The 43,067-nt window shown below is 43.3% G+C and carries 32 protein-coding genes and 2 pseudogenes; 13 read left to right on the top strand and 21 right to left on the bottom strand.

The features are described from left to right. Together R7035_RS12340 and R7035_RS12335 are read left to right on the top strand one after the other, a co-directional pair. Positions 1-312 (top strand): annotated as a pseudogene (locus tag R7035_RS12340) (hypothetical protein); the annotation flags it as partial. A gap of 4 nt (positions 313-316) precedes the next feature. After that, positions 317-1,963 carry a BatD family protein gene (locus R7035_RS12335; protein ID WP_258460656.1) on the top strand — a complete coding sequence of 549 codons (1,647 nt, stop codon included), beginning with the start codon at positions 317-319 and terminating at the stop codon, positions 1,961-1,963. Between the two features lie 125 nt (positions 1,964-2,088). Here the strand turns inward: R7035_RS12335 and R7035_RS12330 are convergent, their stop codons facing one another. The 5 genes from R7035_RS12330 to R7035_RS12310 form a co-directional block, all read right to left on the bottom strand. After that, entirely contained in the window at positions 2,089-4,215 is a 2,127-nt protein-coding gene (locus R7035_RS12330; RefSeq protein ID WP_054574929.1) for a GGDEF domain-containing protein, read from the bottom strand. Between the two features lie 327 nt (positions 4,216-4,542). Next, positions 4,543-5,292 carry a phosphate ABC transporter ATP-binding protein PstB gene (gene pstB, locus R7035_RS12325; RefSeq protein WP_005375156.1) on the bottom strand — a complete coding sequence of 250 codons (750 nt, stop codon included), beginning with the start codon at positions 5,290-5,292 and terminating at the stop codon, positions 4,543-4,545. A 60-nt stretch (positions 5,293-5,352) separates the two neighbouring features. Further along, the gene (pstA, locus tag R7035_RS12320) at positions 5,353-6,216 is read right to left on the bottom strand and encodes a phosphate ABC transporter permease PstA (protein ID WP_005383923.1); all 864 of its coding nucleotides are present in this window, start codon (positions 6,214-6,216) and stop codon (positions 5,353-5,355) included. Between the two features lie 22 nt (positions 6,217-6,238). Then, positions 6,239-7,171, bottom strand: coding sequence for a phosphate ABC transporter permease subunit PstC (gene pstC / locus R7035_RS12315; protein ID WP_005375154.1), 933 nt, complete (start codon positions 7,169-7,171; stop codon positions 6,239-6,241). A 100-nt stretch (positions 7,172-7,271) separates the two neighbouring features. Then, entirely contained in the window at positions 7,272-8,093 is an 822-nt protein-coding gene (locus R7035_RS12310; protein ID WP_005375153.1) for a phosphate ABC transporter substrate-binding protein, read from the bottom strand. A gap of 331 nt (positions 8,094-8,424) precedes the next feature. Between R7035_RS12310 and R7035_RS12305 the strand changes: the two genes are divergently transcribed. Beyond that, positions 8,425-10,068, top strand: a complete 1,644-nt coding sequence (locus R7035_RS12305) for a methyl-accepting chemotaxis protein (protein WP_053307910.1) — start codon at positions 8,425-8,427, stop codon at positions 10,066-10,068. A 100-nt stretch (positions 10,069-10,168) separates the two neighbouring features. Here the strand turns inward: R7035_RS12305 and R7035_RS12300 are convergent, their stop codons facing one another. From R7035_RS12300 to R7035_RS12275, 6 genes are all read right to left on the bottom strand, one after another. Continuing rightward, entirely contained in the window at positions 10,169-10,741 is a 573-nt protein-coding gene (locus R7035_RS12300) for a DUF1566 domain-containing protein (RefSeq protein WP_017820503.1), read from the bottom strand. Between the two features lies 1 nt (position 10,742). Next, a complete protein-coding gene (locus R7035_RS12295) occupies positions 10,743-12,176 on the bottom strand; it encodes a DUF1566 domain-containing protein (protein ID WP_262652239.1) in 1,434 nt (477 codons plus the stop codon). A gap of 25 nt (positions 12,177-12,201) precedes the next feature. After that, positions 12,202-14,454: a proprotein convertase P-domain-containing protein gene (locus R7035_RS12290; protein ID WP_318146150.1), complete on the bottom strand. Its 2,253-nt coding sequence runs from the start codon at positions 14,452-14,454 to the stop codon at positions 12,202-12,204. 9 nt (positions 14,455-14,463) lie between these two features. After that, entirely contained in the window at positions 14,464-16,605 is a 2,142-nt protein-coding gene (locus R7035_RS12285) for a TonB-dependent hemoglobin/transferrin/lactoferrin family receptor (RefSeq protein ID WP_318146149.1), read from the bottom strand. Continuing rightward, positions 16,606-18,603: a prolyl oligopeptidase family serine peptidase gene (locus tag R7035_RS12280; RefSeq protein WP_318146148.1), complete on the bottom strand. Its 1,998-nt coding sequence runs from the start codon at positions 18,601-18,603 to the stop codon at positions 16,606-16,608. A gap of 324 nt (positions 18,604-18,927) precedes the next feature. Next, a complete protein-coding gene (locus R7035_RS12275) occupies positions 18,928-20,271 on the bottom strand; it encodes a DEAD/DEAH box helicase (protein WP_017820508.1) in 1,344 nt (447 codons plus the stop codon). Positions 20,272-20,821: 550 nt separating this feature from the next. On the opposite strand from R7035_RS12275, the gene R7035_RS12270 reads away from it, so the two are divergent. Next, on the top strand, positions 20,822-21,076 hold the full coding sequence (locus tag R7035_RS12270; protein ID WP_005375145.1) for an Lpp/OprI family alanine-zipper lipoprotein: 255 nt from the start codon (positions 20,822-20,824) through the stop codon (positions 21,074-21,076). A gap of 26 nt (positions 21,077-21,102) precedes the next feature. Here the strand turns inward: R7035_RS12270 and R7035_RS12265 are convergent, their stop codons facing one another. From R7035_RS12265 to R7035_RS12250, 4 genes are read right to left on the bottom strand one after another with little or no spacing between them, the layout of a single operon-like run. Further along, positions 21,103-22,029, bottom strand: a complete 927-nt coding sequence (locus tag R7035_RS12265) for a L,D-transpeptidase family protein (RefSeq protein WP_025768560.1) — start codon at positions 22,027-22,029, stop codon at positions 21,103-21,105. A gap of 6 nt (positions 22,030-22,035) precedes the next feature. Further along, positions 22,036-23,451: a deoxyribodipyrimidine photo-lyase gene (phrB, locus tag R7035_RS12260; protein WP_104976446.1), complete on the bottom strand. Its 1,416-nt coding sequence runs from the start codon at positions 23,449-23,451 to the stop codon at positions 22,036-22,038. A 22-nt stretch (positions 23,452-23,473) separates the two neighbouring features. Beyond that, positions 23,474-24,274 (bottom strand): MerR family transcriptional regulator, encoded by an 801-nt coding sequence (locus R7035_RS12255; protein WP_262652242.1) that lies wholly within the window; start codon positions 24,272-24,274, stop codon positions 23,474-23,476. Then, positions 24,264-25,214, bottom strand: coding sequence for a YbgA family protein (locus tag R7035_RS12250; RefSeq protein WP_138939428.1), 951 nt, complete (start codon positions 25,212-25,214; stop codon positions 24,264-24,266). The genes R7035_RS12255 and R7035_RS12250 overlap by 11 nt, the downstream gene beginning before the upstream one ends. A gap of 398 nt (positions 25,215-25,612) precedes the next feature. On the opposite strand from R7035_RS12250, the gene deoD reads away from it, so the two are divergent. The 9 genes from deoD to R7035_RS12205 all read left to right on the top strand — a co-directional run bounded on the left by deoD (position 25,613) and on the right by R7035_RS12205 (position 36,302). Next, complete coding sequence (gene deoD / locus R7035_RS12245; protein WP_005375140.1) at positions 25,613-26,323, top strand: purine-nucleoside phosphorylase; 711 nt, start codon at positions 25,613-25,615, stop codon at positions 26,321-26,323. 70 nt (positions 26,324-26,393) lie between these two features. Next, positions 26,394-27,863 carry a hypothetical protein gene (locus tag R7035_RS12240; protein WP_005383936.1) on the top strand — a complete coding sequence of 490 codons (1,470 nt, stop codon included), beginning with the start codon at positions 26,394-26,396 and terminating at the stop codon, positions 27,861-27,863. 166 nt (positions 27,864-28,029) lie between these two features. Continuing rightward, positions 28,030-29,514: a hypothetical protein gene (locus tag R7035_RS12235; protein ID WP_005375137.1), complete on the top strand. Its 1,485-nt coding sequence runs from the start codon at positions 28,030-28,032 to the stop codon at positions 29,512-29,514. After that, the gene (locus R7035_RS12230) at positions 29,498-31,081 is read left to right on the top strand and encodes a GGDEF domain-containing protein (RefSeq protein WP_054574921.1); all 1,584 of its coding nucleotides are present in this window, start codon (positions 29,498-29,500) and stop codon (positions 31,079-31,081) included. Before R7035_RS12235 ends, R7035_RS12230 begins: the two co-directional genes overlap by 17 nt. Positions 31,082-31,325: 244 nt before the next feature. Further along, positions 31,326-31,706 (top strand): DUF3302 domain-containing protein, encoded by a 381-nt coding sequence (locus R7035_RS12225; protein ID WP_005375135.1) that lies wholly within the window; start codon positions 31,326-31,328, stop codon positions 31,704-31,706. Next, complete coding sequence (locus R7035_RS12220; RefSeq protein WP_005375134.1) at positions 31,706-32,836, top strand: HlyD family secretion protein; 1,131 nt, start codon at positions 31,706-31,708, stop codon at positions 32,834-32,836. Before R7035_RS12225 ends, R7035_RS12220 begins: the two co-directional genes overlap by 1 nt. 335 nt (positions 32,837-33,171) lie before the next feature. Next, on the top strand, positions 33,172-33,720 hold the full coding sequence (locus R7035_RS12215) for an ECF-type riboflavin transporter substrate-binding protein (RefSeq protein WP_262652243.1): 549 nt from the start codon (positions 33,172-33,174) through the stop codon (positions 33,718-33,720). A gap of 6 nt (positions 33,721-33,726) precedes the next feature. Further along, the gene (locus R7035_RS12210; RefSeq protein ID WP_262652244.1) at positions 33,727-35,466 is read left to right on the top strand and encodes an ABC transporter ATP-binding protein; all 1,740 of its coding nucleotides are present in this window, start codon (positions 33,727-33,729) and stop codon (positions 35,464-35,466) included. Beyond that, positions 35,463-36,302 carry an energy-coupling factor transporter transmembrane component T family protein gene (locus R7035_RS12205; RefSeq protein ID WP_005383942.1) on the top strand — a complete coding sequence of 280 codons (840 nt, stop codon included), beginning with the start codon at positions 35,463-35,465 and terminating at the stop codon, positions 36,300-36,302. The genes R7035_RS12210 and R7035_RS12205 overlap by 4 nt, the downstream gene beginning before the upstream one ends. 122 nt (positions 36,303-36,424) lie before the next feature. Here the strand turns inward: R7035_RS12205 and R7035_RS12200 are convergent, their stop codons facing one another. The 6 genes and pseudogenes from R7035_RS12200 to R7035_RS12175 all read right to left on the bottom strand — a co-directional run bounded on the left by R7035_RS12200 (position 36,425) and on the right by R7035_RS12175 (position 42,313). Beyond that, on the bottom strand, positions 36,425-36,706 hold the full coding sequence (locus R7035_RS12200) for a YrhK family protein (protein WP_025768568.1): 282 nt from the start codon (positions 36,704-36,706) through the stop codon (positions 36,425-36,427). A 206-nt stretch (positions 36,707-36,912) separates the two neighbouring features. Next, positions 36,913-37,419 (bottom strand): annotated as a pseudogene (locus tag R7035_RS12195) (MFS transporter); the annotation flags it as partial. Between the two features lie 325 nt (positions 37,420-37,744). Further along, positions 37,745-38,710, bottom strand: coding sequence for a hypothetical protein (locus R7035_RS12190; RefSeq protein WP_262652245.1), 966 nt, complete (start codon positions 38,708-38,710; stop codon positions 37,745-37,747). Then, entirely contained in the window at positions 38,694-39,281 is a 588-nt protein-coding gene (locus R7035_RS12185) for a hypothetical protein (RefSeq protein ID WP_262652246.1), read from the bottom strand. The genes R7035_RS12190 and R7035_RS12185 overlap by 17 nt, the downstream gene beginning before the upstream one ends. Then, entirely contained in the window at positions 39,271-41,076 is a 1,806-nt protein-coding gene (locus tag R7035_RS12180) for an MFS transporter (RefSeq protein WP_262652247.1), read from the bottom strand. The genes R7035_RS12185 and R7035_RS12180 overlap by 11 nt, the downstream gene beginning before the upstream one ends. Further along, a complete protein-coding gene (locus R7035_RS12175) occupies positions 41,069-42,313 on the bottom strand; it encodes a radical SAM protein (protein WP_318146147.1) in 1,245 nt (414 codons plus the stop codon). The genes R7035_RS12180 and R7035_RS12175 overlap by 8 nt, the downstream gene beginning before the upstream one ends. Between the last annotated feature and the right edge of the window lie 754 nt (positions 42,314-43,067).

The following is a 43,067-nucleotide window of genomic DNA, read 5'->3' as shown; positions in this document are numbered from 1 at the left end:
CAACAAAAGTCTCAAAACGAAGGGAAAGAAGCGCAAGGACAACAGTCACAAAATCAGCAAGATTCTGAAAATAAAAAAGAAAAACAAAAAACGGAACAACATCAACCGCAACGAGATGACAAGCAAGTGAAGGATCAAGGTGAACCAATACAGGCTAAAGCGCATCCCGAAAAAATGCATCAGGATGATCCTGAGTTCCGTCGACTAGAAGCAGTAGAAAGTGCTCGCGACCCAAGCTTTTTGATCCGTGCGCAAATGCAACTTCAAGCGCAACAAAAACAACCTCCACAACAATCTCAAAAGGAGTGGTAAGCCTGTGATGAACAAAGGCGTAAAACTGGTCTTTATTTTTGTGGCCAGCCTAATATCCAGTTTCTCGGTGATGGCACAGACACTTCAAGCTAGTGTGAATAAAACACAAGTAGCCAAGAATGAAGTGATTAACCTCAGAATCATTTCAGATACTGAGCTCAGGCCAGACTCAATCGACTTCAATGTTCTAGAGAAAGACTTCTTCTTGGGTCAACCTCGTTATGGCCGCTCTAGCAATAACATTAACGGAAGAAAATCAGTGCGTACCGAGTGGAGTATCTCAATTGCACCAATGAAAGAAGGTGTTCTGACTATTCCAAGTTTTTCCGCTGATGGTATGAAAACGGAGCCGATCAAACTACGTGTCAACGCGAGCCAAACAGACCCCAATCTTGATGATCTATTTAGCTTCAATATTACGGTCGACAACAGTACGCTCTACCCTCAGCAATCTGCAACATTACGTATACAGCTTCTAATCAAAGCGGACACTCGACGCCTAGATAACCCACAAATAGTACCTCCGCAAATTGAAGGCATGAAGCTTGAGGCACTGGGTGGCTTACAGCAAAGACAGAAGATCTTAAATGGGTTAGAAGTAGCGGTCATAGAGCAGTCGTTTCGCTTAACGGCCAATCAACCAGGCACTTATACCTTGATAGGTCCTAAACTGACCGGTTCTTATATTTATGGCGACAGCTTGACGGGCTCAACCAAAATAATGCCTATCAATACCAAAGCGGAACGCATGCCAATAACGGTCAAACCGATTCCGAGCGAATTTAAAGGTGAATGGCTTCCTGCTTCAGCGTTAGAAATGACACAGAGCTGGCAAGACGATCAAGGTAATCTACTGTCGATTAACGCGATCAACACAGTAAAGCAAGGTTCTTCACTCACTCGAACCATTCAAGTTAAGGCTCGCGGTACACAAGCCGAATATCTGCCACGAGTCAATATTAGTTACCCGAGTTCACTGCGCGTGTATCCCGAACAACCTAAGTTCGATAGCGCGAGAGATGGCACCGTTACCATGACGGTGAAGCAAGTCATTATTCCTACAGAGGCCGGGAAATATACCTTACCAGGATACGACTTGAACTGGTGGGACAGTCAAAATGATGAAGCGAAGAAAACAACGTTACCAGAGCTAACATTAGACGTAGAGAAAAATGACACTGGGCTAATCACGTTGCCGGAATCGCCTCTTTCAGCGCCTTTAGTGTCAGCCCCTAGTCCTGAATCAAGCGGCGATGTAAACAGTCTCTGGCGAACATTAACCTTTGTTTTCTTAGGGCTTTGGATAATGACATTGGGAATCGCTATTTGGGCATGGAAAAAGCGGTCAATAACAGCGAGTGGAACGGTTTCATATACTGAACAGCCACTTTGCATCGACGCGCTAAAAAAAGTCATCGAAGAGGGCGATGCTGCGAAAATTGAACGCTCTGTAAATGAGTATTTAACCACTCATCAAGGCAGGCTAAACCCTGGCGACGTACAAGCAATTAAGCAAGAGCTTAATGCCATGAATCAAGCGTATTTTAGTGCTAACCAACAACCTTGGAGCCCTGATTCGCTGCTAGCGAAAATTCAAAACCTTGGCAAAGCAAACGTAACGAAAACCGACCACCAACTCGAAAAGTTATAAATAACTAGATAACAATGGCAGCTCTCATGAGCTGCCAATTCTCTTATCCGGCCAAATTTTGCTTTAGCGGTTTTATCTAGAGCACCAACCGCCGCTTCTTCCCTATCAAGTTGCTCTTATGAACATCACTTACTCAACAAAACTTGGGGCTCGTATTCGTATCGCCTTACACAATTTCGCCCATGATTCTTCGCTTGATAGAGTGCCTTATCCGACAACTGATATAAATGGTCGAAATTAAAGTCTTTGCCTTTCGCTTTATAACAGGAGTAACCGACTGAAACGGTAAGTAACTCCCCTTCTGGGTTATGTCGATGCTTTATCCCCTCGCCCTCGATGCACTGACGAATGCACTCTGCTCTCAGTCGGACCTCCTCTTGCTCAGAACCAATCATGAGCAATGCAAACTCCTCACCTCCGATACGGCAAAAAACTTCATCTTCACCTTTGGTATGATGATCCAAGATATAGCCAATTCGCATCAATGCGATATCGCCTTCGAGATGACCATAGTGATTATTGAATAAGCCAAAATGGTCAATATCAATCAGGATCAGGCCAAACGACATGTCGTCTTCACACTCTAGGGCACAATATTTTTGCATCACATGTTCTAACATGCGGCGATTACCAAGACGCGTCAAAGGATCGAGCTTAGAAAGTACCTCAAGCTGTCGATTGGCTTCCTCCAACTCTTTTGTTCGGTTCTGAACCTCCAGCTCTAAGTTTTCGTTTAATTCGCGAATCGCCTCTTGAGCTTGAGTACGTTGCAATACTTCAGCTAAGCTGGACGCGAACATACGAATCACTTCACGTAACTGAGAAGTTAACGGCGCACGTGTCAGCAAATTATCAACAGCGATAAAGGCGATAGGACCACTGCTATTTGAAGTCAATACCGTCATCGCAGCCCAACCAAAGCCAACAATATTACAGTCATGATAAATAGGCACTGATTCTTCAAATGCGACTTCGTTTGGCATTGAGCGAGCCAAATTTATAAGAGAGAAATCTTGGGTTTCGCCAAAGAAGTAAGATTCATCCACCACGTTACCTTGAATATCGGTACCCCACGTTCCTTGCATGTAAGAGCAATTTTCATCAGTTAAAAACACCGCCATTCGATCAATACCAAGATTTTTAATGGCGAAAGTGACGGCCGATTTGCATACTCCACTGACAGTAGTGCAACGTGATAACTCAACCATGCTTGAATGCAACATGCGTACGTTTTGTTCTTGGCGCTTACGAATGTAAATTTGAGAGAAGAGTGAACCAAACGAGTCCAACATCTGTTTTTGATATGCCGTTATCGGCTTACGATGAATAAAGTTATCTAGCGCGAACCACCCAAACGGTTCATTGCCATCGCGTAAAATCAACATCGCATTCCAGCCCTGCCCGATGACCTTGCCTGCTGTGTATATTGGCGCGTCTTCTACAATCACTAAGTTGCTCTCAAGGCTAGATAACGCGGTGATATACTCCTCGCTAAGTTGGTGTAAATCATATTGTGTGTGAAATTCATCAATCGTAATTCCTGACTCATCCGTGCCGTATGTACCACTGAAGCTGCGCTTTTTCATATCGAGAAGCATCAGTGTAGAGCGATCAAACCCAAGTCGTTCACGTAACGCTTCGACGGCTTTGTAGTACAAGTCCTTTAAAGAATCAGGATTAGAGATTTCGAGTGCAACTTGCTGAACTAACTTCATATTTTCGATAAAGCGCTCGCGTTGGCTAATCTCATCAACATATTGCGCTTCACGAATATCTCTGTGCCTGATCTCTTTCGAGGCATTTTTTTCAGCACGAATACATTGCCAACGCGCCGCTGCGAGCTGCATTGCGTCGTAACTTTCTTCATAGATATTATGTGCTGTGCGAGCATGTACAGATTGAATCAGTAGGTAGGTACGTTTGATAGGCGTGTTGTCGAGCATCATGATGTAACTATCACCGCCTAAATCTCGGGTGTGATTCCAGTTACAAGTGTTGATCGCCAGAGGTATGATGCTTTCAGAGGTATCAAACTGACTTGCCCACTCCCAGAATGTCTCAGGATAGTTTTGGGTTGGGTAAAGCTCTCCGCGAGAGAAGCTCATTGAATGACGAGGGTTAATTGAAGGATCTTCAAAAATAGCTAGGGCTTGAGGGGAGAACAGACTCTCTAAATGATCAAAGATTGCCTCCGCTAGCAACCGATGGTCCCTCGTTGAAGACACTTTTCTTGTAAAACTTCTTAAACTCACCCTACCAACCTAATCTACTTTTTTATCCTCGATAAAAAACTACTTAGGCCATGATATGCAATCAATACGTTCAAATTTGAGCTGTTAAGTCATTCGCAAAATTATCAGACTTAGTGTTACATTCGAGAGCTCTTCAGCACTTTTAAAGCCATGTTTCACATAAGTTACATGCTTTATAAACTGGGGAGGAAAGTTGTACTTATTTACAAGATTTTTGTGTTGGTAGATGTTTTAAGCCTACGACTTAAAAAGAAAAAGGCCCCTCATCAAGAGGGGCAAAGTTACCATCGCTTATAGTTATTTAGTTATGCTTGTAAATACGGTGGATTAACCGAAATCACCATTTACGTAGCCTTGAGTACGGTCGTCTTGAGGGTTGCTAAAGATCACTTGCGTATCGTTGTGCTCAACCAGTTCACCCATTAGGAAAAACGCAGTGCGGTCAGAGATACGACGCGCCTGTTGCATTGAGTGAGTCACGATAACGATGGTGTAGTTCTTCTTTAGCTCTTCCATCAGTTCTTCGATTTTGTGTGTCGCAATTGGGTCAAGTGCCGACGTTGGCTCATCCATCAGAATCACATCCGGCTCCATCGCGATTGTACGTGCAATACATAAACGTTGCTGCTGACCACCAGAAAGACCGAATGCGTGTGATTTAAGGCGATCTTTCACCTCATCCCAAAGTGCAGCACCGCGCAGCGAACGCTCTACCACTTCATCAATTGTCTTTTTGTCTTTGATACCTTGAGCACGTAAGCCGTAAGCCACGTTCTCGTAAATGCTCATCGGGAATGGGTTTGGCTTTTGGAATACCATGCCGACTTTGATGCGAAGGTCAGCAACATCAATGTTGCCGTAAATATCTTCGCCGTCCATCGCCAATTTACCTGTAATTTTCACGCCTTCGATTAGATCATTCATTCGGTTCAAACAGCGTAGAAGCGTTGATTTTCCGCAACCTGACGGGCCGATAAGTGCAGTTACTTGGCGAACTGGAATTGGTAAGTTGATCGATTTCAGTGCTTGGTTGTCACCGTAGAATAGGTCTAGGTTTTCAATATCAAATTTGTTCATTGTCTTAATCTCTTAATTCTTGAATTCGTGTCTTTTAACGTGCGTTCTTAATTAGTGTTGTTAGTAAGTTGCGGTGTTAAAACGTCTAGCAATCAGTTTCGTTACCATGTTGATCAAGAGAACAACTACGATAAGCACTGTTGCCGTACCGTAAGCCTGATTCCATTCTTCAACGGTAAACAGTTCGGTAGTCAGTTTGTATAGGTGAACGGTTAGCGTACGACCTGAATCTAATAAAGAATCCGGAATACGTGCAACCATACCTGCTGTCAGGAATACTGGAGCAGACTCACCAATGACACGACCAATACTTAGAATGACCGAGGTTAAGATACCTGGCATTGCGCTCGGAAGAATCAAACGCCAGATAGTGTAAATCTTAGAAGCACCGAGGCCATAAGAGCCTTCACGGTACGTTTGTGGTACTGCCATCAGCGCTTCTTCCGTTGTACGGATGATAACTGGCAGGATTAGGATACTTAGCGTCAATGCACCCGACAGAATTGAGAAACCAAGGCCAAGAATCGCCACGAAGAAAGTCATACCAAACAGGCCGAAAATGATCGACGGGATACCCGCCAATGACTCGGTACAGAATCGGATGATTTTCACCAAACGACTGCCCACTTTCGCGTATTCGGTCAAGTAGATTGCCGTCATGATACCGAGTGGCGCTGCCACTGCGATAGAAGCAATAACCATGTAAATGGTCGCCACAATCATTGGGAAGATACCGTGCTCTTCACCTGTGCGCGTATAGTTATCAGTAATGAAGTTCCAATCTACGTGTTGTAGACCGTTTGATAGGATGTACCAGATAATCCAGAACAAAAAACCTACCGTTAGTGCTGCCGAGATCCAGACAAATGCGTTAAAGACATTATCTTTGAACTGGCGTGCTTTTTTCAGTTTTGCGCGATCCATAATAGTCACCTTTAACGAGCGATTACTTCGCTTTTTCTCGGTTTAGGTACAGTAGTACAGCATTCAACGACATGATGAAAACCAGAAGTACTACACCTGTAGCGTAAAGTGCGTTCGCGTGAACACCACTTGCGTAAGACATTTCAATAGCGATGTTTGCAGTTAGTGTACGAGCCGAATCCAAGATGCCTTCTGGCATTGCCGGCGCGTTACCCATAACCATAATGATCGCCATGGTCTCACCTAATGCACGACCGATACCCAGTATCACACCTGTCATGATGCCTGAGCGAGCCGCTGGAACGAGCAACTTAAAGATGGTGTAGATTTTCGATGCGCCCAGTGCCAAAGAACCCTCTTTATAAGTACGAGGCACAGCGCGGATAGACGTTTCAGATACCGTAATTACCGTTGGTAGAATCATCACACCAAGAACAATGATACCGGCAAGGATAGTATTACCTGCAGGTACATCAAATACCTTCTGAATCAATGGAACGATAATAACCAGACCGAAGAAACCGTAGACCACTGAAGGAATACCGGCTAGCAGCTCAACCGCTGGACGGATAATGTCTGCTAATCGCTTTGGTGCGATTTCAGCGATAAAAATGGCGGTCAGAACACCAATTGGAACCCCAACAATGACAGCACCAGCCGTCGATACGATAGATGCCACAATCATGGTGGCGACACCGTAAAGCGCAGGTGGTAACCAGTTTTGTCCTAAGACAATGCCCGATACGCCTGCTTCTTGGAATGCCGGAATACTCTCTCGAACGATGAAGTATGCAATAACGGCCAATGAAACAATGCCGATTACGGCACTCGTTAGGAACAAGCCGTGGAAGATGCGCTCTTTCCAGTCTACACGACGCTTCTCGCGTAGGCCTGACTTGCTGATAGCTCTAGCGTCAGTATTCATAAGCTTTTCACTATTTGTTGCGATGGTCATTTAAAAATCTCACGGTTCTGGGCAATGCCGTTGAACACAATGGATAGAAAAGGCTCAGCCCTAAACGTTGGGCTGAGCAAACTTTAGAGTCCCGATGGGATTAGTTAACTGAGATGTAACCTTTTTGGTCAACTAGCGCTTGCGCTTCGTCAGTTAGCATCCAGTCTAGGAATTTTTGCGTTTCTGTTGATGGCTTGCCTTCTTTGTAAAGAACAAGGAATGGACGCGCTACTTTGTAAGAACCGTTTTTAACGTTAGCTACCGTTGCATCAACGCCGTCGATTGCTAGCGCATTAACAGTGTTGTCTACAGTACCAAGAGAAATGTAGCCGATTGCGTATGGGTTAGATGCAACCATTGTTTTCAGTGCGCCGTTACCGTTTGCAACTTGAGCACGTTGAGAGATAGCTGATACCTTTTTACCAGAAATCTTCATTTTTAGAGACATGATGTCTTCAAATGCGCCACGAGTACCAGAAGCTGTGTCACGAGTAATGGCTACGATTGGCTTGTCTGCACCACCGACTTCTTTCCAGTTTGATACTTCACCTTTGTAGATTGCAGTCACTTGCTCGGCTGTTAGACCTGGCAGTTTGTTTTGTGGGTTCACAACCACTGCGATACCATCACGAGCAACCACTTCTTCGATTAGTGTTGATTCTTTTTCAGAGTCTTTTAGATTACGAGAAGACATACCAAGGTCTGCTGAACCATTTTTCGCTGCTTTTACACCAGCTGAAGAACCAGGACCTTGAACTTCGATAAATACGTTAGGGTTCTTCTTCATGTACGTTTCAGAGAAAACTTCCATCAGTGGAGTTACGCTGCTAGAACCCACTGCAGAGATAGTTTCTTTAGCAGAAACAGGAGTCACTGCCATTGCGCCTAGAAGTGCGATTGCACCGATTACTGTCTTTTTCATCACAATTTCCTTAAGTGGCTTTATTGCCGTTGTGTTTCACTTGAACGGTGCTCACTTTAGAATTTGAATATGACAGTTGTGTTTCACTTAGTTGAACCCTCTATGACACGTTGTCATTTCTAACTATTAATTCCGCGACTTATTCCTCTCTCAATTTGAACGTAACGTTTTTATAACGTTGCCTCATGTTCAAGATGATAACCCCATCGATTTTGGTACATTTCATAACAATTAGGTATGAGTAACTCATTGATTTGGCAAATGTAACAATTAAAATCGAAATGCTTATTTATAAAAAAGATAATAATCAAACCGATAGAGGGTCAATCTCATGCGTCAATTTCTTAGTACGCTTTCTATTAAACTTCAGGTTTTTCTGCCTGTTCTATTCACAGTTATATTACTCATCATTGGACTGAGTGTCGGAATCGGTAAACTCGATCAAGCATTCAATAAGGTTTCGGCTTCCACCCATAAGCTAATCATTCACAAAGAGGAACTTAGCGGCATCGTAGACAACACTTACGCCATGCGCATCAAAGCCATTTATAGTCTATTTAGAGCCGAAGATGTTCAGTCTCTCAACCAAGAGCTTTCTAAGCGACAAAACAAAAACCGCGATTTTCTTAACTCCATCGACAATCTCCCTGGCGTTCAAAATGAAGTCAATGCTATGCGTAAGGCCATGAATCACTATGTTGATTTCACTCGCGTTACCATGACACCTCTGCTCACCACTAAACACTCTTCTGATTACACCACCTCTGATTTCAATCAAAAGTACGAATCTGCAATGGCTGAGTATCGATTAGCTGGCGAAGCGATGATCAACGCCATCGACAAACTATCTAAACAATTGAATCAAATCGTCACCGATGAAGTCGAAACGAATGGCGAACAACATTCAACCACGCTAACTTACAGCGCCGTCTCGCTTGCGGTGATCTTGAGTGCCGCTTCACTTATTAGTTGGGTACTCGCCAGCTACATCGTTGCGCCGATTCGTAACCTTCAAGTAACGATGCAGGAAGTCGCGAAGGGAAACCTACTAGTTAAGGCCGAAGCCATCGGGAAAAACGAAGTGTCTCAGCTGGCTCGAGATGTAAACCAGACCATAGAAAAACTGCGTGAAACTGTAAGCGCATTGGTTCGCATTAGTGAAGATGTGGCATCAGCATCAACCGAGTTAGCAACTGTTATGACTCAAAGCAGCGTCAACTCGGATCAAGAAAAGCAAGAAGTTGAGCAAGTAGCCTCGGCGATCAATCAGCTAGAGTCGACCGCAGCTGAAGTATCGACCAATGCACAAGAAGCCGATAGTGCATCAAATCAAGCACGTACGTTAACCTCACAAAGTATAAGCATGTTTGGGGAAAGCACTCGCGCAAGTGAAAAGATGGCGGAACAACTTAACGAAGCCGCTGCCGTCGTGACTTCACTAAAAGATCAATCAGAACACATTGGTCGCGTGATCGAAGTGATTGAAGGTATTTCTGAGCAAACGAATCTACTTGCACTGAATGCAGCGATTGAAGCTGCACGGGCGGGCGAAAGTGGCAGAGGCTTTGCGGTAGTCGCCGATGAAGTACGTATGCTGGCAGCACGAACTCAGGAGTCCACCAAAGAGATCCAAACCATTATAGAAGAGCTACAGCAACAATCTGGTCACGCAAATGAAAGTATGCATTCCAGCTTAGCCATGTTGTCAGACAACCAAGCTCTGACACAAGAAGTTAGCCAATCACTTGCTAATATCAGTAATGCTATCGCCGATCTGAACTCAATCAACACTCAAGTTGCGACCGCATCAGAAGAGCAGAAACAGGTCACGGCTGATATCAACAACAACTTAACGAACATCTATGAACTAGTGAGCCAGAACGTCACTGGGATCACTCAATCAGCCGCGGCAGCGCAAGAGTTGTCTGGTTTAGCAGAAAACCAAAAACATCAGCTTAAGCAGTTCCAAGTTTAAATCTCTGAACAACACGATAAGCTCCAAAGGTCAGAAAAGAAAAAGCTCCGCACTGGCGGAGCTTAATAACATCTGGATTCGTGAAAATCCAACGGGGTGATTACTCCTCGTCAGTAACCAGCAGAACAGAGGAAATGTTCGTTGACTCTAGTGGGTTCCAGTTGTAAACCTCACCATTAAATGAATCAAACACCATAACGTTTGAGCCATCACCGTTTGGTGTGTTACTCCAGATGTAACCAGCATAGTCACCCACCTCTAGCGTGTAGCCACTTGCGAATGCAGTGCCGTTCATCGCAGGGCTATGGCAAGCACGTTCTGTCAACGCGACTAACTCCTTAATGTTTGGTATGCGCCAATTCTTTTTGCCAGCGAAGTCATATAAAGCATGATTACCTGATTCATTGCGGATTTGCTCAGCGGTTGATAGCGCTAACTGCCATGACATCTTAGTCGCAGCGCCATCACAAGCTTCGTTTGCCGTATTCCACGTTGAACCAACAGGGCAACGCATCCATGTTAGACCTGTTTTCAGGTCAGTTACGGTACCGCTCTCAGAATATGTATAACGCGTGTTAGGTGCCGTTTTAGCAAAGTCAGTAGAACACTCTTGTGCAGCCATTACAGTTTGAGAAGCCAAAGCAAGAGATAGTACAGTTATTAATTTCTTCATCTTATTGGCCCTTTACTGCTACTAGACGGATTGGGAATTGGAATGACGTGCCTGTGTCACGCTCTACTTTGTCAGAATAAATTTCAACAAAGCTTACGTGGCCACGGTCAGCGCCCTTCGCTGCAATCACTGCAAATTGAAGTGCACCTTCGTAGTTAGCAGGAGAGTAATTATTAAATGTGAAATCACTTAGCCAAATAGCACCTGAATTAACGTCTGGGCTGCCTTTACCCTGTTGAGGGAAGTAAGCTGTCGTCATACCATAGACATTGCCGTCGGCGTCTTTCTCTGTCTCACCTAAGTCTAGAACATCGTAGAACTCTTGGTATGTTGGTAGGCGCCAGTCACTAATGCCACATAGTGATTGCTTGTTTATATGTTCAACATATTGGCTTGTTGAACAGATGCCATCAACAGCATCCACACAACCAACGACTTCAAGATCTTCGTAATACGGCTTAAATGTTTCAGACTCAAACGCAAATAGGCGATCTTTAAATTGAACCGAGCTCGCATCCGCACTCTTGTTTTCCCAAACAAGACCAGTACGCTCGTCCATAGTACAAGCCCACTCAGTCGCATCTGCAGCTAAAGCTGCACCTTGTGAATCTAGCTTAACGAACTTAAAGCCAGCGCCTGTCGACGTTTGCTTGTCCTCTTTGTCGAAGCCGTATTCTGCATCTTGACCAGGGTAAGACGCTTGAACCTCAGCAACGTCTGCTGCTCCTTCAGCAAAATAAAGAACGGCGCCCGTATCGTTACTACCAACCGTTTGTTCAGCAACCGCTACAATTTCTTCAGCAAATGCACTTACTTCCGCTTCAGACAGAAGATCAGAGGCCAACGATTTACCTTGAAAGCTAAGATTTTGAGCAAGCAGCGCTACGCCTTTGATCATTTGCTTTGGTTGCATCGCAGCTAATAGCACAACCGTGTTTTGCTCTAGCTTGTCTAGCTCGCTAGCTTCTGCGTTAGACATCACCGTACCAGAAAGAGAAACGCCGGCATCGGCGAGTTGCGCTTTCACAATCTCTTCAGCTTGAGCAACGGTTTTACCGTCAATTACAAGACCCGCGAGCAACGTTGTTACACCATTGACCGTGTTACCCGTTGCTAAATTTTGACCCGGAGCCGCAAGACGCAACGTTTGGTTTGAACCTTGATCAACTTGAGCAAGAATGGTGCTGGTTAGTACGTTTTTGTCGCTTGAAGTCAGGCTAAATTTACCGGCATTATCCGTTTTAGCACTCGGTTCAGTGGAATCACAAACGTAGTTTTGGTTTAAATCGATACATACTGGCGTATCAAGAAGTGTACCTGCAGAAACGATGGTGCCAGCTACATCATAGGTCGGTGCCGACGTGTCACCACCAGAACCTCCGCCACAGCCAGCTAGGGCTAGTGACATAGCAACGAAAGAATATTGAAACTTCATAGATTTTATCTTCTTTTGATTTTAATTAACGAGAGCGAATCACTCTCACCATTGAAAGCAGGAAAAGTCCTAACAAGGTCCAAGGCGAACCACTGCCACCTGAACCACCGCCACTGCTTTCTTTAGTGGTATCAGCACTACACTGATACTGAGCAAAGTGACTCACACCCCACTCTTTCAACACCCCAGAGTTCCCTGACACGCGGTCAGACACTTCGAGACGCCAAGTACCCCAACTCGGTTGACCGACAAGTGCTTGTAACTCCTCGTCATACTGAGCGGTGAAGTAACCTTTAAATCCTTTGGTATTGCTTGATTGATGGCTAAGTAGCACGACCGATTTGCCTTGTGGAGACACTAGCGTCACTTGCAGATCTTGCAGTGAGTCATGTTCGATGTTCAGGTAAACCGCAAACGAATCATCAATCGTGCGTGACTTGTCCGATAGCGTCTGAGAGAACAGTCTGTCGCCCTGTTCCGGCAAAGCGGAGTTCACTGGTTGAGGCTGGATATCGAGCTCTGGCGTACCATTAACCAGCATCACCTTTTCACTCCACTGGTGAGTCTTTAGGCCTTCAGAAAATTGATAATCCAATGAAATAGAGGAATCGAATTGCGTGCCACATGTTAGACCGCTTGGTAACGCCACCTTCATTGAGGTCGAGTCAGAAAGCGTTTCATCAAAGTCGAAAACAGATGCGTTGTTTAGCTGCCATTGCCCTTTGATGCTCGCTTCACGGCCAGTTTGGCTCAGGCTCAAACCAACGTCTTGACCTTGTGCGATGTATCGAGCGTCATAGCGAACACGAAGAGGCGCTTTAAGTAAGTTGTGTCTGTTGAAGCTGTCCGTCAGGAATTGGGCGTAGTCTTTATTTGGGAACAAAGTGTTTGCGGCAAACACGGTCGACTCCGCCAGATCATGCATTTTCACGCCACGACCAATGCCGTACATGCCTTCAAGAACAATGGCGTCAAACTCGCGGAACACGTTATCGGTATCATCACCGTATCGTTCAACCGATGCTTTAAGCGCTTGAAACAGCGGCGTTGACCATAGCTCGTCACCTAGTTCACCGCCCACACTGACGTGCGCTGGGTACTCTGAGCTCTCGAAGTAACGTGCTCTTTGGTTCCATAAGCTACGAGTTGTTTTGCGTGTTCCGAACACACCGTCCCAGTTGAACACCGTATCTAACTCGAATTCTTGACCACGACGCGAAGCATCCAAATATTGAATGCGGTAGCTCGCGCTGCCCGCCCAGTAATCAGCAAAACCCTCTGCGATAGCACCAGTGTGACCGTACGCCCAATCCGGTACGATTTGGTAATGAATGCCATGCCCAAGCTCGTGTATCACGACATCAGCATCGACTGCATCCGGAGAAACACCACCGACACCCAGCATGAGTGCTTTCGGACCGTAATAGTAAGTAGAGTTATCTTTTGATAAACCGCGAGCGTCAAAACGAAGCGGTTCGTCAAACAAGTCGTAAGTCAGGCTTGTCAGATATTGGATCGAGCTATCAAGATGATAAAAAGCCATCAACTGTGGGAACGCATTGTCACCAAACTCGGTGCTTTGCATCTCATCAACACTGTCAAATGCTTGAACCCCTTCTGCGCTGAGAAAGTCCAACGTATCGAGTACAGGCGCTTCACCAGGTGCTGGGGCTGCAAATAAACCCGTCGCATCCACTTGCTTTAATCTTGGGTTAGAGAGATAGAACTTACCTCCCGACTTTAAAACCTCAATCGACTTGGTGACGTACTCGATCGGCTGAGGGTAATCAGACAGTGCTGACCACGTCGATTCTGGTGCCGCTTGCTGTTGCATGGTGCGAAGATCTGGGTTGAATAAAGAAACCTCAACATTAACCAGACCTCCAGAGCTCAAAGCAGGTGGCTCTTGTGCTTGCAGTTGGCGAGGCGATTCCAATTCCATTGCAACCGTTGGTTTACCGTTGCGAATGATCGTATCTTCAAGGCTCTTAAACGCTCGCACAACGTGATGATTTTTATCGGTTGTTACTACTAGGGTGCGCTGTGCTTGATATTCACCGTTTACCCAAACATCAAAATTGTAATGCTCACCAAGCTGAGATTGGGTTTTGTAACGGAACTTAAACTCGCCCGCTTCTGAGTAGTGGCTGTCTAGATAAGTTTTCGCTTGCGCTTCATTCGTTACCACAGAGTCCGTTACGGGATAATCCCACTCTGCAGCCTGTGCCGCAGGGGTACAAGCAATAAGCAGCGAAAACGCCAATGGTTTTAGCTTCATGATTTCGTCCTAGAATTCGTATTTTGCAGTAAGCGTGAAGTAGCGCCCTGGCTCAGTTGAGTAACGCTTACTTTCCTCAGCGATACCCGCTACGTCTTGGTATCGGATGTATTCTTTGTCGAACAGGTTGATGATGTTTGCGCTAACACGAAGGTCTTTGGAAACGTGGTAAGTTGCGCCAATATCAAACGTATTCCACGCACTTGTCTGCGCGCAATCTGTCGCTAGACCAAGCGTGGTCTGGCATTTAGGAACGCGATCCATTGCCGCGGCCCAGTTCCAAGCCACGTAAGCATTGAAGTCTTGGTTGGCGTATTTCAGTTGAGCGTTACCTTCGAATGGCGTAATGCTTCGAACGTATTCACCTTCCGCGTCTTTGCCATCTACGTAGCCAAACTTAGTGCTGATGTCCCATTGTTTGGTGAGCGCGTAACCCGCAGAAAGCTCTGCGCCATATGTCTCTACGCCGTCAAGGTTTTGGTACTGTTTGATGTAATTACCAGTGCTTGAGTCAAAGCCTGTGGTCACAACATCGATGAAGTTTTCAAACTTGTTGTAGAACACAGACGCATAGACATACGCACGACCGTTATCGAACTTGTTACCGATTTCAAATGAGTCTGAAGTCTCAGCTTCTAGGTCTAAGTTAGGCGCGATAACAAAAGGCGTTAGCGGTACGAAATCATGGTTCACGAAGCCATATGCTTTGTCGTATTCCGGAGCACGGTAACCGTGGTTGTACGATACATAAACGATGTTGTTGGCAAACATTTCGCGAGAAACCGACAGGCTTGGAGACACCTCCGAGCTATCCATGTCCTTTAATGGGAAGCCGCCCACTTCTCCCTCACCGTCCGGCGTTAGACGATGCGCATCAAAGCGCAGGCCGCCTGTGATGGTCCATTTATCCAGTTCCACCATGTCTCGAACATACAAACCAATGTTATAAGCACGAGCAGGAGCGAAAGGTTGTTTGGTCGAAGGCGTTACCCCGTTCCAATCAATCTTGGAATCGCTATCTGTGCGTTCGTAATAGTCAGTAGAAAGCTCGACACCGTAAGCCAACTGGTGCTCTGCATTTGCTGCATAAATCGTATTGGTGAAGTCGCCACGGAAGCCAATTGTCTCGTCAATGAAGGTTTTGTGTTCCAGTTCGCGACGCTTGGTGATCAAACCATTGTGATCCACTTGGCGCATTAAACGGTTGGTGTCTTCCACCACTTCGGTGTGACGCCAGTAAACTTTGGTATCCAACTCTTCGAACCAAGTTGGATTAATCGGAGTCACCTCTGCACCAATATAAGCGCTGTACTCTTCTGTGGTTTCATCCTCAGCAAAGTCTTCAATATGCCAAATTCCATCAGGTTGAATGGACGGTGAACCCTCCAAACGCTCTTGGTTCTGGGTGTAGAGTTCCGCTTTGGCTTTCAACATCACCTCTTCATTGAAAAAGTGGTTGATCGTATAAGCACCGCTGTAACCATCGAGGTCGCGGTTATACAAATCTTCATCAAAGTTACGTGTCTCTTGTCCTTGCCAGTATGAAACGTTAAACAAACTCTCTGTATCACCGGAACGGAAAGCTAGATTACTCGTGCCTTTGTACTTGTTGCTGATATCGGTGTAAGTACCGGAAACATCGGTGTAGAAGTCTTTGTCTTTTAAGAAATCACCCGGCTGGCTGGATTCTAAAATCACCACACCGCCGATCGCGCCAGAGCCATGCACCGAAGAACTTGCCCCTTTAATGATTTGCAGCGATTCAAAATTGGATAAATCAAAAGTATCTCGCCCAACGGCATCATTAATGTCATTCGCACCGAAGCCATCCGCAGAACGAATGCCATCACGAACGATCATAATGCGGTTACCCGTCATACCACGGATGGTAATGTTTTGCGGACTTCCTGCACCGCCCGTCACGCTTACACCAGGTTCGTTACGCAGCACGTCATATAGCTCGGTCTCGCCTCTTTCTTCGATTTGCTCGTTTGTGATAACCGCGACACTACCTGCCACTTTTGACAATGGCTGATCGATTTTATTGGCGGTTACCACCACCTCTTCCATTGAGAAAACCTTAGATTCGGCGTGCACTTGACTGGCAGCAAGTACCGAAAGTACTGCCGCTGACACTTGGGTAAGCTTCATTTACTGCTCCGCTTTAGATGTTTTAATGAGTGATAGTAGAAATGCGTATTCTTTTGCTTGTTGTTCTTGCGCTTGTCGTGGGTCCATTTGGTGGCCCGAATTAAAATCAGTTTGCAACAAGTACGGCCCGTTGCGCTCACTTAACGCTGAAACTTTAGCCAGATACTTTGCGCCTTCCCAATATGGCACGCGCTGATCAATTAAACCGACTTGAACCAACATGGGTGGGTAAGCGTTTTTATGGATATTGAGAATCGGATCGTACGCCTTCATTAACGCCAATTGTTCAGGTTTGGTTGGGTTACCCCATTCGCCATACTGCTGTGTGGTAAGCGGAAGTGAGGTATCCGACATACTTGCAACCACATCAACAAAAGGCACTTTAAGTACGACACCTGAAAACAATTTAGGATCTTGATTAACCGCTCCGGCCACCAACGTACCACCAGCACTAGAACCGATGGCGAAAACCTCTCTATTGCCACGTTCGAATGTTTGCAGCGCCTTCGCGACCGCGACAAAATCACCAATAGAATTGGCTTTTCGCACACCACGGCCTTGCTCGTGCCATTCATCGCCAAAGTACCCACCGCCACGGACATGGGCGATAGCGTAAATCACACCTTGGTCGAGTAAACTGATAACCTGAGGCATAAAGTACGGTTTCATCGTAAAACCATACGCGCCGTAACCGTAAATCATCACAGGAGATTGTGGGTGCAATTTGTCTTTGCGATACGCCAAAGAGACCGGGACAGAAACGCCGTCGTGCTTAATAAAAATACGTTGGGATACATAACGCTGACTATCAAAGTCTTGGTAAGCATCTTGAGAGTACAAGGATTTATTCAGCGTTTTTACATCGAACTCTTCCCACTGAGGAGGCGTAGTCATCGACATGCTTCGGATACGAATTTTGTTTGATTCAAAATCGCCCAATGTGCTTAGCCAAGCGACATTACCATCGTGTTCCAATGGCAGTATCACTTTTTCCTGCCCTTGGTAAGAATACACCGTCAATGTCGACAAGTTGTTTGGCTTACTAAGTGCCACAACTCCTGCATCATAAAGGTAGAACTGTTCAAGCGGCTCACGAGGATTGGTAAAGCGTTGCCATGTTGCGCCAAGCGGTGCGAGTTCGGCTTGGTAAAGGGCGAACTTTCCTTCCAGGTTGCTTTTAAGATAAATGTAACCTTTCGCCACATCCGCGTAATATTCCACACCCACTTCAGGCTTTCGCAATGAATCTGAGACAGTGCCCGTTTCTAGGTCGACAAGCTTCTGCTCTGTTGTTGACTCGTTGTTGCTTTGCAGCACAGCATAACGGCTATCTGCCGCACGATAGAAAGAAAGTAACCAATCTGACTTGGGTTCATTCCATAGGACTGTTTTTGCTAAAGATTCAGTGGAGATACGTAAGATCTGATGAGGTCGCTGGGTGCGCTTTTCTTTTGCAACGAGGAATGCCACTTTCCCGTTAGGTGACAACAATACGCCACTATCGACGTGCGTCGCCAGTTCCGTAGATTGACCGGAGAGTAAATCAACAACCACAGCACGATATTGTTCGCTGCCGTCGATATCTTCCGTGAAAAGTAGCGTGTCACCATTCACTTGCCATTGACCAAGTTGGTAGTACTGATGCGCAGATTGTCGTTCATCGAAATCGAACACCACGTTTTCTGGTGCATGTTGACTCGCACGGGATAATAGTAAGTAACGACCATCGCGACGCATTAGCGTCCACTCTCTTCCACTCACGATCGACCATGGCTTATCACCTTTGTCTGCCACAATGGTATCCCACTGCGTTAGTAGGTTTTTTGTCAACGTCTGATAACTTTTTTGGTGCTGTTCAGTTTTGTGGTTTTGTTCTGTTAGGTAGGTAAGAACTCGCTCATCTTTACGAGCATCATCTCGAAGCCAGTTGAAATCATCAGCAGCAAAGCCAGAACTAGAGGTAATTATGAGCCCTAAAAAAACATGAGTAAATTTCATATAGAGAGCGAATTCATTTATAGGATTAATACAATGGCGCGTATTCTGCCCTTAAATAAAAATGAGATCAATTATCATTTTCATAATCATGTTAGATTTTTATCTAGTGTGTGAGGAAAAACGTTTGCTTTGACCGAGGTTATAAAACTTAATAACTTCCTAAATTAGCGTTCTATGCTGTTTATATACAACCAGACAGATATAAAAGCTGACTAACGAGTGAGTATGGAAAGACGCTATTTCACCTAGCGACAGACATAAAAAATCCGAGTGCGAACACTCGGATTTTTAAGAACTAAAATCAATGGGAAACTACAGCAGCTTTTACTCTTCAGAGCTCGGTGCCGCTGGTTTTTTCTTAGGGATGAAGACATCATCACCCACAGATACGTTTTTGTAGAAGCTCTTGTCACGCTTAGCTGGTTTTTTCGCCGATTTTTTCGCTTGAGGGCGAGCTTTCTTTGCGGTCGCTTTCTTATTGCGGAAATCTGGTTTAGGTGGCTTAAGGCCTTTAAACTTACCTTTCAAATCTTCGAACAATGAAAACTCAAGATCTTGTTGTAGGTATGCTTCTACACGTTTAAAGCTATCCCAGTCTTTTGGACCAACAAGAGAGATTGCATCCCCTTTATTTCCAGCACGACCAGTACGACCAACTCGGTGTACGTATTCTTCGGTATGCTTTGGCATATCGAAGTTGATGACGTGTGTCACAGTTGCAATATCCAAACCGCGGGAAGCAACATCAGTCGTTACAAGGATCTTAAATACTGCGCGCTCAAACTGACTCATAATGGTGTTACGTTGAGTCTGGTTCAAGTTACCACTTAGTGCTACAGCCTTCAGTTTCTTTTCGTTCAGCTTTTCTGTTAGTCGCTCAGTATCATCACGCGTTGCCGTAAAGATAATAACTTGACGGTATTCAGCCTCAGAAAGAACACGATCTAAAATTGCCTCTTTATGATCTAGGTGATCACACAAGTAAAATTTTTGCGTGATATCTTTATGTTCTTCGTTAGAAACGCCGATAGCAATTCGCTTTGGCGCATTGAGCATTTCAGCCGCGATTTCATTGACGTCTGCATGATCTAATGTCGCAGAGAACATCAACGTTTGACGACGACGATGCTTGGCTGCTTTATGAATGCGACGAAGCTCTGGTGCAAAGCCCAAATCCAACATACGGTCTGCTTCGTCCAGAATTAGCGTTTCCAAACCATCCAGATAAAGCGAACGGTGCTCTAAGTGATCAGCCAAACGTCCTGGTGTCGCCACGATAAATTTCGGGTAACGACGCAGAGCTTTTACCTGATCGTTAAAGTTCTCACCACCCAAAATCAGTGCTGCTTCATAAGATAGGCCAGCTAGCATAGAGCGAAGCTCACCATATACTTGTTTCGCTAGCTCACGAGTAGGAGCAAGGATTACCGCGCGAGGGTCTTTCGCAGAAAACGATTTTGTCTTTAAAGACTTATGAAGCATTGGCAATACAAACGCCAAAGTCTTGCCCGAACCTGTTTTCGAAGATGCCAATAGATCCTTGCCTGCAATCGCAACAGGAATCGCCTGCTGCTGAATGTCAGTCGCTTTTTTAAAATCGTAGTGTTTTAGGTTCTTCAACAATCGGTTGTCTAGGCCTAGATCTTTAAATTGCAAAGTATTCTCCAATAAATCAGTCAGCGTCTGAGCGCTCTGTAGTGTCGTTTCCGCTCTAACGCAGCAAAAAAATAAAGCTCGGTATAATACCGCAAATCACAGGAGTATAGATAGAGATCATACAAACTAATTCCCTGTAGTAACGGTAAAACATCATTTGTGGCTCAGTTCAGAGTAAAGACTAGCCTTTTTGATGAGCAGCTGGACAGGAAGTTTAGAGAAAAGCCGTTCAAATATGCCTTCTATCCATCAACAAAACGACTTAAATAGCAGTTATTTGGGCCAATAAACTTTCATTTGTGTCAATATCGTCTAAATTATTGATATCAGGAACGTGGCAAATACACCTGCTATGAAAACTGTTGTGAGAACGAAATAAAGGATAGGTAGTTAAACTTTGTTAAGTTCAGGTAAAAGTTGACGTCAGGTACTCCATGAAATTCTTGGGTTTTTTTGACTTTTGCTACATCATGTACTGATAAAATGTAACCACATTTAACCTCGCTACTGTATAAAATAATAGTTAGTAGCGAGACTTTCACTATAAGCAAGGAGTTCTTATATGAACAAAACGTTGATCGCAGCTGCAGCAACTTCAGTACTTCTACTAGCCGGTTGTGCTTCTTCTGATGACGCAGCTACAGCAAATGCAGCAAAATTAGACGAACTAAGCAACCAAGTTAGCCAACTAAGCCAAGACGTACAAGCTCTTCAATCTGACGTTCAAAAATCAGGCGCAGCAGCAATGGCTGCTCAAGAAGAAGCTGAGCGTGCTAACGAGCGTATCGATAACATCGCTCAGTCTTACACTAAGTAAGATTTAATACCGCGTCTTAACGCCCGTTAAGGCGCGGTTATTTCGATAGGAACCCCATTCTGTGCAGCGATTGCTGCTTTAGCCTTCACGTTTTTCATACCGAATTCATCCAGCCACCACTTTAACTCTTTCGGCACTTTGAGTTCATCTTTCTCGCCATTACTACGAGTCAAAGGCTCATGTGCTTCTAAGAACACACTTCTGTCAGGCTCAAGTGTCATTTTGATAGGCTGGTTAATGATGTTAACGTCTTCACCGTTACGAACCTTGTCAAATAACCACTCAATGTCACTTGGGTCCATACGAATACAACCCGCGCTGACCCGCATACCAATCCCAAAGTCCTTGTTGGTACCATGAATTAGGTATTCGCCATTCCCGTAAGCTAAACGCAATGCAAACATACCAAGTGGATTATCAGGCCCCGCAGGAACAACGGCTGGTAGGTCAATGCCCTTTGCTTTGTACTCGGCACGAATAGAGGCTGGAGGAGTCCATGTAGGGTTCGGTCGTTTTTGGCTGATACGCGTTGTCATTACTGGGGTATCGCGCCCTATTCGGCCAATTCCGACAGGAAATACATGGACAATATCTTCTCCTTTCGGAAAGTAATACAAGCGCAGCTCGGCTAGATTAATAACGATACCTTTATAAGGTACGTCTGGGAGGATTAGCTGTGTCGGAATAGTAAGAACATGCCCCTCTTCTGGTAAGAAGGGATCCACGCCTTTGTTTGCGGCCATTAAACCTAGCATACCCACATCGTAGAGCTTAGCGATATTTGCCATGGTTTCGCCTTCTTGCACGACGTGGTTTTCAAGGCGACCAATTAAACGGCTTCCATCCTCTGGTAATTCGTACATCTTAGCGAATGATAGACCACTCACTAAAGATAACGACACAGATAGCAGGGTACGTTTTGCGAAACTCATTGATCGCTTTTTGCTAAGCATTTCACTCTATTCCTTGGCACTTTTAAAGAGCTGTAAGGTTATCTCTCTTTCTGTCTTGTGATCAACCATCGGCTTGTGATATTCCAGTAAAGAAAAGCCCTCCCAAGTCCAAGGTTTATGGATGTATTTGTTCGGTACACTTTTGATTTCTGGTACCCAGTGGCGCACAAATTCACCATTAGCATCGAACTTTTCGCCTTGGCTTATCGGGTTGAAAATACGAAAGTATGGCTGCCCGTCACAGCCCGTAGAGGCAGACCATTGCCAGCCACCATTGTTCGCTGCAAAATCGCCGTCCACCAGCTTACTCATGAAGTACGCTTCTCCCCATCGCCAATCAATATGTAAGTCCTTGGTAAGAAAGCTCGCGACAATCATACGTAATCGGTTGTGCATCCAGCCTGTTTGATTGAGCTGACGCATTGCTGCATCAACGATTGGGTATCCTGTTGTTCCTGTCTTCCATCGCTCAAAGGCTTTCTCATCATAGGACCACTGGATTTTATCCTCCCAATCGATAAATCCTTTGCCTTTGACGAGTTTTGGTTCGAAAACCAATAGGTGCTGATAAAACTCACGCCAAATGATCTCACTTAACCAAGTTGCTTTCCCTTCTGTAAGGTCATTTTGTTGATTTTCAGCATACAAACGAGCAATACACTGCCTTGGTGATAGCGCGCCAATCGCAAGGTATGGAGACAGTTGGCTAGTGCCATCAATAGCTGGAAAGTCTCGCTCGCTTTGATACGCGTCACTGCGCTCCCGTGCAAATTCCCTAAGCTGCTTCAAAATATCATTAGTCGAAGCCAGCCAGTCTTCACTGGATTCTCGAGGATAGCTAAATGTGAAGCTTGAATTAAATCGAGCCGACTCTAATTGTTCGAGTACCTTTTTATTGAGTAGCGCTTGCTCGTGAGGTTTTACTACCGTCGGCATATGGAACTGCGTTAACCAAGCACGCTTGAATGGCGTAAATACCTTAAAATATTCGCCTTGCTTATTAAGAACCGTCGTTGGCGCGTGCACACATTTGTCATGAAACAGTTCAAATTCGATATCGTGAGAAGCTAACGCTTCACTTACTTGTGTATCGAGCTCTCGTTCGTTCACCTCATAGTGAATGTTTGCCATGACAGACGTGGCTTCAAGTGTTTCCGCCCACCCACTAATCACATCTGTACAATCGGAAAACGACGGTACCTCTTTGTACAAAAAGGGAATATTAAGGCTTTCAAGCTCCTCGTTAAGACAAGCTAAGCGACGAGCAATGAGGTCTGCCTGCATCGGCGCCATGTGATGCTCCCGCCACTGCTCTGGCGTCGCGATAAAGCAAGCGACGACAGGCTGCCCTGAATCCAATGCCGCTTTGAGTGCCGTGTGGTCTAACGTACGCAAGTCACGTCGAAACCATACTAAAATCATGGTAGCTCCTATCTTTTGTCTACTAAATTAGGTGTAATTTCTCTATCACTTCAGAGCACCCCATCCGATCACCTAGCTGTGCGTGAAGCATTTTGATGGACGCTACTTGTTTAGCAGCTAGTGCTTTATTGGAGAAAAGGTAGATAAACGAACCATTTTCAATGACCTCATGATCTAGTAGACCAGAAACATCATCAACCTTATCGATCAAAGTCGTGTGATACCCTTGTTCACAAAGCTTCGCTGCTTGAATCCAACTCTCAGATTCTCTGTTTTGTTCAAAGCTAATGAGCAGACACTTTCCTTTGGAAGCGGCTTTGTTTTCAGAATCGATTACAAGGGCAAGTCGAGTGATTAAACAAGTCTGAAATAACCCCACCTGCAAGGATCGCAACGATCCTTTTACCATATCTAGCGCATCAAATATTGGGCTAATAAACTGATCGATAACGAGTTTTAGTGGGTACTCTTTAAGAACAGAGGCAAGTAAACTCTCTGCTTTTCCTCGATTCAGGGTAGACAGCGCAAGCAGCATGTTTTCAACTTCTTCGAGTGTGCGAACCTCGTTTTTGACTTCGACATCGGCGCTTTTTCCTAGCAGCCCCTTCACTTTACCAATCGAAATCCCCTTCGCGAGCCAACTCTGGACTTCGCGAATCGTATCGAGATCTTGCTGGCGATAGAGTCTGTGTCCTTTTTCAGTTCGCTGAGGTTGGATCAAGTTGTATCTTCGTTGCCAAGCTCTCAGCGTAACTGGTTTTACACCCGTGATTTCTGCGACATCTCGGATCGCGTATAGTTTTTCTTCTGAACTACAAACCATAGCGTAATCTCATCTCCTGCGGATACGGTTCTAAAAACTTCTGTTTTGATAAATACTCGTCTGGGTAAGTATTTAAGTAATGCTTAATCAATGTAAGTGGTGCTAGCAGAGGCAGCATTCCGATACGGTAGTCGTGAATCACTGTCGCTAACTCTTCTTTTTCTTCTTTGGTTAATGAGCGTTTGAAGTACCCTTGTAAATGCATCAACACATTTGTGTTATTTTTGCGGCTAGCCCGATTCGTTAACGCCTTCATCAGTCCTAAACGATACTCTTGGTAAAAGTCTTCAATTTCATAATTAGCGACATCAGCGACTAAGCGGCCAAGGGAGCGGTATGACTCTGGGTGGTGTGCCATTAACGTCAGTTTGTAGCGCGAATGAAAGTCGATGATTTTGCCACGAGTAGGCTCACCATCCATCGAGTCGTAAAAGTCATTTAGACAAAATACTCGAGTAATAAAATTTTCTTTCAATACAGGGTCGTTAAGTCTGCCATCCTCTTCAACAGGCAACCAAGGCATTTTTTGCATCAATGTTTGTGTATACAAGCCAACACCTTCTTTCGCAGCACTGTTCTTGCTGTAAACCTTGACTCGCTCCATGCCACAAGTTGGTGACTTGGCACAAACGATGTAACCACAAAGCTGCTCGCTTTGAAGTTCATCTACTTTATTGGCCGAGTAAGTGAGCATATTGTCGGTATGATCATTTTCTGGATTTTTGGTTTCAACCAATGCAACACGCTCTTCATTAGAAACAAGACGAATGGTTGGACGGGGTACTGGCATACCTACGCCGACTTCAGGGCATACCGAAATAAAGTCAAAATACGGGCTGAGCTCTTTAGTCACAAAGTTGCTCACCTTATGACCAGAGTCAAAACGCACTCGTTCACCCAAAACACACGAACTGATACCTACTTTGATTGAAGATTCCATGATGACGCATCCCTATACAAAAATTTTTGTTGTATAACTTATAGCAAGCCTTTCCAGATTGTACAAGAAAATAAGTTGTACAATTTAATCGTTTTACTTCACTCGAAAGTATTTCGATCAACCAGCTTTCAGAAAAAAGTTTGGCCCAAAAACAAAGAATTTGTGCGCGCAATCGACAAACTGCTCAAAAGCAAATCGATTGCTCTTTTGATTTCAACAGATTTAGTTATCAATAGGAGTTGCAGTTTCTAAATGCGTGGTTTTTGTGACTAAGCTCTCAAGGGGCTACTGTACGTCCCGATATTATTGCCTCAACGAAAACGAACAAGTTCAACAGAATTGGTAATAGCGTTCTATAATAGAGGCGTTTTATCAAAACAAAACTTTGGAGAGCACTTATGGCAACCCCACACATTAACGCACAACCAGGTGATTTCGCTGAAACAGTTCTGATGCCAGGCGACCCGTTGCGCGCTAAATACATCGCTGAAACGTTCCTAGAAGATGTGAAACAAGTTTGTGACGTTCGCAACATGTTCGGCTTTACTGGCACTTACAAAGGCAAAAAAGTTTCTGTAATGGGCCACGGCATGGGTATCCCGTCTTGCTGTATCTACGTACACGAGCTAATCGCTGAATACGGCGTGAAAAACGTTATCCGTGTAGGTAGCTGTGGTGCAGTACGTGACGACGTGAAACTAATGGACGTTGTTATCGGTATGGGTGCTTCTACAGACTCTAAAGTTAACCGTATCCGTTTCAACAACCACGATTTCGCAGCAATCGCTGATTACGGTCTTCTAGAAGAAGCGGTTAACCAAGCACGCGCTCAGGAAGTGCCTGTAAAAGTAGGTAACGTATTCTCTGCAGATCTGTTCTACACACCAGAAGCAGACATCTTCGAGAAGATGGAAAAACTAGGCATCCTAGGTGTAGACATGGAAGCGGCTGGTATCTACGGCGTAGCAGCTGACCTAGGCGCGAAAGCACTGACTATCCTGACAGTTTCTGACCACATCATCCGTGGTGAAAAACTAAGCTCAGAAGAGCGTCAGAAGTCGTTCAACGACATGATGAAAGTTGCACTAGAAACTGCAATCAACATCTAAGAACAAATAGTAAGTAATAATTTGCAGCCAGAGTTATGCTGGCTGCCCGAATTATCCCGAGGGGGCGATTGTGTCTAACGGCGAACTGCCAAAAGACGCAGATGGGTTACAACTCAACTTTTGTAAAACATTGGCGTGTGACAACTTTGGATTGAGTGATGCAAAGCGTTACGTTCTGCAACATGCGAACCCTAAGCGTCCGGCGATGGTATGCCGTGAATGTGGAGCTTTCCCCCCCTTACTTAATAATCGCGATGTCGTGAACGAACTTCATCGCCTGCGGCACGTCCACAGTGACGGGTTGCCTGCTTGCCGTAATGATGATTGCGACAACTTTGGACTCTCTGTCCACACTCACAAACACCTCTATCACGCTTTCGGTTACAGCGGCGATCGCCAACGTTACCGCTGTAAAGTGTGTCAAAGTACCTTTGTCGACAAGTGGTCTGGTGCCAACAAGAAGCTTCAATTTCAAGAGAACTTGATGGGTTTATTGTTTACGGGATATTCCGTACGAGAAATCTGCCGTAAGCTTAGTATTAACCCAAAAACCTTTTACGATCATGTTGACCACATAGCTAGCCGCTGCCGCCGCAAGCTGGCAACCATTGATGCGCGCTGGGTAAACCACGCAACGCATTATGAATTGGCCTCAAACTATATTGCATTGCAACCGAACAGCAATAATGGTGTGTATTGGATTGTTTCTGGCGAAGCGCATTCTGGCTATATTCTTTGCCAGCACGTCAATTATTCCGCTGATGAAGAGCCAATCGCAACGCTCGATCATAATCCTTACGATGAGGTGTCTCGTTTTGTTTCCCAGGAGTACGTAGCGGAAGCAAGTGAGCCGCTTGCGGAACCTTCTCATCACCTCAGAGAGCGAATTGACCAAAAATACCAAACAATTTTGGCTCGCGGTAACGTAGAAGACCCTCTTGGTAATCTATCTGTATTTCATTACCCTTCAAAAGGGGCATTAGTCCGTCCGCCATACACCTCGTATGCACACTATTTGCACGTACTTGATATGTGCTGCCCAAACAAACGTGTATCTCTATACATGCCTCAAGATCCCCTACTACGTTCAGCTGCACTGAGCGTTTGTTTACCTCGTATTAAAGAGAAAAGTGTCGACTTGATGTACGTAGAAGAGGACGCTAGTTGGGACATGAGCACTCCCTTTGGCAAAGTCGATATCGCCTATATGAGTTGGTGGCGCGATCGTTGGGCAATCTCTAGTCAAAACGAAAACCACAAAGGCATTTGCTACCTCGCTGGCGATCAAAATGAGCCTGAAAAATGGTTTAACGTTGCGACAACTCGTCATGTGAAGTTTTATCAAAACCGCTTTCAGATTCTTTTCGAAAGCTTCATTAACGAGCCACGTCGCAAATTACGACCTGCTGGTATTTTACCTCTTTTAGATATATTCAGAGCTTGGCATAATTTGTGCTATCAGGATAAACAAGGTCTTACCGCTGCACAAAGGTTGGAAGTCTCTGATGCACCTTTGACAATCAAACAGCTCCTATCGTAGCTATTCTATTGGTAATTTAGATGTAGTAATTAGGGGTTGTAACGGTATACATTACGGCCCCTGATCGTTTACCAAAACGTTATCCGCATCGCTTTGGTAAAGAAACATGCATCTAACCACTTAATATTAGGTGTGATTTCCAGTTCGATAGTCATGGATGTGAACGTTGGATAAAAACCAAATTCAGCTAGAAGATGATCTCACTAAGCTTAAAGGCCAAATAAAATCGGCCCCTAAACATACCTTTAATATTGCGCAGCAATATCGTATCCGCGCGGAACAAATTTTATTTGTGGACGGAGAGATCAAAGCCTTACTCATCATGGCGCAATGCTGTTGGTGCCTAATGGATTACCGACAAGGCTTAAAACTCGTCAAAGACGCTTACAGCAAACAAACACAGCTTGAAACCGACGATCATCTCCCGGAAATTCTCCATCTTTTTGCACTCCAATATTGGGGCCAAGCAAAGTATTATTCCGCGCAACAATATTGGATTAATGCGCTCGAACAATCTGCTCTTGTTGATGATGTTGAAATTCAAATCGAATCTCTAATTGGGCTTGGTAATGTATGGCGCATCACTAATGAACACCAACTTGCCGCTTCAACTCATGAGTTAGCCGTTAAAGTGGCAAACAATGTTCGTATTGCTTGGTTAGAAGGCAAAGCGCGCATCCTATTAGCTTGGGACTATTACTTACTAAATAAGTTTGTCGAGATGCTTACGGTACTGGATGGAGCAACCGAAGTATTAAAAGATCATGATGACAGTACGTGGCAAGCCGAGATCTGGGACTTTAAAGGGTTAGCACTGCTTGGACTAGAACGCCTTGATGCGGCCGAAGAAGCCACCCAAAAAGCCCACCAGCTCGCCATTGAGCATGACCTCGTTTGGATGAAAGCACACTCTTTTATTAGCCGAGCAAGACTTGAGCTTTTGCGCCAAAATACAGACAGCGCTGCCAAGTTGCTACTTGCAGCAGAAGAGTCTGCACTCAGTTTCGACCACGGTGAGCTACTCAGCCAAATTTGCTTCCAACAATCACGAGTCGCTGAAGAACAAGGTGACTTTGAGTCTGCGTTTAACGCGTTCAAGAAATACCGTAAGCACGCACTCAAAATGCTCAAAGAACAAACTCATCGAATCAGCATGGATAAAGCAAGAGGCTCTAAACGCCAACTAGAGCAGCGAGCACGTAAGCTGATCAATCATATTCGCTCTCAACACGAATACGACCCTGAAAAACAGTTCTCTAATGTCGTTTCTGAGACCTACTGGTGGGAACAGTTAGTTTTGTTTAAAACGGAGCTCAAACGCTCTAACCACGCCATCATTATGATTCAGCATTCAAACCCCGAAGTTCTCGATGTTTGTACCGAGCTCGTTCATGCATTGACAACCTCCAGCGACCTCATCTCGAGAATTTCCAGTAACAGGCTAGCAATGTTAATTGCAGAAAAAGGTCAAGCAGCAGAAGAGGTCTACCGCACTGTCCAAGCGATGTTAGACATCTATCCATGGAAGCGACGCGGAATCAAAGGCCCGAAACCGATACTGTATTTGCAAGATATCCTGACCTTCCCATTCACGTTAGAACAGCTCGAAGAAAGTTATATTGAGGTAATGAAGAATGGAACAACTGCTTAGCAAGGTGACTGACGCAGGTATCGATCCTTCTTCCGTTTCAGGTGAAGAAGCGATTACGCTATGGGAACACATAGGGTTACATATTGCGTCAACAAACCGAGAGAAAGCGCATTGCTATATCATTAGCGCCGAGTATCGAAGAGAGATCAAACAGCTCAACGACAGCATTAGTGAATTGAAACAAGCGCTTGAGTTGCTTGTTTTACCAGAAGATGTAGAAGATATTCTTTCTGTGAAAGCAAGCTTGAGTGAGCGTTTAGTTGAAGTAGGTGACTACAATGCGGCATTAACCGAGTATGTTGCTTCAACCAATATCGCCGTCGAGTACGGCTATATTGATGAGTACGTATTGGCCATTATTGGAATGGGTAATTTGTGCGATGCCTATGGGGATCACCAACGTGCATTACGTTATTATCAAAAAATAGATGCTATCGATCACGCTATTGGCAGTCGATCCCTACGCCTTCGTTACAAGCTGTACATGCTTGCCTGTTATATCAGCTTGAACCGTACCGCAGACGCCAAAGAACTATTGAGTGAATGTGAAGAACTGAGCATTCTCGTCAGTGATAAAAACCTCGCCGCACAAATTCACCTCTACCGAGCCAAATTACATCGTCTGCAAGAAGACTACCCCAATGCGTTGCTGGCTATTTCGAATGTTCAGTATACAACGGGTAGTGCCACGACATACTGGTTATCCACGATGGTCAAAATTGAGACTGCGTATTGTCTAAACGGTGTAGGGCACACTTCTTTAGCTAATTTAACGTTGGACTCCATCAGTAAAAGGATTCAAAAGCAGCTATCTCCTATCGTTACTCAGCATTTTTATAACGCGATGAGTCAAGTTTACGCCTCTCAAGGGTTGTATCAAGAAGCATTAAATTGTGAAAAAAAAGCGCATAGAATCGAATCTGATCTTGTAAAACATATTCCGATCGGTGAGTTAGGGTCTGCTCAACTACGCCGACTTTCACGCTTTGAGTTACAACTCAAACTCATTTTGTCAGAGCTAGAAAACAAAGAACTAAAAGAAACCACCAAGCAGCATAAAAATACTGTTGCTCAGCTACAGCAGGACGTCTTTACCGATCCACTTACGTCTTTACACAACCGACGCTGGTTAGAAGTTAAACTAAAAGATCTACTTCTGCACGATACTGCATTTGCATTGATGGTCATCGATATCGATCACTTCAAATCCATCAATGACGAACTAAGCCACTTGGTGGGCGACAAAGCGATCAAAAGCGTGTCACAGGAACTGGCGTCCTACTTCAGATTTAAAGGCGCATCGTGCGTACGATTTGGTGGTGAAGAGTTCCTCGTGATCCTTGAGAATACCCAACTGGAACGCGCAGAAATGCATGCCGAGAATTATCGTGAACGGATTTATCAATATGGTTGGGAGGATATTCTTGGTGAACGGGGGCTGACCGTATCCATAGGGATTACCTTGCATCGAGAAGGCGAGAATACTCAGCGAACTTTTTATCGTGCAGACAAAGCTCTTTATCGCGCCAAAGCCAATGGCAGAAACCAAGTCTGTACCGAACTTTAAACCATGCCCCGGTTGACACCTGGGGCTTTAGTATACTTTTTACTTATCCTTCCTATATCACTTCACTGCTTGTTTAAATAAGTACTCAGCAACACCTTAACTGCCAATAAACATCAGTGGATACTTACATCGCATAAACATAATTCCTAAATAAAAACCGCTTGATTCATCTGTAGTTAAGACAAATACTTAAATTGTTAATTTACGTAGATTTTCCATTTCGCAATACGCACAGGTAGGTAAGATGTTTCTAGACTATTTTGCACTTGGGTTACTCATCTTCGTTGCTTTAGTGATCTTTTACGGAATCATTGTCATCCATGATATTCCATATGAAATCGCCAAAGAGAGAGAGCACCCGCACCAAGACGCAATTCACTACGCTGGCTGGGTCAGCCTTTTCACTTTGCATGCGCTGTGGCCATTTTTATGGATCTGGGCAACATTATGGCGCAAGGAACGCGGCTGGGGTTTTAAACAACTAGAACAAGAAACACACGACATTCATCACCGCCTTGAAGAACTCATCGATGAAGTCAACGAACTCAAAAACGAAGTATCGATGTTGAAACAACAAAAGATTCAGCAAAAGCCTTTGCCTGAACAAAGTAAAGAGGACGAATAATGGACTTATTGCTGATTCTGACTTACGCAGCTCTTTGTATTGCCATTTTTAAAATTTTCAATATTCCTCTAAACAAATGGACCGTTCCAACCGCCGTACTTGGCGGCGTAGTGTTAGTGGGCACACTCGTGCTGCTTATGAACTACAACCACCCATTTACTCAATTAGGTAACCAAGTGTTCCCGACTACGCCTATCGTCTCTGGCGTGCGTGGCCGCGTGGTGGAAGTGCCAGTCCAGGCCAACCAACCGCTCAAAACGGGCGATATTCTTTTCAAAATCGATCCTGTGCCTTTTGAAGCAGAAGTTGCTCGCCTGGAAGCGAAAGTCAAAGAAGCAAGCCAAGGTGCGTTGGGCTTAGAGTCTGATCTAAGAGAGGCAGAAGCTGCTGTATTGAAAGCGCAAGCGGACAGAGATAAAGCACAAAGGGAATTTAGCCGATATCAAAGGGGCTTTGATCGTGGCGCGTTTACTGAACAAGATTTGGATACTCGACGCCAAGCGTATAAAGCGGCAGAAGCCATGTTAGACGTTGCGATTTTGCAACAAGAACAAGCGCAAATCGCTCTGGACTCTGAAATCGGAGGCGAAAATACCCAAGTCGCGCAACTTCTTGCCGAGCTGCGTAAAGCAGAGTTTAACTTAGAGCAAACCGTCGTTCGTGCGCCAACCGATGGTTACGTTACGCAATTGGCTTTGCGTCCTGGTGTTATGGCTGTGCCGTTGCCACTTGCCCCGGCAATGACCTTCGTACATACCGAAGACATTACGTACACCGCGGCATTCAGACAGAACTCATTACAACGCTTGAAGCCAGGCTTTGAAGCAGAATTTATGTTCCGCGCAATTCCGGGCAAAGTGTTCCGTGGCGAAGTCATTGACGTGATTCCAGCCATTGGTGAAAGCCAAATTCAAGCGCGAGGCGCTCTGCTCGGGACTGATGCCTTGCGCACGAGCGGACGTGTTTTTGCGAAGCTGAAAATTACCGACGACTTGAGTGGATACCACTTACCAATGGGTACTGCGGTTGAAGTTGCAGTTTATTCAGACAGCTTTACTCACGTATCAGTGATGCGCAAAGTGCTTATTCGTATGAAGAGCTGGCAGAACTATTTATACCTCGACCATTAATGAACATATAGCGCATTCATTTATTGGTAAAAATAACATCAAACCGTGTAATCAGGGGCTGACGATCAGCCCCTGATTCATTCTAGCCATCCAGATAGATAGCATTCCCACTTTTATTAATATTCTGTATAATGCGCGCCTTATTTTTAATGCTTGCTAAAACCAAAGCCAGTCAAAGGGATGCGTGAATCAAATCACACATTTCCTGAAGAAAAATAGAGCAAACAATAAGCAGCTTGGTTGTTTTGAATATATGTTACACAATCAAATAACTAACGCTTTCCGACAAAACAATTAAACGTTCTTTAAAATCGACTATTGAACTGAGGTTATCTATGAATCTTTCCGCTAAAACTGTTGTGGTTATTGCAATCGGTGCTGCTCTTTACGGTATCGGCGGCTTACCTATGTTTGGCATCCCTGTGTTTGCAAACACAACGCTAAAACCAGCCATGGCAGTATTAGCATTGTTCTCAGTACTATTTGGACCACTTGTTGGCTTCTTGGTTGGTTTTATTGGTCACTGGGTTACTGACCTATTTGCTGGTTGGGGCCTATGGCTCACTTGGGTACTTGGTTCAGGTATTGTTGGTTTGATTATCGGTCTATTCCCTTCTCTAACGCGCTACCGTTTAGAGAAAGGCGATTTCAATATGAAAGACTTCGCGTTATTCGTGGTACTTGCACTATTAGGCAACGTATTTGGTTACGGTTGCTCTGCATTCCTCGACACGATTTTATACGCAGAACCGTTCACTAAAGTGTTTACCCAGCTTTCTATTATCGCGATCGGTAACACCATTCTTATTGCTATTGTTGGCTTCTTCATTCTTAAGTCTGTCGCTAAACGTAACAAGCAAAGCCGTAACTTAACAGAGGCTTAATGTCGAATGACAATCGAATTTTCTAACTTCTCTTTTAGATATGAGTCGCTGGACAAACCGACGCTAAAAAATATCAATCTAAGGATAGAGAAAGGAGAGAAAATCGTCATTATCGGTCCAAGTGGTAGTGGTAAATCTACTCTTGGGCAATGTCTTAACGGACTGATCCCACACGCAATCAAAGGGGAAACCAGTGGAACATTGATCATCAATGGTCAAGACACCGCCCCTTTCGACATGCACCAATACACCGAGCAAGTAGGCACCGTACTCCAAGATACGGACAGCCAATTTGTCGGTTTGAGCATTGGCGAAGACATTGCATTTGCGCTGGAAAACCAGCTAACTTCTAACATCGACATGTACCCATTGGTCAAAGCCACGGCCAAAATGGTCGACTTGGAACAGATGCTAGAACGCTCACCCCACGATTTATCAGGCGGCCAGAAACAGCGTGTTTCTTTGGCGGGCATTCTCGTCGATGACGTCGATATCCTTTTGTTTGATGAACCACTAGCTGCGCTTGACCCTAAAACGGGTAAAAAAACCATCGAGATCATCGATGATCTACACCGCGAAACGGGCAAAACCATCGTAATCATTGAGCATCGTCTTGAAGACGTTCTGCATTGCTCAGTTGACCGTATTATCTTGATGGAAAGCGGCGAAATCATTACCGATACAACGCCAGATGAAATTTTAGCGTCGCCTCTGCTAGAAGATTACGGCATCCGCGAACCGCTTTATATTTCAGCACTGAAAGAAGCAGGCTACGCGATTGAGGGCGATGCAAAACCTTCTAGCTTAACTACCTTACCGTTGGAGCAATATAAACCGGCAGTACAAGCATGGTTTGATGGTTCAACAGCACAACCGCCCAAAACGCCAGCCGAGACTTTGCTTGAAGTCCGTGGCCTCACCTATTCTTACGACGGTGAGAAAAACGCGTTAGAAGACGTGAGTTTTGACATCAAGCGTGGCGAGTTTGTCTCTGTACTTGGCAAAAATGGCTCGGGTAAATCGACCATCACCAAACTGATTATGGGCGTTATTGAAGCGGATAGCGGCTCAATGAGTATGAATGGTCAAGATCTTAACGAACTGACCATCTTCGAGCGCAGCCAGAAAGTGGGCGTGGTGATGCAAAACCCGAATCACATGATTTCCCATCACATGATTTTCGACGAAGTGGCCTTCGGCCTCCGTAATCGTGGCGTTGAAGAGAAACAAATCGAAGCTCAAGTACTTGAAGTCCTTGAGCTGTGCGGTTTGAGCAAATACCGCCACTGGCCAATCGAAGCATTGAGCTACGGCCAGAAAAAGCGCGTAACCATTGCGTCAATTTTGGTATTGGAACCAGAGCTTCTGATCCTTGATGAACCGACGGCAGGTCAGGACTATCGAAACTACACGTCTATGCTGAGTTTCATCGAAAAGCTCAATCGCGAGTTGGGCGTAACCGTGATGATCATCTCTCATGACATGCATTTAGTGCTGGAATACACCACGCGCTCTATCGTGATTGCAGACAGTAAATTAGTCGCGGATGCACCAATGACGCAGGTATTCAGCAGTCCAGAGCTACTAGACCAAGCAAACCTCACCACAACAAGTCTGTTTGAGTTGGCTACGAAAGTTGGCATCGAAGACACCAATGGCTTTATGCAGCACTTTATCAATGTAGAAAAAGCGCACCGCCAACAAAAAAGCGACGACGTAAACCAACTAGAGAAAGCGGTGGCATGAAAGACAATAAGATGAAGTTTGGTATCAACTACATCGATACCCAATCACCACTTCATAAGTTGAATGGCATTACTAAGTTCTTGCTTTTCATTGCTTGGGTAACGGTGGTGTTGACCACATTTGACTTGCGAATCATCGCACTGTTGATCGTGCTTGGTTTAGGCTTACTGAAAATGACCAAAGTGCCCTTTCATGTCTACAAACCGCTGTTATTCGGTACAGGCACGGTATTACTGATCAATGCCCTGTTTATGTTCGCGTTAGCACCGCAACAAGGTACTGAATTCATGGGCTCATCAACGGTTTTACTCTCGTTACCCGGTAATTACTCGCTCACTCAAGAGACGTTGTTTTACCTAGTAACAGTGACGTTGAAATACTTCAGCATGTTTCCAATCGCGTTGGTGTTTGTATTTACCACTCACCCGACGGAGTTTTCAGCCAGCTTGAACCGCTTGGGTGTACCTTACAAAATCGCCTATGCCGTAAGCTTAACGCTGCGCTACTTGCCGGAAGTGAAAAAGGACTTTGTTAACATCATGCACGCGCAACAAGCACGCGGAGTAGAACTGAGCAAGAAGGCTCCGTTGTTCAATCGTATGAAGAACGTCGCGAAGATTCTTGGACCTCTGATTTTCTCTAGTTTAGACAGAGCCGATCAAATCTCAAACGCGATGACGCTACGTGGTTTTGGCCGCCACTCCTCTCGCACTTGGTACAGCTTAAAACCACTGACCAAAGCCGATATGATCTGCATGGCTGGGATTGCGGTGATAGTGATTGCTGCGATCAGCAAGCGTGTGATGGACACACAACTGTTCTGGTATCCGTTTTAAATTCTGAAGCTTCAAACTGAACATAACGTGGTTAGTGTTGTGACCACGTTATCTTCCGTCTTTCCCCTCGATAACTCGCCTGTTGGCTTCTTGCTTGCAAGTATTCAAAAGAAGCGGTAATTTCAGCGGCTCGCTGATGTGCCAGAAAGTTGCTTATTCAAACGACCAACATGAACTAAACTCATCAGTTTTATCAGGGGCTTAATGATCAACTGCGCACTGCCTACAATGAAAAGCCAAGTACCACTTTCAATCAACGAATCATTCAAAAAGAAAAAGCTACCAATTAAAAACCAAATAGCAATGAGTAGGTCGTTTGCAGCACCTAACGCCTCATAGCGGCGCTGAATAACGATGTGACGGCTTCCTAGATCTAAATCCAACTCTCTGCCATGTATCTGCACTGTATAGCTCCCCTCTTATTGTTTCGCGTCAGTTATGCCCAAGTTATTTCGAAATACTTAGTTCTAAACCCTAACGGACGTGGCATGCATTGACAACCATTGGAGGGATTATCTATTTGCAATAAAAAGAAAAGGGCGCATAAGCACCCTTTTTAGCGAGTCTAATTACAGGTATTCGCTTTAATGATTAGATAGTGAGTACCAACTTAACTCCACTTCAACAAGCGAGTTTCGTTGCCTTCTTCCGGCTTCGCTGGAATATTGAGTGACAACAGCAAGCTCACTGCTGCCATACCAGCGCCGATGTAAAATACGCTCGCAGGTGAAACAAGCCAGATGACACCAAACGTAACAGGTATTACAACTGCAGCAATATGGTTAATCGTAAACGCAACGCCTGCGGTCGACGCCATATCGGCAGGATCGGCAATTTTCTGGAAGTAGGTTTTAATCGCAAGCGCTAACGCGAAAAATAAATGATCGACAACATACAATGCTGCCGCCCACTCTGCCGTTTGCACCAAACCGTACCCGACGAACACGAAGATCAAACCGACGTACTCAAACATCAGCGCTTTACGCTCACCAATAACGCCGATGAAGCGGCCGATTCGCTTCGCAAACAAGAAGTTAAAGACATAGTTGATCAAAAACAGCAAGGTAATGTCTGCGGCAGAGTAGCCAAACTTCTCTACCATCAAGAAGCCAGCGAACTATTCCTAGTACTGTAAATGCGCAAACCACACCACTTTGGTTCCGATTCAAGGTGTTACACCTTTACCGTCAGTCTCATGATGAGGTGATGGCTACGATTGAAAAACTTAAATTGCACTATGGCTAGGTGTTACCGGGAAGGACAGATGCTTTTGTGCCGTTTTGATCCCACCTGAATCGAGTTTAAGTGGGAGACTTATGCTTGAGGCATTGCAACTCGAACTAGACGAAGTGGAGAGCTTACTTCGATTTCGCGGTGACTAATTTAAACTGAAATCAATAGGGCTTCTTTGAGAAGCTCTGCTCTCCACCTAATATCTACGATTAGATGGAGGGCAAAGTTTTCTTCTGGCTTAATGTAAAAGAAGACACTACAGGTAGCTTGCCGAGATAATCAATTGCAACTGTAGTCAACTCGATAACTCCAGAGTAGATCATATAAATATTTTCATCATTTAAAGGATGTGTTTTGAAGAATGATTGGACTGAGTAATTATTAATTTTTACAGGCATGTATTCATTTATTATAGCACTAAATTGTATATCAAATGCACCAGACATATTATTACCAACCACACCAAATAAGTTGTGTTTATTTTCATTACACTTTTTAAGGCTATTAAAACTGTTTCTGAATGTTTTGAATATAAAACCTCGATATCCATATCTTAACAAATTATCATAACCAATTATAGGTAAAGATTCATCGGCTATATATAAATTGGATTGAGTTTCTACCAAATTTGAATCTAGTCCTGGTCGTAACGGTTGTTCATAGCCGTAAATATCAAATTCATGAAAAATACAAAGTATTTCATTTAACGCTTTGGGAGATAGGGATGAATTGAAATCTACAACGCATTGTGTTTGGGGGGGCTTGTTTATCAATAAATCTTTTACACTTTCTAAGGAATCAGGCGATGCCTTAATTTTGACGATATCACTCGTTAAATAGCCCATAAAATTGTCTGAAATCCCTATTGTTTTATAGCTCAATTCACTCTTAAATTTATGTAGTTTATGGGGGCGAAGATGCATGCCTATGAAATAACTAATAGCATTCATAGTATGTTCCGACTTCCTATAGTTTTTTGCATCAAATTTTGATACCAGTTCTTCGTAACTCTCACCAGAACTAGGAGATAATGGAATTTCAATAGCGAAACGAATTTTTGAATCAATTTCAAATGAAATCAACAGCTCTTTTTTTGATTTTATTGTACCTGAAGCTGTCTTTATTGGACTCTCTATTGGGTATTCCTTCACGTGTAATCTAAGCAAGATATCCATAAACCACCATATATCCCATATTTTCAAGCCTTAGTTTGCAATCTTTAGCTCTTCCTGTACCTATACTATCAATAGAGTTTATCATAATAAAGTCAGGACTCCCAATCGATATATATGAAAGAAAAAAATCTTCTCCAATATCTTTTGATAGAGAAATAGTTATTGAATAATTTATGTTTAAATCATCTAATATATTAATATTTTCAGACCATATCAATGAATATTTAGCGAAGTTATTGTTTCTACTTTTAATAATAACATCAGTACCAATCGAAAATCCTGAAAACAAAGGTATTGATGCTAGATTTCTAGCGATATAATTTAATGGGATATGTCCCCCAGTAGCAATTCTGAATATCTTATAATTCTTTAAGCAATCATTAATTAAATCTTTTATTTCATTAAATTTCAGTTCTAGGGGTTCACCTCCTGAAAATAAAATTATACCTTCAGAAGAATTAGATATCTCATTAGATGCATTTTCTGTTAATAAAGATGGAGCGCTACCATAAGGACAATGGTAACATTTGGCATTACACCCTGAATTTACATACACTGTCTTAAGGCTCATACGTTACTTCCATTTGAAATTTTTCAGCTAACTGCTTGTAAGAATCAGCTATTTCCAATAAATATGAGTTGCTCAAACCATTTTTAATCAATGATGAGAAGTGAATGCTTTTACTAGACAAAAACTCTTTTATTTCCTTTTCTGCATCAGACTTGGTAATATTAAATGTGTCTGATATGAATTCTATACGTTCATTATTTGTCATATCTAGTTTTGGACTAGTTATAAATGTTAAACCATCAAATAGCGGTTCTCCAACTTCAGCTAGATCCCAATCTATTACATATATAGATTTATCTATAACTAATATGTTATCCGGATGAAGATCACCGTGAATTATAATTGATTGGCTATCATTTTTATTAAGTTTTTTACAAATATTACTAATAATTGAAACAATATGTAATTGTTCCTCTCTACAAAGGTTTGACAAAAGTTCTCCGCTAATGTATTCCCACTCAATTTTATTATTATAATGTGCTAACAATTTAGGTGATGGATAATTTCTATTTTTTTCCTCGAGAAAAAGTTGATTAATATACCTTGTATCAGGATACTCCTGAATATATGTCCAATTTGAATATGTTCTTTTAATGAAGTGTTTCTTGGAAGACATTGATCTAGCTTCGAACAGTTCAGTAATATCTTCTTTATAATGTCGAATAGCAAAAGAAGATATAATAAATACTCCAAAAATTAAAAATGATAGCGTTAAGTTTATTGCTTCAAAGCTTGTAAAGAGCCACGAGTAAAGATAGCTAAAAATCAAACCTAATGATGCAGATAGCATAGCTGTCATTGACATGGCGGTGGACAAATAAGCTCTATTTCTTAGTGCCGTCATTATGTTTGCACTAATTACAGGTCTGTATATAGATTTGAATGAGCAAAGAACTAAAAAACCTACAAAAACCGCATAAACACTTTGGAAAGACATAAGTAAAAATGCAATGGTTGCGATCCCCCCCAAGAATAAAAAGCTTTTATCTAAGCACCAACGGTTTAATAAATACTTTTTGTATATATCTGATGCATACGCCGATACTAAGTTTCCAACGACAAAGAAAATACCGATAAATATAGTTTGGTGAAAGTCAATAAGTTGTTCAAAATGTATTTGAACGGTTCGTGTATTGATAGATACTAAAAATGAAGATATAGATCCTACTATAGCAATAGTTAAAAAATATGCGTTGTAAATATCAAAGGAAGACTTTCTAATTAATTCAATCGAAGATTCTCTCTTTTTTATTTTTACCTGCATAGTAGTAGGTAATTTATATAATGCTAATAAAGATAAAAAAAATGACACTATCTGAAAATAGAATGGAAGTTCAGGATTTAAATGATACAATCCGCCCCCCAGAAGAATCATTGGGATAGTTGCTTTATAGAATAAGGAGTTCAGCTCGAACTTAAACCGTTGAATATCATCACTCTTAACTATCATACTTAAAAGCTTATCTTCAGCACCAGAAAAAAGTGATGAAGATAAAGTTATGAATAGCATGTAAAAAACATATGATTCAACACCATCAAAAGCAATAATAGAAATAAAACCTAAAATAAATAATATGAGTCCTATCTTAAGGATTTTCATATTACTCCATCGGTCTGCTAGTAAACCGAAAGGTACCTCAAGTATGAATGGAAGAACGCCGAATAATCCTGCGATATATACTATCTCTGATACAGATATTCCTTTTTCGTTTGCAAGAAATATTGAAAAAACTGGAACTACCCAAGCTGTAGATTTTCCAATGTGAAATAATTTGTATAGCTGTTTATTACTCACAGAATATTTTTCCTCTACACTCTGAACACTTATTATTGTTTTTAAGTTCGGTAATAGGGTCTTTCATTGACCAATTTATTGTGTCTTTATCGTAAATGTTCCCAAATGGTTTTGAATAAAAACAATTTCTTAGTGAGCCATCATAATCAATGAGTAACGATATTAAAGGGAAGTTACATGGCTCAGATGATTTGACCCTTTTACTAGAGTTATTAGAGTAAAACTTTAAGCATTCTATAAACCTATCTGTATCCCAGTCAATCTTACCTCTGCTGTGCATATCGGTAACTTTTTTATGAATATCACTTTTTTTATTACTTAATACTGAAATTAAATCTTTACATTCACTACTTGAAGGAAGTAAATTGTTTTTTAAATCAGTTGATACTTCAATACTTATTGAGTCACGAGAAAAACTTGTGGAGTCAGTATCTAGAGGACTAAAACCTACATAGTCAACTATACTTTTATCCATAAAGTCCAAATATTCTATAAAATTCCGAGTGATCACATTTGTTAGAGTTGTTCTAATTCCAATACTTTGTTCTGGATTTATTTTTTTGATTATATGAATATTTTCCCATACCTTGTCGAACTTGTTTGTCCCTCGAATAAATTTATATGATTCAGCATCAATCCCATCCATAGAGATAATTATTTCATCTAAACCGAACTTGGCTAACCAATCAAACTTATGTAACAATATAGCGTTTGTGTTTAATTCAATGCCTAAACCGACATCTTTTGCCGCCGAAAGGACTTCTTTGAGTTGAGGGTGTAGTAGTGGTTCTCCTCCTGAAACCATTACAGAGTGTGCACCCCGTTCTACCAGCAAACTGAATGTACTGGATAATACTTTCGCATCATGGTATTTCTTTTTCGATTTCCAACAATCACAAATAATGCATGGACTATTACAGTTTTGGATTATATGAACAATAGGAATCGTAGGCACCCAATACTTTTCAAGATCTAACTGATTGAATTGGATGCTTTGAACATTGTTTTTGTTTAAATTAAACCCTTTATTATTAAGGTCTTTAATTAAATTATCAAAGTCCGATTTTACTAGATTTTTTTCAACTCCAAACTCTCTTGCTAGGATGTCAAGAGAGCGAGATTTAATAATTGATTCCTTAATGAGATATGATGCCGTTTCATTAAGTTCAATAGTTCTGATTTTTTTAAGACAAGTTAGTGTAAGCTTCTCTTCGTTTAGAAGATATTGCGTTCTCATAAAAATTGACCTGTTAATTTAGGCGGAGTTATACTCCGCCTTATATTTAATAAATAGAAATAAATCTACTTATTTTTTTCTCTAAAGGTTTAAAGCAAGTTGCATTCTCGTTAATGGCTTTACTTGATACTGGAGTTTGGTAGTTCATGTTTAATCCCTAATATGTTAATTATCAATATTTGTTACTATCTAACTAAGATAGTTATCATATGAAACCAGTTTTATTTTTAATTAATATCCTAATTATCACAACCACCATTGTTTCACATTTGTGACAATTGATGCACATTTGTATTGTTTGTTGCATTTTTTTGTTTTAAGGAGGTGATTTCATACTGTTTTTTTAGAGGTAAGTCTTATGGAAAGGTGTTCAGCTAATGAACTAAGGCGAGAAAATGAAAGTTATTAACTCAGTCTACGTTAATCATATAAGTCGTATTGATAGGCTGGAAAGCGAGCATTAGTTTTCTAGCTAGGCTCACTCAGTTATGCCTCATTGCGTGACGTTTGATTAGTAAAGTGCGGAGTAAATTTTTTGAATCTTTTCTTAGCATAAAGCTGTGTCATTTTTGAAAGGTTTTTAAAAGGTAGCTATCTACGCTAGTTGCGGAGTTATCGGAAAGCTTTCTTTTCTGGAAACATAGAAGGCAAGTCGGTTAGGCTTGTGTATCGGAGGACTTTGATGTGATGGACGCACCTCCCTTCTAGCACCGTTGTACCAAACTAATGGTGCAACCAGTAAGAGCAGGAGTAA

It is taken from the genome of Vibrio sp. 1731 (assembly GCF_033339955.1).
Taxonomy (GTDB): Bacteria; Pseudomonadota; Gammaproteobacteria; order Enterobacterales; family Vibrionaceae; genus Vibrio; species Vibrio alginolyticus.
Note: the sequence above shows the minus strand (reverse complement) of the source record. Positions and strands in the feature narration are given on the sequence as shown.

Excerpts from the sequence above, each read along its gene's own strand:
- pstB (WP_005375156.1), bottom strand. The coding sequence starts at position 5,292 with ATGAACAAATTTGATATTGAAAACCTAGACCTATTCTACGGTGACAAC.
- pstA (WP_005383923.1), bottom strand. The coding sequence starts at position 6,216 with ATGGATCGCGCAAAACTGAAAAAAGCACGCCAGTTCAAAGATAATGTC.
- pstC (WP_005375154.1), bottom strand. The coding sequence starts at position 7,171 with ATGACCATCGCAACAAATAGTGAAAAGCTTATGAATACTGACGCTAGA.
- R7035_RS12310 (WP_005375153.1), bottom strand. The coding sequence starts at position 8,093 with ATGAAAAAGACAGTAATCGGTGCAATCGCACTTCTAGGCGCAATGGCA.
- R7035_RS12305 (WP_053307910.1), top strand. The coding sequence starts at position 8,425 with ATGCGTCAATTTCTTAGTACGCTTTCTATTAAACTTCAGGTTTTTCTG.
- R7035_RS12300 (WP_017820503.1), bottom strand. The coding sequence starts at position 10,741 with ATGAAGAAATTAATAACTGTACTATCTCTTGCTTTGGCTTCTCAAACT.
- R7035_RS12295 (WP_262652239.1), bottom strand. The coding sequence starts at position 12,176 with ATGAAGTTTCAATATTCTTTCGTTGCTATGTCACTAGCCCTAGCTGGC.
- R7035_RS12290 (WP_318146150.1), bottom strand. The coding sequence starts at position 14,454 with ATGAAGCTAAAACCATTGGCGTTTTCGCTGCTTATTGCTTGTACCCCT.
- R7035_RS12285 (WP_318146149.1), bottom strand. The coding sequence starts at position 16,605 with ATGAAGCTTACCCAAGTGTCAGCGGCAGTACTTTCGGTACTTGCTGCC.
- R7035_RS12280 (WP_318146148.1), bottom strand. The coding sequence starts at position 18,603 with ATGAAATTTACTCATGTTTTTTTAGGGCTCATAATTACCTCTAGTTCT.
- R7035_RS12270 (WP_005375145.1), top strand. The coding sequence starts at position 20,822 with ATGAACAAAACGTTGATCGCAGCTGCAGCAACTTCAGTACTTCTACTA.
- R7035_RS12265 (WP_025768560.1), bottom strand. The coding sequence starts at position 22,029 with ATGCTTAGCAAAAAGCGATCAATGAGTTTCGCAAAACGTACCCTGCTA.
- phrB (WP_104976446.1), bottom strand. The coding sequence starts at position 23,451 with ATGATTTTAGTATGGTTTCGACGTGACTTGCGTACGTTAGACCACACG.
- R7035_RS12255 (WP_262652242.1), bottom strand. The coding sequence starts at position 24,274 with ATGGTTTGTAGTTCAGAAGAAAAACTATACGCGATCCGAGATGTCGCA.
- R7035_RS12250 (WP_138939428.1), bottom strand. The coding sequence starts at position 25,214 with ATGGAATCTTCAATCAAAGTAGGTATCAGTTCGTGTGTTTTGGGTGAA.
- deoD (WP_005375140.1), top strand. The coding sequence starts at position 25,613 with ATGGCAACCCCACACATTAACGCACAACCAGGTGATTTCGCTGAAACA.
- R7035_RS12230 (WP_054574921.1), top strand. The coding sequence starts at position 29,498 with ATGGAACAACTGCTTAGCAAGGTGACTGACGCAGGTATCGATCCTTCT.
- R7035_RS12225 (WP_005375135.1), top strand. The coding sequence starts at position 31,326 with ATGTTTCTAGACTATTTTGCACTTGGGTTACTCATCTTCGTTGCTTTA.
- R7035_RS12220 (WP_005375134.1), top strand. The coding sequence starts at position 31,706 with ATGGACTTATTGCTGATTCTGACTTACGCAGCTCTTTGTATTGCCATT.
- R7035_RS12215 (WP_262652243.1), top strand. The coding sequence starts at position 33,172 with ATGAATCTTTCCGCTAAAACTGTTGTGGTTATTGCAATCGGTGCTGCT.
- R7035_RS12210 (WP_262652244.1), top strand. The coding sequence starts at position 33,727 with ATGACAATCGAATTTTCTAACTTCTCTTTTAGATATGAGTCGCTGGAC.
- R7035_RS12205 (WP_005383942.1), top strand. The coding sequence starts at position 35,463 with ATGAAAGACAATAAGATGAAGTTTGGTATCAACTACATCGATACCCAA.
- R7035_RS12190 (WP_262652245.1), bottom strand. The coding sequence starts at position 38,710 with ATGGATATCTTGCTTAGATTACACGTGAAGGAATACCCAATAGAGAGT.
- R7035_RS12185 (WP_262652246.1), bottom strand. The coding sequence starts at position 39,281 with ATGAGCCTTAAGACAGTGTATGTAAATTCAGGGTGTAATGCCAAATGT.
- R7035_RS12175 (WP_318146147.1), bottom strand. The coding sequence starts at position 42,313 with ATGAGAACGCAATATCTTCTAAACGAAGAGAAGCTTACACTAACTTGT.